Here is a 57,671-nt window from a genome sequence, read left to right on the forward strand (position 1 = left end):
TTCACAGCAGATTCCTTGAACTCTGCCGTATAGGTTTTGACTTTCTTTTCTGACATCTGGACACACCTTGAGGGGCTTTGATATTACCCGAGTCTGTGTGTCCGGAAAACTATAACCACTTCAGTCTGGTTCCATACTGGAGATTTGTTAGATAAATTGAGTATAAGATGATGGTCGAAAAATCAGAAAATTCCAGATTTATATGAAGGGTGCTGAATAGTTACGTTTTCTCTTTCAAAATCGCCAGCGTAAATATAGGAGCTGTCTTTCACCACACCAATTGATATTTTCCTGAAACCTGTCGTCAAAGGACTGATCAGATATTCAGGGATATTGTTTTGCCACCTTTTCAATACCAGTTCAAAAGCCTGAACCACCTTGGCTTAGTTGCTGCGATGTGCCGGGAACTAAAGATAGCCGAATATATTGATGCGCGCATAACCAATGACTCCGATGTACGTAATGTCACGATTGGACAGGCTGTGGTCGCAATGATCATCAATGGGCTGGGCTTTATAGGACAGACTCTGTATATGTTTCCTGATTTTTATGAGGACAGGCCGATCGATCGGCTCATTGGCGAAGGCATCCAGGCTGAACATTTGAACGACAAGGTACTGGGGCGAGCCCTCGACAGCCTTTACGACGCTGGCGTCAGTGACTTGTATCTGCACCTTGCTGTTAAGGTCGTTAATCATCTGAAGCTGCCCTGCAAGGCATTAAATCTGGACGGCACCAGCTTTCATGTGGATGGTGACTACAACAGTAATGACGACCCTGATGACTTGAAGTGCATCCATATCTGTCGCGGTTACAGCCGCGACCACCGGCCTGACCTGAACCAGGTGGTCTTGCAGTTAATGACCGGGAATGAGGCCGGTATTCCTGTGTTCATGGCGCCTGCCAGCGGTAATGTGAACGATAAAACCTGCTTTCAGGAGATTATCAAAAACCATCTGTCGTGTTTCAGGGCGGCTTTGAATAGCCGCTACCTGGTCGCTGATGCCGCCCTGTACGTTGCTGAAACCCTTCAGTTGCTTGATGATCAAAAACAGCGGTTTATCTCCCGGGTGCCTTTGAATATCAAGGATGCAAAGCAACTGGTCGGCAAAGCGTCTGCTGTATCGCTGAAGCCTGTTGAAGGCTACGAGGATTATTACTTTGCACAAGTGCCTTCCACCTATGGAGATGTTCAACAACGATGGTTCTTGTTTCTCAATAAAAAGCGTCGACTGAGCGAGCAGAAATCGCTGATAAGAAAGATGGAGAAACAGTCACTGAAAGAGGCTCGTGATCTGGAAAAGCTGCGTAAAAAGGCTTTTCTTTGCGAAGACGATGCATTGCAGGCTTTTGCCTTATGGCAGAAACAATCGAAGCTCTGCCAGAGTGGAGCGGAACCTGAAGTTATCCGCAAACGCTGCTATTCAGGCAAGGGGCGTCCACCGTCAGACAGTAAACCTGATCACTTCGAATATTTTGTCCATGGCGTATGTTTTGTTGCCTGCGAGAAAAAGGAGCATGCACAGGCCTCATTGGGCTACTTTATCCTGAGCACCAATGAGCTGGATCAGAACCGTCTGCATGCCGGTGAGCTGTTATCTACCTACAAGTCGCAACAACAAGTAGAAGGCGGCTTTCGTTTCCTGAAAAGCCCGGACTTTCTGGTCTCTTCACTCTATCTGAAAAAACCGGAGCGCATTGAAGCGCTGTTGATGGTGATGACACTCTGCCTGATGGTCTATGCTGCTATCCAGCACAGAATAAGGCACGAACTGAAAAAGCAGAGTCGTGTGTTTCCAAGCCAGAAAAAGAAGCCCTGCCAGAATCCAACAGCAAGATGGGTCTACTTCTGCTTTCAGGGTATTAATGTATTAACGGTCAATAATCAGGAACAGCATGTGGTCGGTTTGAAGGAAAAGCAGTGGACGATTATCCAAATTTTAGGCATTTCTTACGAATCGGTTTATTCCTGATAGGGGTGGTGAAAGACAGCTCTATGGTGATTTTTGCAAAATACAGCGCAGCTATAGTGCCTGTCCCAGCCAAGAAAGAACCAATACTCCCGGCTGTTATAATAAACGTTTGACTGTTTATCCCTGCTCCAAAGAGCATACCTGTTAGAAATATAATTCCACAAAGAAATAAAGCCGACCAAACACTGTCACAAAACTCATCAATCCACTTCATTATTATAAATTTCCTCATGAAAGCATTTGATACATATGCTTCAAAAAGAGCAGCATAATAAAAACAACTATCGGGTGAAACGTCAGGACGAAAATTATCGTTTATAGGAAAGCGAGTGTTTCGAATCCAGTCCCGAGCCCCTACCGCCGGAACAGCCGCGAACTCACAAAAACGCGACACTCTGAACAACAGCGAAAGCATAATATAATCAAACAGTTAAACGCTGTGGTTCGTCGAAGGGCTCGGACCACGGTTTTTCAGAGAGGAGAGAGAAAAGTCAGAAAAACGGGGAAAAATAGCTTTAAAAACGAAAGCCTACAAACCACAGCATCATCCGTTTAACCCTTTGTTTACAGGGTCTATAAACGACAAAACCCTTACGACAGCTATCGTAAGGGTTTCAATATATGGCGGACCGGACGGGACTCGAACCCGCGACCTCCGGCGTGACAGGCCGGCATTCTAACCGACTGAACTACCGGTCCGCTACCTAGTCTCTAGCTTCAAGATACTAGTTTCTAGCTGGTGGGTGATGACGGGATCGAACCGCCGACCCTCTGCTTGTAAGGCAGATGCTCTCCCAGCTGAGCTAATCACCCAAATTGTTTATCTGTTTACCTGCTTCTCAGCGCAGGAATAAAATGGCGGACCGGACGGGACTCGAACCCGCGACCTCCGGCGTGACAGGCCGGCATTCTAACCAACTGAACTACCGGTCCGCTATCTAGTTTCTAGTCTCTAGGTACTAGCTGGTGGGTGATGACGGGATCGAACCGCCGACCCTCTGCTTGTAAGGCAGATGCTCTCCCAGCTGAGCTAATCACCCAAATTGTTTACTCTGTTTACCTGCTTCTCAGCGCAGAAATAAAATGGCGGACCGGACGGGACTCGAACCCGCGACCTCCGGCGTGACAGGCCGGCATTCTAACCGACTGAACTACCGGTCCGCTATCTAGTCTCTAGATACTAGTTTCTAGCTGGTGGGTGATGACGGGATCGAACCGCCGACCCTCTGCTTGTAAGGCAGATGCTCTCCCAGCTGAGCTAATCACCCAAATTGTTTACTTTGTTTACCTGCTTCTCAACGCAGGAATAAAATGGCGGACCGGACGGGACTCGAACCCGCGACCTCCGGCGTGACAGGCCGGCATTCTAACCGACTGAACTACCGGTCCGCTGAAACTTTCTCAATCATCCCAGCACTGTCACCAGTACTAAGGGAGGGTGACTTTACCAGAACTCTCCCCGATATCAAGCCCCTCTCAGGACTTGTTAAAAACCAACAACGCAATAGAAATGGCGGACCGGACGGGACTCGAACCCGCGACCTCCGGCGTGACAGGCCGGCATTCTAACCGACTGAACTACCGGTCCGCTGTCTAGTCTCTAGTCTCTAGATACTAGTTTCTAGCTGGTGGGTGATGACGGGATCGAACCGCCGACCCTCTGCTTGTAAGGCAGATGCTCTCCCAGCTGAGCTAATCACCCTGAACTCTTATCAAAAAGATTGTTGAGAACTTTGCTTTGTTCTCTCAAGCTTCCCGAGAGCCCCTCTCAACAACGCGGCGAATTATAAGCAGCTAACCTGTTGATACGCAACAGTTATTAAAAACTTTTTTTTATACCCTCTGTTTCTTTATCAACATCAATAACTAATTTACGGTCAGGTTTTGTTAACATGTGCCTTTCCATCGCGGCCTTGAGCCCATACCCGGAAGTTCAGCCCGACTATATGGGACAACAGGGATGGGACAATATGGAAAGCGGCCAAACTTCCGACCAATCAGGATTCCGAAACGATCATGTGGTTTAAAAATCTTATCTTTTACCGGTTTACCCAGCCATTCAAAACGTCCGTTGACGATCTTGAAGAGCAACTCCGCCAGAAACGCTTTCGCAGCTGCGGCAGTCAGGATATGAGCACCTATGGCTGGGTTCCCCCGTTAGGCAAACAGGGTGAACTGCTGACCCATGCCGGCAATGGGTTCGTTATGATCACCGCCCGCAAGGAAGAGAAAATTCTTCCCGCCAGCGTGATCAATGAAGCACTGGAAGAAAAAGTTGAACAGATTGAAGAGGAACAGGACCGCCAGGTTTTCAGCAAAGAGAAGAAAGCATTAAAAGACGATGTACTGATGGAACTGCTGCCCAAAGCATTCAGCCGCAGCCAGAACACCTTTGCTTATATTGATCCGGTGAAAGGCTGGCTGGTGGTGGATGCTTCTTCATTCAAGAAAGCTGAAGAGCTGACTTCCTGCCTGCGTGAATGCCTTGGCAGTCTGCCGATTATTAACCCGCCACTGAAAAACATGCCATCCCATGCCATGACACGCTGGCTGGCTCAGGAGATCCCCATGCCTGACAAGCTGGTCCTCGGTGATGAGTGTGAACTGCGTGAGCCCGGCGATGAAGGGGGCCAGGTAAAAGTCAGTAAACAGGAATTGATTGGTGAAGAGGTTGAGGTTCATCTTCAGGCAGGAAAACAGGTCAGCAAAGTGGCGCTGATTTGGAATGATGCCCTGAGCTTTGTTCTTGGTGATGACCTGGTCATTCGCAAACTGAAGTTCACCGACTCCGTTCAGGAACAGCTTGATGAAGTCAACGCTGAAACAGCGGCCGAACAGTTTGACGCTGACTTCGCCATCATGACGCTGACACTGCAGCAGATGCTGGATGAGCTGGTAGAAAACCTTGGCGGAATGAGCGAAGAAGCACTGGAAAGACAGGAGGTAGCCAGCTTCTCGGTGGAAATCCCGGAAAAAGAGAACGCTTAAACGGTTGAACCAAAAAGCGCACGACTAAGAGAATTTTCTCTGTGCGCTTGATGATTTGCCTGTGAACTGCCTCCTGGTTTTGACGACAGCCAACGCTGCCCGGGTCATCCCTCAACCATTCCTTGCTCTTTTCTGGACGTTACCGAGAAGCTGTTTTAGTTGCGGCAAATCAAATTCTCTGCTGTCGGAAGGGAAGCCGCTGATAAAAATATTGTCATCGCTGAGTTCTGATCCGATGGAATCTTGGAAATCACGTTTTATCTGCGCCTTAACATCGGTGGCAAGATCCTGATAAAAAGAGGGACTCGACTTTCTTTCTTCGCTGCGAATACTCGCAATAGCATTATCCATTTTGGTGTAAACAAAATAGAGTGGGATACCCGCTTCTTTCACCTGACTTATCATGGTAGCAATAGCGTCAGAAGGTGCTTTGTTAAAACAATGAGGAACAATCACCGCATCGTAGGCGAGGAGGCCTGAACGATTGGCCATTGCCTCCGGGTTATAATCTGCCTTGATCTCTGGTAGTTCACACAAATAAACAGGTGTCTTATTTAGCCGGTAGCGCTGGGTATCCCGTTGTTTGGAACAAACAACGGTTTCACGGGCTGCGTCGGTCGCATTAACATCCACTTCACGCAGAAGATTAATCAAGGCCGATTTCCCTCCGTAGCTGGCTCCCAGAAACCCTATGTTGATGCACCGGGGGAAATTAACCGGTGACCCGGGATCAGGAGACTTCGGACAAACATCGTGACCGGCAGCAGGGCTTGAGCGGTCAGCATTCTCGGGCATTACCGATGGCTCGCCCGTCAAAGGAGACTGGCCAGCGCCCGGTATTGAAACCGACCGTTGGTTCAGGTCAGTGGCGGATGGCTGGCTTTCTCCGCCGGTGCCGAACAGTTTTTTTTTGACTGCTGATAATACCGCTACAGCTCGACCGCAAAAATAGCTGATCAGGCGCAAAGGTTGTTTCAGGACGTAAGCGACAGCACTGCCAATTGCAGCTGCTCCATCGTACAAACAATTCATCATTTACCTCCTGATTCAGCTGCTATTTCGACACCAATCCGAGTGAAAGAATGGCCCCTCTTACTTTTTTGACCAAGGGATCAATATAAAGTTCAGAAAAGATAGTACGAGCATTCCAGGAGACTGTCCGGGAATGCGAGAAGGGAGTGGAGGATCAAGATTTGGCGAGACAAAATCAGTGCAGCAAACCAAACAGCTTTCCGCGATAGCGCTTGGCGATCAGGCTACCCTGCCCCAGCTGATCAAACACCTGCAACATCAGCAGCCTGGCACCGTCTTCACGGAATTCACGGTCCCGACGAACAATCGTCAGCAAATTCTCCAGCGCCTCTTCATTCTGGTCAGCAATTACCAATCGGATCGCCAGCTGGTAGCGAGCCTCATGATCATTGTCATTGTCCGCCAGCCGGGCTTCCAATTCATTCCGGGCAGGGGCATCCGCAACCATTTCGTAGAAAGCCAGTTTGGCTTTCGGTTGGGCAATGCCTTCTGCATCGGCGGGGAGCACCGCCATCAACTGCCGGGCTTCGTCGATACGTCCCAGCTCCAGCAGCAGGTTCACCTGCAACACTTGCAGGGCATGGTTATCAGGCTCATCCTGCAAAATATTCTGCAGCAACTCCAAAGCCTGGCCAGCTTCGCCTTCAGCCATCAGCGCTTCAACCTGCTGACGAATCATGTCTGCCGGACTCATGGTCAACGGATCCAGCACTTCACGCAGCTGCTCTTCTGACTGGGGCCCACTGAACACCTTAACCGGTCTTCCCTGGTGCAAAACCACCTGTCCGGGTAACGCTCTTACCTGCAGTTGACTCACCAGCTGCTGCGCCAGCATCTGCTCGGTTTCTGCGGCCACTTTCGCCAGTATCAGCTTGCCCTGGTAAGCGGTAGCCAGCGCTTCCAGAACACCCAGTTGCGCTGAGCAGGCCGGATCACTCTGCATACCTATATAAAGAAGCACGGGCTGATCGGCGGATTGCTGGAGCACTTCCTGAATATTCGCTTCTGTTACATCCACCACGAAGCTTTGTTCATTCATCACATTTGTCACCTTGAAATGACCACTAAACGATGAGGGAATAATAATGGTACTTTCAACTGACGATAAGGCCTTTGTCGGCATATTTGACCCAGTGTTTTTTACGCTCAGGTTTCGCCTGAAGCAATGTGATTAAACACTTCGCCGCAAGCCACCGGAGAATAGACCCGGCAGCACAAACTTTTTCTTTAAGAATATCTTGGAATTAACAGTGCTTTGTATAACCAAGCCTCAACCCGGTACTGCCAACATTACTTTACCCACAGAATCTGTGGATAAGTTTGTGGATGATCACTCACAACCCGTCACAAAGACCGATGTTTACTACCCCTTTATTAAACTGGTTATTTTTTGATCTATTTTTTTTCTTTATTTTTCATATACTTAGGATAAGTGCTTACAAAATCAGTCACTTATGGCAGCGAAAAAAAATACTCGTCAATCGCTTGACATTTGTGCATAAAAAATTTTCCCAGCCCCCTCGAACAAGAGCCATGAGCCATCCGCCGAAAACTCCGGGACGATGTCTAAATAACAAACAGTTATTAATGAACCAGGTCCAAGCTCTGGGCAGATTCCCGATCTGCTGAGTTGTTTTGCTTCTTTTTCCTGTACAGCGAACATGGGTTATTTGCTATGATTTCGACCCGTACCTCCACGGTCACCACCATGCGCCGGGTAGAGCTGTATCACCATCATGGGTGATAAATCGACATTACCAAACAGAATACAGAACAGGTAGCCGCAATGAGTCTTGCTGATAAGGTCCTGGCCGTTAACAACGATCTCCCGATTCGCACCGACCTCCCTATTCACTCCGGCAAGGTACGCTCCGTTTACTGGCTTAGTGAAGCTGACAGCCGACGGCTGATCAACGAACAAGGCTATGATGTCGCTGCCGATGCACCACTGGCCATTATGGTTATTTCTGACCGAATCAGTGCCTTTGACTGTATCTGGCATGGTGAAGGGGGGCTGAACGGCGTCCCCGGCAAAGGTGCTGCGCTGAATGCGATCTCTAACCACTGGTTCAATCTCTTCAAACAACATGGCCTGGCGGACAGCCATATCCTGGATATTCCTCATCCACTGGTCTGGATTGTCCAGAAAGCGCAACCTGTAATGATTGAAGCCATCGGCCGTCAATATATTACCGGCTCAATGTGGCGGGCCTACAGCAAAGGTGAACGCGAGTTCTGCGGTATACGACTTCCGGAAGGGCTGGAGAAAGATCAACCACTGCCGGGGCTACTGATTACCCCATCAACCAAGGGCGTATTAACAGGCATTCCCGGAGTGCCTGAAGCGGATGACGTCAATATTACCCGTAAAGACCTGGAAGATAATTACAGGGCTTTCAATTTCCGACATCCTGACGATATTGACCGCTACGAAACCCTTCTTCAGGAAGGCTTCACGGTTATCAGCCGGTCCCTGACAGCCCTTGACCAGATATTTGTCGATACCAAATTTGAGTTTGGTTACGTCACCGATGCCCGTGGACAGGAAAAGCTGATTTATATGGATGAGGTTGGCACGCCGGACTCCTCCAGGATTTGGGACGGTGAAGCGTATCGTCAAGGTCAGGTGATTGAAAATTCAAAAGAGAGCTTCCGGCAGTTTCTGCTTAATCACTTCCCTGAGCCTGATATCCTGCTGAATAAAGAGCGAATGCCGGAGCGGGAAGCCCTTGCCAGAGATCATGCACTGCCGGAAAGCGCATTGATGGACCTTTCCAGAACCTACACAGCGATTGCTGAAAAGATTACCGGAAAGCCTCTCAAACTCTCTGACAACCCCAAGGCCGAGATTATTGAGATTCTGGATAAGGAGTATGGTTTGATCGATTCCAGATAACCATCAAAAGAAGTGACTTTCGTTCAAGAATGGGCGTTCAGGGATAGATACAATAAAGCAGGCTTACGCCTGCTTTATTTATTGAAGGTTGTCCTGAATCACCTTGAGCAGTCTCTGACTGACATCTGCAGGCGCTGAGGTATTCACATCCTTTTCTACAGAAAGCTGAACCGCCTCAGAGTAATTACTCACCCTGACCGTCAGGGTTTTCTGCTCATCAGACACTTCGGTGTCTTGATCATCACTGAACCAACCTGACCAGAAGCTCTTTTTCTGCTGCTCCTGATCCAGTTGTGGAACACTGTCAGCAAGATAGAAGAGCCCGGCGGAACGGTTACGATCAACAACCTTCAGTCCAGCGTTATCCATAGCATTGGCAACAGAGTCCCAGACACGGGCATAGGACAGCCCACGTATCGTCAGTACCGGGTTACCATTACCATCGCGGCCCGCTTCCGTGACTGAAGCAATATCCAGCCCCTGAGCCTGGAGAGAAACCGATGACTGAACATCATCCCGTGCCAGGTAAACCAGCATCTCGGCCAGCACATCATTCGCTTTCCGCCTGCTTGGCTCTCCCAGGTTATCCCAGCTCTCAGGAACCGGAGCCGGTTTCCCTTTTTTAGCCAATGGCCGTCCCTGATGATAGACATAAACCTCCGTGGTCCCGCCTTTCAGGCCATTGCGAACCTCAAAGCGAAAGCGTTCTTCCATCGGCTCAAGATCATCAGCACCCAATAATTTACCGAATGTCCGGTACATCACACCGTGATCTTTATCCTTGCCAAAGTCCTGCCACCGGGTTTCAACAACGCCTTTGGCAAACTCTGTGCTGGCAATGCCAACACCCTGCTCTTCCTCCAGCTTTTCAATGTAGCCCAGCACACCGGGCCACACTTCACCGGGTTCACGATCAACGGACAACCATTCCTGGCTACCATTGCGTTCAAGGCTGTAATGATCACCTTCTTTCAACATCAATCGCTGGGAAGGCCTTGGAACTTCAAACGCCCGTGGCAGTTTCTGGTCAGTCAGGCCAGCCTCTGGAATCACCAGAATATCCCCCAGCTCCCTGGCCCGGGTTCCCTCCGGCAAGGTGATGGGTTTAGCGGTCTGCGCCTCGGTGTAGTCTCCGGCACGATCCCGCAGATACCCCTGCTGGCCAAAAGGATTGGCACAACCTGTCAGCACCAATGCGCTGATCACTACAGACAGGCCCAACCGGGCATACCTTTGCAACTCACTGATCCTTTGACCCGGAACCATCAAATCAACCCCGCCTTTTGCAGTGCACTTCTAACATCGGAGTGATAACACTCCGAAAGGGGCGTCAATGGTAAACGAATACCGTCCTTGATCATCCCCATCTCCTTTAATGCCCATTTTACTGGAATCGGATTGGCTTCCAGAAAGAGCTGACTGCTCAATGCTTCAATCCGGGCATTAAGCGCTTCCGCTGTACTGCGATCACCCGCCGTGGCAGCAACACACAATTCATGCATAATCTTTGGTGCAACATTATTGACCACAGAGATAACGCCATTTGCCCCCTGGAGCATCAGCTCCATACCGGTAGCATCATCACCGGAGTAGATGGCAAAGTCTTCACCACACAACGCCCGGATCTGTTGGCCACGCTCAACAATGCCCGTGGCTTCCTTAACGCCGACAATATTGTCCAGCTGACTCAGGCGACCAATGGTTTCCGGCAGCATATCCACCGCCGTTCGGCCGGGAACATTATAGAGGATCTGGGGAATCGCCACCGATTCAGCCACCGTTTTGAAATGAAGGTAAAGCCCTTCCTGAGTCGGCTTGTTGTAATAAGGGGTCACCAGCAAACAGGCATCCACGCCCAATGCCTTGGCTTCCGCCGTCAGGTGGACGGCCTCTGCGGTTGAGTTTGCCCCGGTACCGGCAATCACGGGAATCCGGCCATTCACCTGGTCCACCATCCGTTTTATGGCTTCGCAATGTTCCTGCACCGTCAGAGTGGCTGACTCACCCGTGGTACCCACCACCACGATCCCATCCGTCCCCTGGTCAATATGATGCTCTACAAGGGCATGCATACTCTCCCAGTCCAGCTCACCATTGCCATACATGGGGGTAACAATAGCCACCAGGCTCCCGGTAATCATCAGTTCACTCCTAAAGGCAGAATCTTGCGTAATGTTACTAACGCCCTTTTACATTCACAAGGCCGAAATCCATCCCGGCCTGGCTGTTTGTTGAACTTTGTTGAAAAACTGAAGTCGAATAAGAGAAAAAGCTTAAAATATTTGAATACCTTTTAGGCCTGCCTTTTTTTCAGTGATGGTTTAAACTAACTCCCCTGAAATTAATAATGACTAATGAGAGCGACTAAGGATAAAACATGAGCGTAACTCTGGGCCAACCCGTTCCTGACTTTACCGCCCAAGCGACCAGTGACACGACGGTCAAACTCTCTGAACTCAAAGGCCGTAAAGTCGTCCTGTTTTTCTACCCAAAAGACAATACCCCTGGCTGTACCAGTGAAGGACAGGCCTTCAGAGATCATTACAGCCAATTTCAAGAGTCAGACACGCTGGTCTTTGGCGTATCCAAAGATGGCATCAAGGCTCATGAAAACTTCCGGGCCAAATACGAGTTCCCTTTTGAGCTGATCTCAGATAAAGATGAAACGCTCTGCAAACTGTTTGACGTCATCAAGTTAAAGCAGATGTATGGCAAGGAGTATATGGGGATCGAGCGAAGCACCTTCCTGATCGACAGTAATGGTGTACTGCAACACGAGTGGCGAAAGGTTCGCATTAAAGGGCATGTTGAAGATGTTCTGCAGGCCGCACAAATGGTAGACACTCAGGCGCAGACCGATAGCAGTGACAACAGCAACGAAGAGGAGTAATGAAAACGCCATCTTCCGAATTAAGTTAAAAAGTGGGCTTTGCCCACTTTTTAACTTCACACCTTTAACTTAACTCCACATCCGCCACTGTCGGCCAGGCATTCATGACTGCCTTTAACAAGGTTGCCAGGGGAATGGCAAAAAAGATTCCCCAGAACCCCCACAAACCGCCAAACACCAGAACGGCAATAATAATAGCAACAGGATGAAGGTTCACCGCTTCAGAGAAAAGCAACGGCACCAGAACATTACCATCCAGCGCCTGAATGATCCCATAGCCCACCATCAAAATAACAAACTGATCATCCAATCCCCATTGGAAAAAACCAATTAAGGCAACGGGAATCGTCACCACGGTCGCCCCGATATAGGGCACAACAACCGAGAAACCGACTATCACCGCCAAAAGCGCAGAATAGCTTAACCCTAACAGGGCAAACAGCACATAACTGACACCCCCGACAATGACAATTTCTATCGCCTTCCCCCGGATATAGTTGGCAATCTGGTCATTCATCTCATCAGCAACCTGGTCAATCAGCCTGCGACGGCGAGGGAGAATACCGGCCATCCAACCCAGCAAAACCTCTTTATCCTTGAGAAAAAAGAAAACCAGGATAGGCACCAGAATCAGGTAGACCAGAAGAGCAACGATACCGGGGAGCTTGGACAGCGAAAAAGACAATGCCCACTGACCAAAGTCGGCCAGGTGCTTATTAATGGTTGTGACCAACAGGCTAACCTGGTGCTCAGAAACAAAGCCCGGGTATAAATCAGGCAAACTCACCAGCAACGCCTGCCCCTGACGAACCATGCCTGGCATGGCATTTAACAGATGAGTCACCTGTTCCCACACCAGTGGCACCACCACAAAAATCACCAGCAACAACGCGGCAAGGAATCCGATAAAAACCAGGTTAACGGCCAGAAGATGAGGCATTCGCTGCCGCTCAAGCCAGTTCACCAGGCCTTGCATCAGAAACGCAAAAATCAAAGCAGCCAATGCCGGTGCCAGCATTTTCCCCATGGTCAGCACAACAACAAAGCCAACCAGCAACAGGATCAGAAGAACAATCGCTTCCTGATCCGAGAGATAGCTGTGCAGCCATCCCTTAATTACATTCAGCATCAAATGCTCCGTTAGTTATTCAACTGACTCAAGATTCATTATTCAACGCAAATCCCTTACTACTTATGCTGCAATGTATGGATATAAACGCCGTGCTCTTCTTCACTGGCCAGCAGGATATGCCCGCTGATATTAGCAAAGCTGGCAAAATCCCTGACCGAACCGGGATCCGTCGCATACACTCTGATAACCTGACCTGACTGCAATCGACTGAGTGCCTGTTTGGCCTTCAGCAGTGGCAGTGGACAGTTCATACCTTTAAGATCAAGCTCCTGATCAACATCCATAATAACGACTCATTCTTTACAGGCTGCAACAGTATAAATACCTAACATTAATATCAACGACAGTGTAAACGTCAAAACTGTTTAAGCACTTTAGCGGGCAACTGGTTAAAAGAGGAAATATCCCGTCTATGAACAACCACTATTATGACTACTTATATTGCTCAACCATAAACAGATTCGTGATAAAGTGTACTGTAGAAAACACGGGTATGGATATTCTATGAAACGAGCGGGCTTTTTGTCAGTACTTATATTAGCCACAGCACTGACCGCTGTACTGTCGACCTACTCCAGCGTCACCATGAGCAGCAACCTCAACCTGCCGAGCCTGGGGGATAGCACTTCGGGTATTATTTCCCAACAGGAAGAGCATGAGCTCGGACGGTCATGGTTAAAAGCCCTGCGCAATCAGACCCCCATGATTTCTGACCCGCAACTGAAAGACTACCTGGAAAACCTTATCTTCCGACTGGCCGCTGCCAGCCAACTGCAAGATCACCGGCTGGTCCCGCTGGTGATTGACAGCCCGGTCCTGAATGCTTTTGCCGCCCCGGGCGGCATCGTTGGCGTTAACACCGGCCTGTTTCTCAATGCCGAAACCGAAGCCCAGTTTGCCGCCGTTCTGGCACACGAACTGGCACACTTGAGCCAGCGTCACTACGCCCGCAATGTTGAAGAGGCACGGAACAAAAGCATCCCCAATGCCGCCGCCATTCTTGGATCCATACTGATCATGGCCACCGCAGGGGGAGATGCCGGTGCCGCAGCACTGACCTCAACCGTGGCTGGAATGCAAAGTGCACGGCTTCGTTTCAGCCGCCAGTTTGAACGGGAAGCGGATAACATCGGCATCACCACCCTTGCCAGGGCCGGCTTTGACCCACAGGCCATGCCTGAAATCTTTGAACAAATGAACAAAGCCAGCCGCTACGGCAGCCGTCCCCCGGAATTCCTGCTGACACACCCGGTGACAGAAAACCGTATTGCAGACTCCCGGGCCCGGGCTGACCAGATGTCAGACCAGCAGTTAAAAACTATGAAAGGCTCACAAAACTATCAGTTCATGCGAGTGCGTGCCGCCGTCCTGAACAGCAACAACCCTCATGAAATGGCCAGACAGCTGAACAAGGAATTAGAGTCCGGATTAACCGCCACATCAGCAGCCAGCCTGGCTCCCACTCGATATGGTTTGGTGCTGGCCAGCATGAAAACCCGAAACTTCACGGTCGCAGAGCAGCAAATGAATCTTCTGCTGCAACAATACCCTGATAACCCTTATCTGATTATGACCCAGTCTCTGGTACAAGCCGCCTCCGGAAAAGCCAGCCAGGGTCTTAAACGCATCGACCAGGCACTGAGTACCAACCCACAAAGCTACCCGCTGCTGGCCACCCGGGCAGAAATTCTGCTGCAACAGCAGGATTATGCCAGTGCCCGGGATGAGCTGCAGAAACTCAGCCGCCTCCGTCCGGACGATCCGGACATCTGGTTTGAGCTGGCGGAAGTTCAGGGGCTGGCAGAAGACATTGTCGGCCTGCATCAGTCAAGGGCTGAGTACTTCTTCCTGAATGGCAATCTGGATGATGCTATCAGACACCTGCAGTATGCATTAAAGATGTCAGGGGATAACTTCTCGCTCAAATCAAAACTGCAGCAAAAGCTGACGGATATGCAAAACTATCGCCAGAAAATGAGAAATTCATAATCAATATCCAGAAGACGCTCCTGCCTGGTCCTGAAAAATTGCTCCAGGGCAGACCGCTGCACGGTGACTTTTAGCACAGATAGCACTGGTATTTTTTTCATTATCAAGCAACGATTTTTCTTCTTTCAGAGGGAGAAAGAATCCAGCTGCGCGGCTATTGCCGTGACTGAGTTCACCCCGTCAGTATGCCCTTCAGCGTCGACACGCATAGCCCCTGCCTTGAGATCCCACACCTTTATGGTCTGGTCTTCAGAGCAGGAAGCCAGCAGCCCATTGGGCAATTGCGTGACTGAGTTCACCCAGCTTTCATGTCCATTCAGCGTCGCCACACATTGCTGCCCATCGGGCATGCTCAGATCCCACACCTTTATGCTCTTGTCACCAGAGCCGTCACCAAAATAGACATCATGATAGTCACCAGCGCAGGAAACCAGCCGACCATCGGCCAATACCGTGACAGATTTCACCCATTGGGTATGCCCATTCAGCGTCGCCACGCATTGTTGCCCTTCAGGCTTGCTCAGATCCCACACCTTTACGGCATGGTCACAAGCGCAGGAAGCCAGCCGCCCATCGTCAAATGCCGTGACAGATGTCACCCATTGGGTATGCCCATTCAGCGTCGCCACGCATTGTTGCCCGTCGGGCTTACTCAGATCCCACACCTTTACGGTATGATCACCAGCGCAGGAAGCCAGCCGCCCATCAGGCAATTGCGTGACTGAACTCACCCCATTAGTATGCCCACGCAGCGTCGCCACGCATTGTTGCCCGTCGGGCTTACTCAGATCCCACACCTTCACGGTTCCGTCAGTAGCGCAAGAAGCCAGCCGCCCATCGGCCAATGGCGTGACTGAGCACACGTGATTGGTATGCCCACGCAGCGTCGCCACGCATTGCTTTCCGTCGGGCTTATTCAGATCCCACACGTTTACGGTCTCATCAGCAGAGCAGGAAGCCAGCCGCCCATCAGACAATTCCGTGACTGAGTGTACAATGCCAGCATGTCCATTCAGCGTCATCACGCATTGCGGCCCACCGGGCTTGCTCAGATCCCACACCCTTACGGTTTCGTCAGCACCGCAAGAAGCCAGCCGCCCATTAGCCAGTGGCGTGACTGACATCACCTCGCCAGTATGCCCGGACAGCGTCTTCACACAGGTTTGCGAGGCATCACTTCCCAGAGAAGCCAGGTATTCATTGCTTAGGTATCTTCCATAGGCAATTCGTAAAAAAGGGTTCTTGATTTCATTGTTTGGAACAGCAGGTACCCCCCTGTTTTCAATTATTTTTCTATAGGCTTCAGAGGGAGATCCATAATATCGAGCGAACAGGATTTTCAGCCGTTCTTCGGTGTTAAAAAGTGTATTTAACCGCCTGCTGGTCAAATCCAGGCTTCGCCAATCAACGAAACTCAGATAGTCAGCAATTTTAACCAGGAGTTCATCTGGTAATGCCAATAAAGGCGACACCTGTTCCGGGGGAACAACCGAAACCCTCTCTGACGTTTTTTCTCCTGCCTGATTGTGACACGGGATTGTTCTATCGCAGTTGTGAAGGGAAAAGTTAGCATTATCACCAATCTCAATCTTATTGTTCATAGAACCTCTGACCGTTAACACCTCTGGAGTTTATTTCCGAGTATGAAGTAATGAATTCAAGTTATAAGACTCTGTCCGATGTTTGCCTCGATAAATAGTTAAGCAAAATTTGCCTCCGGAAGACGCACGAATTTAGCTGCACAAGCTTTTCCCGTTAATTAGACAATATTTTCTTCAGACTCTGGAATTTAGATGACAAAGAGTTTGGAACTATCCAATGAAAAAACAGTCTGCACAATAGCTACTAACGTTTATATAAAGTATGAGGTCAAGGTCGAATATGCTCGTTCGATGCGTCCCAAAATCTGATTCAGAAATCGACAGAATGATGAACCAGCATGGTGATTTTGATATTTGTCCGGCCAGTGCCAATCTGGAAAAAGACCCCAGACATAAATCAGTACCGCTAACGAAGCCAAATTCCCTTAGCACCGCCCCGGGACATTATCTGGAGGCTAAACTTGAGTCAGATGTCGCGGGCTTTTTTCTTCTTACCTGCAATGGTCCGGGTTACACCGTCATCCCACTGAACCCTGGCAAGCGTCTTTATCTTGTTGATGAGCACAAGGGCTTTGTGCAGGGTTTGGACCTGGTTATCAAGACGCTCCAGGAGCGAGATATCTGGGTCGTGCGAAGCTGGCTTGATGTAACCCGCAAAATAGATGCTATTACTGATCCGAAAGAGCGGTGCATTAAAGATGATTCCTGTTGGATGGACCCGACGATTTGGTATGAAAATCATTGCAACGCCGGACGCTGCTCGCTGCCCAACACTACTGCTGATCGATACCAGACTTTTACCGAGCACAAGGGTGAATCTGGACTATGTCGTATGTTATTAAACACCCCCGAGTTGCTCAGCCACTATGTTGATGAAGGCCTGTTTTTTTCCGGAAGCTATGCCTGTGATAAAGCAGCAGACCAATCCCTGCTGCAAACTCAGGCCGCAGCCCCGGGGGTCAAAGGGCTTGATGAGCGATTAACCTGCGCTTTTTGTCTGAAGAATTCACGCTTTGTCGCGGCCGGGATAACCGAGACTTTTCAAAAAGAACAGAAAAACCCTATTAAGGCAGAGAATATTACCAGAAGTTATCTGAAAACGGGGGTGCTGCAGAGGGATGGACTGCACGACTCTCGTTGTTTAAGAAACATCTATCGCGACAAGCCTCTGGTGCAGGTAATCGATGCTGAGGGCAATGTCAGAGCCACCCAAATTTACTTTATTGCGGACCCCGTACAGGAAAGCAGATCAAATGAGCCTGATAAAATGCATCGATCCTGCCCCTACCTCCGGGTGTTTGTGCTCCATCCCCATGACACACAAAAAGCAGGCTCCCTGTTTGCCTCCCACAGGGAGGTAGCTGAAATCATCCATCAGGAGAACAATAGAAAGCTGAAGGAAATGATTAACAGTTCAGCCCAGGAGGTTTCCTCCGTCATCATTGATTCAGGGAGAAACAGGCTGCTGGAATTGCCTGAGTATTCCAGAACCGTCGGGAAGTTTAAAAAGAAGCTGGACAAAGCCACTTTGGCTTTTCAAGTGCAATATGCTTCATCAGCCCTTTGCCTGGAGCTGGAATCTTATAAGAAATTATGGCAACAGCTGCCTGCCCCCCGATCCCCGACAGAACAGGTTGTTTCTGATTTTTTAGTAAACGCCAACAGGGCATTCTGCCAGCTGTACACATGGAGTCACCTGATGGGCGAACTGATATTACTGAGAAACAATTTCAGTAGTCATTTGCATTTCGTACTTAAACCCATCATTCAGAAAGTAGCATTACGACGTCTGCGAGCCCGGGATTATCTTCACCAAAGCATCATTAAGCATTCATCACCCCCTCATCCGGCCTGGCCGTTGAGTATGACCCGGCTGGCCACCCCGTTTTCCTGGGAGAAGCTGCAAAGTGGAGACCCCTGCTTTCGTCAGATCAGCGAGAGAGGCACCGAAATATTGGTGCAGTTGCAGAAATTGACATTTAAGAACATATCACAAGGCCGGTAGCAGGCTTTAGGTGAGAATTGTGTGATGCTGCTGCTTTCAAAATAAAGCCCTGTAGCTGGACTATGAAACGCCGTTTGACCTCAAAATAATTAATGTTAACCGGCCGCTGTAAAGTCCAACATGCGTTGTAAGGGCTTCAGTGCCTTATTCCGCAACTCATCACAGACCTCAATGACATTCAGTTCACCTGGAGTTTCCAGACATTCCAGCAGAGCATCAAGGGTATTCATTGCCATCCATGGGCAATGGGCACAACTGCGGCACGTGGCACCACTGCCTGCGGTGGGAGCCTCTATAAAACGTTTCTCAGGTGAAGCCTGCTGCATTTTATAGAAAATCCCACGGTCCGTAGCCACAATGAATGCGCTGTTGGGCATGTCCTGAGAAGCTTTCAATAACTGACTCGTCGAGCCCACCACATCAGCAATCTCAACCACTGAGTCAGGGGACTCCGGATGAACCAGCACGGCAGCATCAGGATAAACACGTTTCAGGTCTTCAATACCTTTCGCCTTGAACTCTTCATGGACAATACAGCTACTGTCCCAGAGCAGCATATCGGCACCGGTATTTTTTTGAATATAGCTGCCAAGGTATTTATCCGGCCCCCAGATAATGGCTTTACCCTGGGCATCAAGATCTTCGATGATATCAAGCGCACAGCTGGAGGTTACTACCCAGTCTGCCCGTGCTTTTACGGCAGCAGACGTATTGGCATAGACGACAACTTCCCGGTCAGGGTGTTGATCACAAAAAGCGGAAAATTCTTCTACAGGGCAGCCCAGGTCAAGGGAACACTCTGCTTCGAGGGTCGGCATCAGCACCTGCTTTTCCGGGCTGAGAATTTTGGCGGTTTCCCCCATAAAACGAACACCAGCCACGATCAGCGTTTTGGCATCGTGCCGGGCTCCAAAGCGAGCCATTTCCAATGAGTCGGCAATAAAGCCACCGGTCTCATCAGCCAGTTCCTGGACGACAGGATCTGTATAATAGTGAGCAACCAGAACCGCTCCCCTCTCTTTCAGGAGCTGTTTGATTCTGTTTTTTTTGGCTTCCTTCGCAACCGGATCCACCGGCATTGGAGCCTTCTGCAAATGGCCCTGAACGAGCTCTCTGTCTATCACTGCATTCATAAAGCTTGCATCCGGCAAAACACTTTACCCTTCCAGGATGAACTGTTTCATGGCAGGTAAGTGTCTGCAACTTCCTCTTTCAATCAGCCATAAGCCGAAAATATGACGTTGCCGCTATCCCCACAATGGCAGGAAGTCCAGCTCCGCACTATTTTCACACCGTCATTTTCTAAAAAAAATGTGGCAAGTATTCTAACACAGCATCAGCACTATTAATAATTATGGTGAAGAGGTAAACAAGAGGGTTTGGCAGGGAGTGGTGGGTCGTGTAGGATTCGAACCTACGACCAATTGGTTAAAAGCCAACTGCTCTACCAACTGAGCTAACGACCCAATCAGCGAAATTATACGCGCCAGAATTCGTTTTACAAGTGATTCGAGTTAAACCGCAATGCGATAAGTCGTCGGGTCATCGACCCCTGCTTCAAGAAACCCCTTTCGCCGGTAACAGCAACTATCACAAACACCGCAGGCTGCGCCGTATTCATCGGCCTGGTAGCAAGAGACGGTCATACCATAATCCACCCCCAGCCTGACACCTTCAGATATTATTTCAGACTTGGTTAAATTCAGCAGTGGTGCCCTGATCCGAAAAAGATCACCTTCAACACCAGCCCGTGTGGCAAGATTCGCCATATCTTCAAATGCTTTCAGGTACTCCGGGCGACAGTCAGGATAATTCGAGTAATCTACGATATTGGCACCAATAAAAATATCACGAGCCCCCAGTACTTCTGCCCAACCAAGGGCAAGAGAGAGAAAAACCGTATTCCTTGCAGGAACATAAGTGACCGGAACCTGGCTCTGGGCCTCCTTGAGGGGATCGTCGAAATCCGGGACTGCAATATCATCATCGGTCAGCGCTGAACCGCCTATATCAGTCAACCCCAGCTTTAACACCTTGTGTTCACTAACCCCCAGGGCCTCAGCCACGTTGCGGGAAGCCTCAAGCTCAACACGATGGCGTTGCCCATAATCGAAACTGACCGAGTAACATTCGAACCCCTGTTCTAAAGCCATTGCCAGAACGGTGGCCGAATCCAGCCCTCCGGATAATAGGACTACTGCTCTGTTCATCTGCAACACCTTTTTTATAAAATATCCGGGCTAGACACCCGGCTGATCACCCCAGATCATCCGGTGAAGCTGTAATTGAAATCTCACCGGCAGCCTGTCTTCAAGGATCCAACCCGCCAATACCCGGGCAGACATGGTGCCACTGACCGGAGAAAAAAGAACATCGGAAACCCTGTTCGCCAGGTCGTATTGGATCAATTTGGAGACAGACCATTCATAATCCCCACGATCAGCAATCACAAATTTCAACTGGTCTTGTCTGTTCAGAAAACCGATATTTTCATACAGGTTACGATGGGACTCGCCTGAGGCTGGAGGCTTCAAATCCATTACCTTGACCACCCTGGCGTCAACCTCAGAGAGGCTGATTGCCCCACTGGTTTCAAGAGAAACCTCATAACCCTGGTCAGCCAGAAGACTCAGCAACCCATGGCATGCTTTCTGGGCCAGTGGCTCACCTCCCGTCACGGTGACATATCCGGGGTTATATTCTGATACTCTCTGCAGGATTTCTTCAGCGGATAATAACTCTCCCCCCTTAAAGGCATACTCCGTATCACACCAGCGACAACGGAGGGGACAGCCGGTTAAGCGCACAAATACCGTAGGCAACCCGGTGGTTCTGGTCTCGCCCTGCAATGAGTAAAATATCTCGGTAATTCTCAGCATTGAGGATGACTGCCATCAGATCTCAGGAATCGCCCATGGTTCTCAAATAAGTATCGGAAAGCCTGGCTGCCGAGCTATCAGGATATTGCTGAACAACCAGTTCAAGGAGTCTCTTTGCCTCTTTCTGATTGCCGAGCAAGTCATGCACTCGCCCAAGCTTATAGCTGGCATCCGGAACTTTTGGACTTTTTGGAAACTCATTCAAAATGATCTGGAAGGAGACTTTGGCGGCATCGTAATGCCCTTGAGCCATATCAACTTCACCCAGCCAATAGTGGGCATTGTCTGCGTAACGGCCTTCAGGATAGGTTTTCAGCTGTTCCTGAAGTGCGTTTTTCGCTTTATCAAACTGTTTGGAGCGAATCAGGGCAAATGCCGACTGGTAAGCTGCTTCCTCGGCTTTCAAGGCCGATTGATTGTTTTTGTCTGCCGCCTCTGCCACTGGTGCGCTCACTATTGGTGGCTTTAAGTTGGCAACTGGGGCCGGGGGTACTGGTACTTTCCCGGACTGATCTTTCAATCGAGAGATTCGATCATCAAGGTCAAGATACCTGTCCCGACCTTCCTGCTGCAGTTGCTCAATGCGAAAGGCCTGCTCTTCCAGCTGCCCGCGCATTTCCATCATTTCCTGTCGAAGCTGATCAATTGTATTCAGCAGGTGTGCTGTACCATTGAAATCAGAATCGCTATTCGATGAGGATGAAATCACAACAGGATCATCTGAGATCTGACTGACAACCGTCTGAGATTCAGCTAAAAGCCCCAGAGGCCTGGGTTCTTCCACCGGGGCGGCGGCAATTGCCACGCCATTCAGAGCACCAGCAAGCAACACTGGAAAAGCCAGCATCGCCATCAGCTTTGGGTTAGTGTTTCCTCTACGCATTCATCCCCCGGACGAAATAATGATACCAGTCATATTCCAGGAGGCTTTCTCACCGGGCTGCTTTTCAGCAAGTCAGCAAGCCCTTTCCGGGAGAGCATCAGGAATATGACTGGTATTATTGCTTACTCAGTAACAATTACCGCACGACGGTTCAAAGACCACGCACTTTCACTGTGCTCAGGATCCAGAGGCTTCTCAAAGCCAAAGCTGATCACTTCAATACGGTTCGCTGCTACACCTTTAGCGGCCAGGTAATCCATCACCGCTTTGCCACGACGCTCACCCAGGGCCAGGTTGTAAGTGCGGGTACCACGCTCATCAGTATGACCCTGAATGACGATATTTTTCATGTAACCCATATCAGAAGTCAGGTAGGCAGCATGCACATCCAGAGCCTTGTATGCATCATTATCCAGCCTGGCGCTGTCAAATGGGAAGAAATAGGTGTTTTTCTCCAGAAGCTCCTGAATCTCTTCCGGAGACTCATCAATTCGACCACTGTCAATCACTGCCTGAACTGCAGGATCCAGAACAGGCTGAACTTCAACCAGCACCTCTTCTTCAACAGTAACAACCGGCGGCTGGATTTCTGCTGTGGTTGGCTCTTTCTTGGAAGCACACCCTGCCAGCCAGAGAGCGGCTACAGCCATAGAAGCCGCTTTAACAACATTGGCGATTTGCATTTTTAACTCCAATCATTCTCTACGGGATTACAAAGATTTGTGCAGTACACTATCAGAACTGAAGTCACCCGACTAGCCCGAATAGCAAGGGATGATGAGGTTTCCTCAGAGAAAGGGCTACCGGAAAAAAGCAGTTTAAACGAGCATAGCAGCAAGTCGGAAAATCGGCAGGGCAAAAGTGACTGTCTACGCTCTGCTTCACAGGACTGTAGAACGGTCACCCTGCCTTTACGTTACCTGAGCTCAATAGCCGGGCCCCATGCAGGCTCCCGGACATCACCCTTGGCAGAAGGCAATCGCTGTTTCACCCGCCCATCAGCAGAAACAATACCCAGCTCGCCATTCTTGCCACCCTGTACAGAATAGATCAGTCTGCGCCCACCCGGGGCAATACTGGGAGAATCTTCCAGTCTGGATGACGTCAGCAGCCGCAGTCTATCGGTATCCAGGTCGAGCACCGCGATATTAAAGTCGGCGGCTCCCTCCCCTTTATGCACCAGAGCCAGCGACTTACCATCGGGAAAGACCTTGGCCCGGGCATTGAACCGCCCTTCAAAGGTTAGACGACGGGGCTTACCTGTTGTGATAAATTCACCATCACTTTTACGGCTGAGCTCCTGCTGATAGACCTGAGGACTCCCACCCCGGTTTGAGGTAAACACGATACTGTTACCATCTGGCATCCAGTCTGGTTCAGTGTCTATGGCGTAGTGAGTCGAGACATTACTGATTTTATTCGTTGCCAGGTCAAGAATATAAATGTCCGGATTACCATCTTTGGAAAGCACCATGGCAATGGATTTACCGTTCGGTGCCCATACCGGAGAGTTATTCAGCCCTTTAAAACCGGTCAGTTTCTTGCGAATGCCCGTTGCCAGTTCCTGCATATAAATGGCAGGGCGACCCTGCTCGAAGGAGACATAGGTAGCCCTTGTTCCATCTGGCGACCAGCTGGGCGATAAAATAGGCTCGCTGGAGCTGAACACCTTCCTGTTACGTTTACCATCCGCATCGGCATAATTTAGTTGGTAATCGGTTCTTTCAGCGTCATGCCTCTGGGCGGTTACGTAGAGAATCCGGGTGGAAAAATCGCCCTTCAGGCCCGTGATCTTTTCATAGACAACATCGCTGATGCGATGGGCCATCTCCCGAAGCTGGGCACTGTTTCCGGTAAATCCCCCCTTGGCAATGCGCTTTCCCCTGACAACATCATAAAGCTGATAGTTCATGGTGTAAGCTTTGTCCCTGAGGGTCACCTGCCCTGTTACCAGGTAAGAAGCCCCAAGCAACCTCCAGTCACGATAATAAACTTCCGGCTCACTGGCCGGGAAGCTGAGCATACTGGTTCTTGGCAGCGCCTTGAACAGGCCGCTGAGTTTCAAATCGTTATCAATGATTGCCGCCGGGTCTTCCGGCAACACTTTCCCCCCTGTCCAGCTGAAGGGGGAAACTGCCATGGACACAGCCTGGTCATTTCCCTGGGTAACCTCAATAACAAGCTCTGCCTGAGCACTCATTCCCCAGAGCAGACAGTAAAATAATAAACAGGTTTTGAATAAGTGCCTCATTTAACCAGATCCTCGGGCCTGAATCGGAAGGTGATTCGTCGGAAGTGTTGTTCAAAAATTCGCCGCTCAAGATCCTTCAGCTCCGAAAAGGGCGACGCTCGGCGTATAGCCTGAATAACGGAGCGATCAAACTCATCATTACCACTGGACTTCAGCATAGTAATATCCAGCACATCCCCAAAGGGAGAAAGACTGATTCGAATTTCTGCCACCATATTATTTCGTGCACTGGGAGGCCTGCTCCAATAACGGGAGGTCAGGCTTTTAATCAGCTCGGCATATTGTGCTTGCAACAGCTGGTCATGCTCAAGCTGCTGAGCAGCTGCCAAAGCCTGCTGTTCCATTGCCATGGCTTGCTCAAGCGCTTGCTGCTCTTTGCGCTTTTGCTCCTTTTCCCGCTGACGCCTCTCCAGCTCCTGACGTTCCCGGGCAGCTTCTTCCTTTTTGCGAAGCTCATCTTTTTTTCTTTCCTCTTCCCGCTTCAAGGCCAGGGCTTTCTGCCGCTCCTGCTCCTTTCGCTGCTGTTCCGCTTTTTTGCGCTTTGCCTCTGCTATTCTCTTGGCTTCCGCCCGCCTTTTTGCCTCTTCTTTGCGCTTTTGTTCCATATGATTCTGCGCAGGCTTCCTAACGGTTTGCGGTTTTGCCGCCGGTTCAGGCAACGATACCAATGCTGCGCTGATGGGCACTGGTGGTGCTATTTTTGGATGGGCGTCGGCACTCCAGTTGACTAAAAGCACACCAAACATCATGAGATGAAGCATCAGAGAGAGGGCTACAGCAAACCCATAACCTTCGGTCACCCTCGCTATAAAGGCTGGAAAAGCAATATTAAACCATCTCTTCATCTACCGCTCTTCCATGCCAACCGCCACCGGATCAGTGACCAGCCCAACATGACTGATACCTGAGTTTTGCAGGCCAGCCATTAATTGAACTACTGATCCATAAGCAACGTTGGTGTCTCCTTGAATCAATACTTGAATACCGGGTCTGGCACTCACGACCTTGCTGACTTTCTCTGTCAGGGACGAAAGATTCACGGCTTTGTCATGGTCAGATCCGACGTCCATATAATAACTGCCATCCGCCTTGATAGAGATGACCAGGACTTCTTTATCTTCTGGCTGGGCAATATTATCGCTACTGGTTTTGGGCAGCTCAACTTTCACGCCCTGGGTCATCATGGGCGCAGTGATCATAAAAGCGACCAGTAGCACCATCATGATATCGATAAACGGCACCATGTTTATTTCAGACATGGGTTTACGACGATTTCTTATCTTTGCCCCACTTATCATCGGTGACATTTCGGTAAGATCCCTTTATGTCCGGCTGTAAACTTTACGGTGAAGGATACTGGAAAACTCATCCGCAAATATCTCGTAATTGGACACCAGGGCTTCAACCCTTGAAGCATAGCGGTTATAGGCGACAACCGCCGGGATAGCGGCAACCAGGCCGACAGCAGTGGTCAGCAAAGCCTCGGCAATGCCCGGTGCAACCGAAGCCAGGGTTGGCTGCTGAACCACCGCCAGCCCCCGGAAAGAGTTCATAATACCGACAACCGTGCCAAAAAGACCAAGATAAGGGCAAGTAGATCCAACACTGGCAAGAAAGGGAAGGTTCCCTTCCAGGCGCTCCTGCTCCCTGGAAATGGCCACCCTCATGGCCCGCTGAGCACCTTCCATAACCGCATCAGGATCAACAGTCCCCTGGTTTCGCAGGCGGGTAAACTCGGCAAAACCGGCTTTAAAAATGTGCTCCACCCCTGAGCCGGGTTGTTCATTTTGTTGCACTTCCTTGTACAGCAGAATCAGATCCATTCCCGACCAGAAACGATCCTCAAAGGCAATCATAGCCTGCTGCGCATTTCTCAGCAGGATTCCCCGCTGGAAAATTATCATCCATGAAACAACCGATGCAGCTACCAGTAACAATAATACCAGTAGCACAATCCAACTGGCGTTACCCACCAGAGCCCATAGAGACATGCTTTCTGCCACCGACAACCTCTCTACCCATCAATTATGAAGTCGAAAAAGGACTGATCATAACACCAAAAACCACAATGGGGATCAGAACCACCCGATAAAGGTCAATCAAAGCCGGGTAATCTTATCCCGAGAATAACTGTTTGATAACACGTCAGTGAGGGAGATCAAATCAGATTTACAGACACCCTACAGAAGGACAGAAACCCCAACTACGCTTTTGCACAGTTCACAATGAAGCTATGAGCCAGAATGTTCCACTAAAGCGTTACAGAGTGTCTCCAGCCCCATAACGTCCAGCAGCTTACACAGTTCAATAACTTTTTCAGGGACGTTGCCATAACCCGGCTGCACAGACCACCCTTCGGCTTTTTCTTCCAGTGTTTTCAGGTCACCGATCTCAAGAAGGCACTGCAAAGCAGTGACCATTTCCTTCTGACAAACGCCGGAGAGCGGCAAATCAGGAGACAAGCCGTTATCATTTTCCAAATGGTCATAAATACAATTAAACAGTTCATCAAAGCGCACGGGTTTGGCAATAAAACCACAAAAACCGGAATCTGCAATTTGTACTCTCGCCTGTTCTGACACACTGGCAGATACGGCCATAATCTTAATGGATGGGTGTCGGCCGATACGGTGAATCGCCCTGGCAGCATCAAAGCCATCCAGGCCGGGCATTCTAAGATCCATCAAAATAAGGTCGTAGCGAGTGGTTCTGCATTTTTCCACCGCTTCCAACCCTCCCTCTGCTGCCTCAACATGAAAAGACTTAGACTTAAGGGCCTTTACCAACATATCTCTATTATTAATGCTATCGTCAACCACCAGAATTTGATGTTGATTAAAGTGCTCTGGCTGTAAATCAGCTCCGCCGTTTCCCGGGGGCGAGTCGGCTAACACGTTTCTACTTTCCCCGTGGCTAACCTGATAGGGAATACTGAAATAAAAACGACTCCCTTTGCCTGGTTCACTCTCAGCCTGAAGCTCTCCCCCCATAGCTTCCACCAGACGATAACTGATAGACAGCCCCAAACCGGCACCGCCACATTCCTGCCCTTTCTTTAGCTGGGTGAATGGCTGAAACAGCTGCGCCAAATCCGATGGGACAATGCCCACGCCACTATCAAGGACTTCAAATTGAAGCTTTTCACCTTTGACAAACACCTTTAGATAGACACTGCCAGAGTCAGTAAACTTGACGGCATTGCCAACCAGATTGATCAACACCTGGCGCAGTTTGACATTATCAGCAACGATCTCCAGCTCCACATTGGGCAGAATATCCAGCAGCAAGTTCAGGCCTTTGACTTTCGCAGTTTCGCGAAAATTGGCAAACACCATATCCAGCGTCACCTGGATATTAAAAGGCACCATCCGGGTTCTCACAATGCCGCTTTCAATCTTGGTGATATCGAGAATGTCATTAATCATGGTCAAAAGATGCAAACCACAGGCCTCAAGGGATGACAGACTTTCCCGGTATTTATCGGGAACATCACTGTCAGCCAACAGCAGCTGGGCATAGCCAAGGACGCCATTAAGCGGGGTTCTCAGTTCATGGCTGATATGTGACAGGAATAAAGATTTTGCCTGACTGGCCTTTTCGGCTGTTTCTTTCGCCTTCAGCAACTCGCCTTCGATCCGTTTTCTCTGGGTAATGTCACGAAAAACGATGGAGATCAGCAAACCATCGGCTGTGGTCAGCACGTTGCTGGATATTTCCACTGGAAATCCATGGCCATACTTATCAACCCCACGGGAAAGCCATGCCTCCAGGCAATGGCTATCGATGTCATCGGAGTCGAGCTCATTCAGCAGCATCAGATCTGACCGGTACTCAGGATCAATTAACAGCGCTAATGGCAGGCCCAGTAAATCACACTCATGATAACGAAAGAGATCTTCGACCCTGGGGTTGACCAGGGTGATGACACCCGCCGTATCGGTGATAACAATGGCATCCGGCGAACCGGCTATCAATGCCTTGAATTTTTCCGTATCACGAACAAGATGGGTAATATCATTTCCCATACACTCAATGCTATCCAGCTGTTGACCGGTGTTTTTCTGGGTGAGAGAGCTTTTATTGGCGTGCCCCGCACAACCCACTTCAATACAGCGTATGGAACCGTCTTTATGGAAAAATTCCAGTTCAAATGTTTCCTGCCAAACCCCTTTTGGCAACTGCTTCAGGACGCTTCTGAAGGTATCGTTAATCACCGAATCCGTTAAGAAACCCTGAATTTTTCCAGAAAACTCGTCTTCGTCGAAACCCAGTACTGAAGTTATTGATGGACTGACATAGGTAATATCCCCCGAAGTGGCCAGATGAAAATAGAAATAACGTCCTCTTAGCTGCTGGACAAGGCTGGCCATATTTTGTGCCCGGGCTTTTTGCAAAGCTTCTTCCCGGTTTAACAGTCGTTCCTTTAACCGGATAAAGCTCCGGTTCAGGCTAACCGCCTCATCCTTTGAATCCTGGAAATTATCACTTGAGTCACTGGGCAGAAAACCAAAGGTATTCATTTCACGCTTTAATTCATTCAGGGGACGAGTAATCCTGCCAGACACACCCCATAAGCATATAATGGCTAACACCATGGCCAGACCAATCAGGCTTGCGCTTAAAAAGGCCTGTTTATACACCGGCTTCATGATGTCAGTTTCCATGATGCTATAGCTGAAAAACCAACCGGTGGATTTAACAGGCACAGCTGCCGACCACTTGTAGCTGCCCCTGGTTAGAATACGGACACTGACCAGCCTGCCCTCCTTAACAACATTGTGCAAAACATCCTTCATAAAACCGCACGGTTGATCAGGCCTGGAAGGTTTAATCGGGCTGTAAAGTAAATGCCTGAACGAACCGCCATTATCTGAGGGAAAATAGAGTTCACCACTGCCCTCACAAGGCCCAAGCCGTGAGAATTTTTCAATGGTTCTGTACTTCAGTAGCGATATGCCATTGGCGTACACAATGTGTCCGAAAGGGTCGGCAATAATCAGGCGAACCCGAAAATCCAGGTTTATCGGCATATTGACCAGTTTGGCGGCATCCAGATCGAGCCTTAGAAAGCGGGTCCGATGGTTATCATCCGACACCCTGACCAGAAAGCTGGTATAAAATACCGGCCCGGTTAATTCAGTATTAACATACCAGTCATACTCTAAATTATTGTTGATTGATAAATAGATTTGATCAGGAATGGAGTAATCTGAGCCTTGATCTCCAGAAACAAATTTCTTCACCATCCAATCAAAGTAAACAGACTCTTTACTTTTTATCAACACCCCGCCTTTCTTTTCAAAATCGACAATGGATACCGATTTCACATAGGGCATATCTCTGAATATTGAAATAACTTTTGCAGAAAGGTCATGATAAGAAATATCACTGGCAGACAGGGATAAGGCCTTGCCAGCCAGGATCACTTTACTCATTCTTGTATCTACGGATGCTGCATATCGCAACGTCTCATTGAGATGCCTTCTGCCGATTTCCTCAGAGGCAGTCCGAAAGGTAAAATATAGAAAAACAAACGTAATGATACTGTAGAACACTATCGCTGGTAGCAGATTAAACAGCGTAATCTTCTGACGGATAGATGTAGCCATAACACCATATTACATCCGGAAATATTTCATAGGTACTGCAGCCGTGTTTATCAGACAACCATCATCCAACATGCCCGCATTATCGATCACTATAGAATCTCCCATGGGGGGCATTCAGGCACTCCATAGAACTCCTGCTGACGGAGTCCCCGTTGATAAGGGAAGTATATGGTATACTGACAGATACTGACTTCAAGGATAGATCTTCCACAGAACCAATGCGGTCTATTGCTTTGAAAAAGCCCTCATCATAACCACTGCATACTCTGACGACTGGCGTATCATGCAGTAGAAAATGCCCCGACCTGTACCCATACCCACCCTCGATAAACATAAAGTCCGGTTTGGAGGATGAGGTTTCATTAATCCTTGCCTTAATCTTCTCCTGAAGCATATTCATGGTAAGCTCACTGGTAAAGTTCATGAATGATATGTCATTGCCATTTCTATCCTTCGTGAGACGTAGCATCCAACGAGCATACTCTCTGGTATCTTCTGAAGGTAGTGGCATCATCATGTACACTCTTGGAGAGTGTTCCCGACCAAATTCATCTTGTATCATATCGACATAACCACGAAGCCATGGCTTTAATCGAGTCATGATACTGGACGACAAGTTCATTTTGATAAAGACACGCTCAACATCCCGTTCTACCTTCCTGGTTTCCGCACAGCTGCCCGGGAGCCATACGACGAGCTTCTTAAGGAAATCTTCATCAGAAAGGTTCTCACTATTTTCATTTCCCAGACTTATTTCTTTTCTGATTTCGTATAATTCTTTCAAACCACGAAGCACTTTTTCAAAAAATAATTTTTCATAACCATCCTGGCATGGCATATAGGTAACTGGTAATGAGCAATTTAGCTTACTGCCCTGCTCTCCTTTGTCCTTGACGAAAATACTGGACCATGGGTTTTCACTGACATTGCCAATCAGATAGGAATGCTCCGGTTGACGATTAACAAGTACCATTGTGTCCATTGTCAAATTCTCCAGAGTATCATGAAATGCCTCAACCCCTGTGCATTCTTCCAGGCGAAGAGATTTATCCTGACACATAGACCGCCACTGATATAAAGCCGTTCGAAACTTCTTATCACGCCCATGAAAAGGCTCAACCAGGAGCACATCCACTTTTTTACCATAAATCCTTCTGACCAGTCGTTGAAAGCAAGGTATGGTGATCATTAGAGAATCACTGGCTTCGTCAAACTCGGCATCCAGCAATAACTGATGACTTAATCCCAAAACACTATCAACGCTTCCACCCTCTATGGGTTTATAGCTATGAACATCTTCCCATTTTTTTAGCCAGGCAAAAGCAGATTCATTAAACATATCCTCTTTAGGGCAAGTAGTTGGAAAGAAATGAATAACATCACCTTTTATAGCCTTATTCATCATTGTTTCGCATTCAATTTTGGATAAGATATCTTCTTTGTGGTCATCAATACCATTGCCATTCAACTTCTTCGATGATTTCTCCGCCAGACTCTTTTTTATTCGCTTCATGTATCCAAAGGCCACATCAGACAACTGTCGAAGCAACTCCATTCTTCTTGATAAGGGTAATGATTTTATCTTTTCCGATTCAGCCGGATCAGTCTTATCTACATATTGATCAAAATCAACCAGGGGTTTTTGTATATACCGTTCAAATAAACTCGATACAACTTGAGAAAACTGCCCCCCTGAAGACGCGTCTTCATTATAACTGAGGCTTTCCATAGTCATTTCAGAGCCTGAGAAAAAATGGCAGGCACACCAGGATAAAAATCGATCATCTTCCGCCAGCAAAGAGGACACTTTGCTGACCACGTCCCGCAGGGAAGATGTTTCCTCTTTATGTGAATCATGACTGACCGACTCTCTTACCAGTCTGGATTGTATTTTTTCAAGTTGACGAAGATCATTGGTCAGCATCACCAGCACAAACAATTTTGACATCTGTGGATCTTCAGACATTTTGGAAATAAAATCATGGCGCTCCTTAATCCATTCCATCATAAATTGATTCCCCGGCAAAATCTGTCCATCGATGGTAACCGTTGCCGGGGCAACATCAAGATAAATAAGCTGATGTTTCTTCCGGTCATAGGCAAAATTTGCAAAATTACCATCAATAACACATTTGATTACCCAGCCATTCCCTTTCTCCTCGATCATCTTGTTAAATCGGTCACACCTGTCTATCAAATCCAGAATGCCTTTAATGATTTCAAATTTAACCTCAGGTTTTTCATTAGGATCTTTCAATATATATTCAACCATCTCTTCCTGATCGTATTTCCTCTGTAATCCTAACACTGTCACCTGGTCCTGTTCATAAAACTCCGGTTTCATTGAATCGCCATTAACATCCATTGCTTCCATCCTGTAATGGTGGTCGGACAAGACCGGTTCATCGCAATCTTCTCTGGGCAGGACGGTCAGGTAATCAAGGTTATTGAAAGCATCGGACTCTGATGCACTGTTTCTTATCCTCCTGACCGTCACTGGATAATTAGAAGCAGCGACACCATAGGAAACATTCTTTTCTGGAAAATCAAATTCATAAACCTGATCAGCACCAATAGCACTATCCCGATACGGAACAGCTATGTATTCTATAGGACTCAGTGCAAACTTGATTTCTCCATTTTTTCCCAGCTGGGGGTCTGTCATTACACATGAGCATATTATCTGTGTACTACCCAGTGTCCTGATGGTTGTTCCAGAGGTAGAGCGGTTCATGCTGCGCATGATTTCTTTTGCTGCTAATTTGTTAAACTCTGCATGGATAAAAACACGTTGTGCAATTCCTGAACCAAGATATTCACCAACAAAGCCATTTTTCTCAGGTGTAGTCTGCCTGGTATTCCTGACAATGGGTATCGACTTCTGGCGCAGAAGATCCCTGTTGGTTTTATTGTTTATACTGCCATCCGCATTTCTTTTCAGCTTATCCCTGGTTGACTTGCACTCCTTTTCGACATCAAATATTTCATCAAGATCGGGTTCAGGACAGTTAATAAACGGGGCTTGCAATTCAATAAATAATTCCCCTTTTTTCAGAGTTGTTACAGGGACACTGCTGGAAAAATACAGTTGATTCCTGTCTTCACTTCCAGTGACCAGCCGATAGCTGGCAATTTCAGAACTAATTTGATCCTCAGGAATATTTTCCCGAAAGCGAATCAGGAAATTCATGCTGGATTTTTCCTCGAATGGATCCAGCAGTCTTACTCGATTAATCAATCCTGAAAACGCCCTGTCACCCTCAGCACCATCCAGTTCAATGTAGATACCATCAGGACTATACATTGGTTCAGGGTGTGTAACCCGATCAAAGTCATGGCGATCAAAGGGATCCTCATGATCGGGAATAATATCAGGGGTTAACAGCGTCACCGCATGTGAATGTTTCAGGTGTAAATACAGTTTATCTACATCATCCCTTGCATAAAAGCTCACCTCATAATAAGAATTCAACGCGAGATTGTTGCTGTCGAACAACGCAACAAATTTCTCCATGACCGGATGAAGATCTCTACATAATGGTGCGTTGCCATCCTGAACTGAATGACGGGTGAACCCTAAACTTTTCGCAAACCCCATCAACACGGCCAGGTCTTCAAGCTGACTGAGAGTGCTGTAATCTGATTTCGGTCTCTTGATCCCCCTGTGAGGCCAAATGACATCAGGTGCCGATAAACGACTTTGCGCAGCTTCAGTCGTTAACCACTGAATTAACTCAGGACGCTCAACCAGGCGACATCCCCTGTCTTTTACCCCTGCCAGTCTCCCCATTCCATTGTGATTAATCAATCCTTCTTTCAGGTTCTCCTTGAAGACCTGTTCGCCTACTGCAAAAGGGATAACACGTCTTTTGATACCGGCAGCAGTTTGTACCTCTCCTGATGGATACTCTGACTCTGGTCTATCAATATTCGAGCGTACCTGCCTCCCGTAGGAAGTTTCAGGCGTTCCAAATGGGAGCATATTATACATCCTGTCTGTTTAGATAGGGCCGGACTGTGGCCTGTTGAAGTTTAGTTGCATACTGAGGGTATCAGGGTACTCCTGTTACGATATTTCCAAATGCCGTAAGGATAAAAAAAGAGGACTGACAGGTCCTCCGAGCATGAACTGAAGTCTAGTTCATAATACGACCTGAACAGCCCCTAAGGGTAATCATAGCCAAAATGTAGATAAGCGCTCTTAGTTAATACCCTGCCTCTGGGTGTTCTCATTATATAACCCTGTTGAATCAGGTAGGGTTCAAGCACATCTTCAATGGTGTCCCGCTCTTCACTGATGGCTGCGGCAAGGTTGTCAACGCCCACTGGACCGCCATCAAACTTTTCAATCATGGCCAGCAACAGTCGACGGTCCATATGATCAAAACCACTGGCGTCCACATCCAGCATATTCAGGGCAGCGTCTGCCAGTTCACGGGTTACCGAACCATCGCCTTTTACTTCCGCGTAATCCCTGACTCTTCGCAGCAGCCGGTTGGCTATACGGGGTGTGCCTCTTGAACGGCGGGCAACTTCATTGGCCGCCTCGCTACTCATCTGCACTCCGAGAATACCAGCAGAACGGATCACAATGGCACTGAGATCCGCCACATTGTAGAACTCAAGCCGCTGAACAATGCCAAACCGATCTCTTAAAGGTGAAGTCAGCAGCCCAGCACGGGTGGTCGCGCCTACCAGGGTAAAGGGTGGCAGATCCAGTTTGATCGAACGCGCCGCAGGGCCTTCACCAATCATAATATCCAACTGATAATCTTCCATGGCCGGATAGAGCACTTCTTCAACGGCTGGGCTGAGACGATGGATTTCATCAATAAACAGGATGTCATTAGGCTCAAGGTTCGTGAGCAGGGCGGCAAGGTCTCCGGCCTTTTCAATCACAGGCCCGGAAGTCGAACGGATATTACTGCCCATTTCATTGGCAACAATATGGGAAAGCGTTGTCTTGCCCAGCCCGGGCGGACCAAATATCAACGTATGATCCAAAGCATCACCACGCTTTCGGGCCGCCTGGATAAATATCTCCATCTGCTCCCTGACTTTTGGCTGCCCGGTATACTCACGCAACCGGACGGGTCGAATGGCCCGATCCTGAGCCTCCTCGCTCGGGCGTTCACTGGCTGATATTAAGCGATCCGCTTCGATCATAATTTTTCCCGGGAATGATGTTAAATCATACTTCTTAAAGCCTGCCTGATCAGTTCTTCACTGGACAGACCTTCTACTTTAATCCGCCCAATCACCTTGCTGGCTTCCTGAGGCTTATAGCCCAGGGCAACCAGGGCACTGACGGCTTCCTGTTCAGTATCAGCGGCCTGTTTTTCCAGGCCCTGCCCCAGGGGCGTTCCAGTCAAACCATCAATTTGCGCAGATGCGCTATCCCATTTTGACAGTTTATCTTTTAACTCCACAATCAGGCGTTCCGCAGTTTTCTTACCAACCCCTGGTAATTTCACCAGGGTAGAACTGTCGCCATCATGGACACAACGTACAAATACAGACGCTTCTATTCCGGAGAGCAGTGTCAGGCCCAGTTTCGGACCCACCCCATTCACTTTAATCAGGGTACGGAACAGCTCTCTCTCCCGGGCGTCGCTGAAGCCATAGAGCAGCTGCGCATCTTCTCTAACGACAAAGTGCGTATAAAGTGTTGTCTCAACACCAACCTCTGGCAGACGGTAAAACACCGACATCGGCGCTTCAACTTCATAGCCCACACCCCCTGCCTCAATCAGCAGGTATGGGGCTTTTTTTTCCAGCAAAATACCGCGAAGTCTGCCTATCATATTCAGTATCTCTTCTAGCGACTTAACTACTTAATAACCGACGATTTCTTCTACCCGTTGCACCGGCCATTCGCACCAGACTTGCCCGTGTGTGGGAGTGACACAATGCCACTGCTAACGCATCGGCGGCATCGGCCTGAGGGGTTTTATCCAACTTCAGAATTGAAGTAATCATGTGCTGTACCTGGGACTTTTCCGCAGAGCCCTTACCCACCACCGCCTGTTTCACCTGTCGTGCCGAGTACTCTGAAACGTCAAGCCCATGATTTACCGCGGCAACAATCGCCGCGCCACGGGCCTGCCCAAGCTTCAGGGCAGAGTCGGCATTGCGGGCCATAAACACCTGCTCAATTCCGACAGATTGCGGGCTGTACATTTCAATCACCGTATTGATACCCTGAAAAATTTGGGCAAGTCTTTCTGGTAGTGGCCCATCCTGAATTCGGATACAGCCCGATGCCACGTATTTACATTGGGAGCCGATTTCCTCAATGATTCCATACCCGGTAATCCTGGACCCGGGATCAATCCCCAACAATATGGCCATTCCATTTCTGTTCCAAACCTGTCGTTAAAAAGAATACTGTATATACATACACGTTTCCAGCATTACAATTTTGAAACACGACATTACCCAAATAGGCTACGAAACTCAGCGATTGCGACTTACTCTTGAACGTGGGTTTTGGGGAGTCAGCTTGCCAGATGAATAATCAAATGAAAACATTACTGACCATTGCCAGTGTCACTGTGGTGCTGTTTCTAATCACACTGGCCTTTAATCTTTAATGGAAGCCTGAGGCTCCCTGATAATTGTTTTTGGCTAGCTGCCCCTGCACCTATTACATAGGCAAAAAAACCAGGGCAATCCGGGTTTTCAGTTAACACAACCCAGGAGGCTGACCGAGAATAGGCTGCCCTGCTGCGGCGACAGCAAATTGGTCTAAAAACCCATTATTGATCAAATAAAGACAAGGTTAGCCACCCCGCCAGAGGCACATTGCCTTGTGTCACTTCAGCGCGAGGGGTCAGCAGATAAGGCATACGTTACAGCCGATGAAGGAGGGCAATTCTCAGATGACTGTTACTTTACCGCGCAAGAATTTAGAAGAGCAAACAGGTAAACCAAAAAGCGAAAAAGGAAGAGAAAAAAGCCAGTAAAAACTCATTATGGGGATAATAACCGGAGAAAGTTTTAGGGCTTCGGCACTCAAAACCAAAGGAAGTACATACAACAAGAGAATTCCGAATTTAATCTATAAAATTCGTCGCAAGCACCAATTAAACAAGAGTTTATAGACATTTCAGCAAGATGAACTATATACAGGACAGTAGTCTACTTTTTATATTTTTTATGAATTAATGAAATATAATTATGGATAGAGGCGCTGCTGGTATAAGTTGGAAATACACGACATCAGGTAATAATTATAAACCACCGGATGGTCATACCAATGCTTCAAGGAGTGGGCGATATCAGCATAGCACAGTCAGACAGGTGAATACTCCACTCCCCTATATCCCAAGGTGTAATGAATTTTATCATACTTCTGACGCATGCTCTTCTCACTATCCACCAAGACATTCAGTAAAACCTGTTTATGATTTTAATGCTCTCATTACACACGAAAAAATGAATTGCCTGGTGAGGATATCTGCTCGTTATGGTGATCGCTATGATGGTAGAAAACACAGTCAATTTGCCAGTTCAATTAAACAATACACACTGGCGTCGAAACGACCTTTAAATCATAGTGAACAAAGCCAACTGATACCATTGTTGCACGATTTTAAAGCGACACCCGGGTGGACCTGGCGAAGCCTGACGACAACGCTTCATTCCTTTACTTCAGCGGGTGTTTTGACCCCTCATAAATACATGGATGAGTTGGGAAAGGAAACTCAAGCTGCTTTACTGTCAACTTTACTTGATGCAGTAACAATACAGTGCAACCAAAAACCTGAAGTAAGGACTATTGATACACAAGGTATCGCCAACCTGCTATGGGCTGTGGCGAAACTGGTGGACAACGGGCTGGAGAAGACAGCGAAGCTCAAAGAGGCCATAGCCGCACTATTGCCCCATGTGAAAACCAAAGCCGAATCAAAAGAAGAGAAAGACCACTTTACTCCTCAGCATATTACCAACCTGCTGTGGGCCCTGGCGAAACTGGTGAACAACGGGCTGGAGAAGACAGCGAAGCTCAAAGAGGTCGTAGCCGCGCTGTTGCCCCATGTGAAAACCAAAGCCGAATCAAAAGACGAGAAAGACCACTTCAACACCCAAGGTATCGCCAACCTGCTGTGGGCTGTGGCGAAACTGGTGGACAACGGGCTGGAGCTGGAGAAAACACCGAAGCTCAAAGAGGCCGTGGCCGCTCTGTTGCCCCATGTGAAAACCAAAGCCGAATCAAAAGACGAGAAAGACCACTTCAACACTCAAGGTATCACCAACCTGCTGTGGTCCGTGGCGAAACTGGTGGACAACGGGCTGGAGCTGGAGAAAACACCGATGCTCAAAGAGGCCGTAGCCGCGCTGTTGCACCATGTGAAAACCAAAGCCGAATCAAAAAAAGAGAAAGACCGCTTCATTCCTCAGCATATCGCCAACCTGCTTTGGTCTTTGGCGAAACTGGTGGACAACGGGCTGGAGCTGGAGAAGACACCGAAGCTCAAAGAGGCCGTAGCCGCGCTGTTGCCCCATGTGAAAACCAAAGCCGAATCAAAAAAAGAAAAAGACCGCTTCATTCCTCAGCATATCGCCAACCTGCTGTGGTCTTTGGCGAAACTGGTGGACAACGGGCTGGAGCTGGAGAAGACACCGAAGCTCAAAGAGGCCGTGGCCGCGCTGTTGCCCAATGTGGAAACCAAAGCAGAATCAAAAGAAGAGAAAGAACACTTCAAGCCACAGGAAGTCGCCAACCTGCTTTGGGCCGTGACGAAACTGGTGGGCAACGGACTGGAGCTGGAGAAGACACCGAAGCTCAAAGAGGCCGTGGCTGCGCTGTTGTCCCATGTGAAAACCAAAGCCGAAACAAAAGAAGAGAAAGACCAATTCAAGCCACAGGATGTCGCCAACCTGCTATGGGCCGTGGCGAAACTGGTAGACAACGCGCTGGAGCTGGAGAAGGTACCGAAGCTCATAGAGGCCGTGGCCGCACTTTTGCGCCATGTGAAAACCAAAGCCGAAACAAAAGAAGATAAAGACCTCTTCAAGCCACAGGATGTCGCCAACCTGCTATGGGCCGTGGCGAAACTGGTGGACAATGGCCTGGAGCTGAAGAAGACACCGAAGCTCAAAGAGGCCGTGGCCGCGCTGTTGCCCCATGTGGAAACCAAAGCCGAATCAAAAGAAGAGAAAGACCACTTCAAGCCACAGGAAGTCGCCAACCTGCTGTGGGCCGTGGCGAAACTGGTGGACAATGGGCTGGAGCTGGAGAAGACACCGAAGCTGAAAGAGGCCGTGGCCGCGCTGTTGCCCCATGTGGAAACCAAAGCCGAATCAAAAGAAGAGAAAGACCAATTCAAGCCACAGGGTGTCGCCAACTTGCTGTGGGCCTTGGCGAAACTGGCGGACAATGGGCTGGAGCTGGAGAAAACACCGAAGCTCAAAGAGGCCGTGGTCGCACTATTGCCACATGTGAAAATCAAAGCCGAATCAAAAGAAGAGAAAGACCACTTCAAGCCGCAGGAAGTCGCCAACCTGCTGTGGGCTGTGGCGAAACTGGTTGACAACGGACTGGAGCTGGAGAAGACACCGAAACTCAAAGAGGCCGTAGCCTCGCTGTTGCCCCATGTGGAAATCAAAGCCGAATCAAAAGAAGAGAAAGACCACTTCAACACTCAAGGTACCGCCAACCTGCTGTGGGCCCTGGCCAAACTGATGGACAATGGGCTGGAGCTGGAGAAAACACCGAAGCTCAAAGAGGTTGTCGCTACGCTGTTGCCCCATGTGCTAACCAAAGCCGAATCCAAGGAAGAGAAAGACCATTTCAAGCCACAGGAAGTCGCCAACCTGCTGTGGTCCCTGGCAAAACTGGGTGAGGCTATTGAGCTGAACGTGGTTAAATCAATGTTCGATTCTCTTGTCGAGAGAATCAGTGAAAACCCTCAGCTCTCTGAGCATGATATATCGATGTCTCTCTGGGGAGTAATGGTATTCTGTGCCAGATTTTATCTGGACACAGGTAGCAATGATAAAAACTCGCTTGAAAAGCACATAGGTGAACTATTTTCTCGCCTGGAAAATACATCCTCAGGCAATACAGATGATCAATCCATCATTGCCATGGCTGCAAGTTGGCTGGGGAGAACGTGTCCGGTCGTCCCCCATTACCGAACAATCATTTCACAATCTCAATCCACATTCCGCGATCACCTCCAATCAAGCTTTCCGTCGTTGAAGATTGAAGAAGAAAAGAGTCTGAACTCATTACCTCCGGTTGACCTGCGACTGCCAGATTACAATATGGTTATCGATGTTCAGGGACCTTCTCATTACGTGAGTGGTGATTTCAAAACCAGGAATGGTTCGACTTTGCTTAAAATCGCCCTGCTGCAAAAACTAGGATTTGATGTCATTGAAATCCCGGTGAACAAGCTTGATAACCAGAATTCAATGGAAATCGTTATTGATCAAATAAAGACAAAGTTAGCAGTCCTGCCAGAACCCCATGGCTCTGTGTCACTTAATAGCGGCGGGGGGGCAGACGATGAGGCATACGTTACTGCCGATGAAGGAGAGCAATTCTCAGATGACTGTTACTTTACCGCGGAAGAATATTTAGAAGAACAAACAGGTAAACCAAAAAAGAGAAAAAGGAAGAGAAAAAAAGCCAGTAAAAACTCATTATGGGGATAATGACCGGAGAAAGTTTCTGACGTATCTGCCAGTGAACCATAAACCCAGGGACTCTTTGTGCAATGCTTGCCAGCCATCGACCAGCTTTAGTCTTGCGTCCCTTCAATTTCTTATAGTAAGGCTTTCGCGAAAGCCTCGGACTGTGGGAACGAGTCCGTAAAACCCGGAGCAATCCGGGCTTTCAGTTAACACAACCCGGACTCAGCCCAGTTGCTCCATGACTTCTGCAGGAATGTCCGCATTGGTATAGACATTCTGAACATCATCCAGATCTTCCAGACGATCAATCAGCTTCATGATTTTCTCGGCACCTGCCAGATCAAGCTCTGTCTGGGTAGAAGCGATCATGGCGACTTCACCACCCGCAGGAGTGAGCCCCGCTGCTTCCAGAGCATCCTTGACGGCCATAAACTCAGTCCACTCGGTCAGCACTTCTACTGAGCCATCATCATTAGTGACGATATCTTCAGCACCGGCTTCCAGGGCTGCATCCATGAGCTGCTCTTCATCAACACCTTCTTCAAAGAAAATCTGACCTTTACGCTCGAACAGATAAGCAACGGAGCCATCGGTTCCGAGGTTACCACCATGCTTGGAAAAAGCATGACGAACTTCAGCCACTGTCCGGTTGCGGTTATCCGTCAGGCACTCAACCAGAACCGCGATACCTCCGGCCCCGTAGCCTTCATAGGTGACTTCTTCCATATTGGAATCATCTTCACCACCGGCACCACGAGCAATCGCGCGGTTAATGGTATCCCGGGTCATATTGGCAGCCAGGGCTTTATCAACGATCGCTCGCAGCTTCGGGTTATCCTCAACATTACCGCCGCCCTGCTTTGCGGCAACGGTCAGTTCTCGGATAATTTTGGTAAAGATCTTGCCCCGCTTGGCGTCCTGCGCAGCCTTACGGTGTTTGATGTTGGCCCATTTACTATGACCTGCCATAAAAACCTCTATTTAAACGCTTGGCTGGCAGCCGCTCCACTGAGAGGCTGCCACGATTATTCAGTGACTGGTTGCAGATGCCGGATCGCGACGAATGCGCAGATTCAGATCACGAACCTGCTGACTTTCCACTTCACCCGGAGCCTGCGTCAGCAAACAGGAAGCTGACTGGGTTTTCGGGAAGGCAATCACTTCACGGATGTTAGTCGTACCACACAGCAGCATCACCAGACGGTCCAGACCAAACGCCAGACCACCATGGGGAGGCGCTCCGTACTTCAGGGCATCCAGCAGAAAGCCAAACTTCTCACGCTGCTCTTCTTCCTGGATGTCCAGCACACGGAATACCGCCTGCTGCATTTCCTGACGATGAATACGGACGGAACCACCACCCACTTCATAGCCATTCAGAACCATATCATAAGCACGGGACAGTGCCTGAGAAGGATTAGCTTCCAGCTCTTGCGCAGAGCAGGTTGGTGCCGTGAATGGATGGTGCAGCGCAGTCAGGGAACCATTATCAGTTTCTTCAAACATCGGGAAGTCAACAACCCACAATGGTGCCCAGTCACAGGTATAAAGATTCAGATCTTCACCCACCTTGCAACGCAAAGCACCCAGTGCCTCATTCACAATCGTTTCTTTATCCGCACCAAAGAAGACAATGTCGCCATTGGCAGCACCAATACGGGACATGATGTTCATGGTGACATCATCACCCAGAAACTTGATGATTGGCGACTGAAGGCCTTCAACCCCTTTCTCCAGCTCATTCACCTTGATCCAGGCCAGACCTTTAGCACCGTAGATGCTGACAAACTTTGTGTAGTCGTCAATCTGCTTACGGCTCAACTCGGCACCGCCGGTCACTTTCAGCGCGGCAACACGGCCTTTAGGATCTTCTGCCGGGCCTTTAAATACCTTGAAGTCAACGCCAGCCATCAGGTCTGCTACATCCACCAGCTCCAGGGGAATACGCAGGTCTGGCTTGTCAGAACCATAACGGCTCATGGCTTCGGCATAGGTCATGCGTGGGAATTCAGCACCGAGATCCACGCTCTTCACTTCCATGAACAGTTTTTTGATCAGGGACTCAGTGATGCCCATGATCTGAGCTTCATCCAGGAAGGATGTCTCAATATCGATCTGGGTAAATTCAGGCTGACGGTCAGCACGCAGATCTTCATCACGGAAACACTTGACGATCTGGTAGTAACGATCAAAACCAGACACCATCAACATCTGTTTGAACAGCTGTGGAGACTGGGGAAGTGCGTAGAAGTGCCCCGGATGCACGCGGCTGGGCACCAGGTAGTCCCGGGCTCCCTCCGGAGTTGCACGGGTCAGCATCGGTGTTTCAATATCCAGAAAGCCTTGCTCTTCCATAAAGCGACGCACGACAGCGGTGGCTTTGCTGCGAATAATCAGCTTTTCCTGCATTTCAGGACGACGCAGATCAATGACCCGGTTACGCAGGCGGACATCTTCACCCACGTCGGTATAACCTTCAATCTGGAAAGGCGGAGTCTGGGCCTGGTTAAGGATTTCCACCTGCTTACCCAGCACCTCAATCTCACCGGTAGACATATTGCTGTTCACGGTGCCTTCAGGACGGGGACGAACCATACCGGTGATTTTCAGGACATATTCGCTACGCACCTTGTCAGCCAGTGCAAACGCTTCTTCAGTATCAGGGTCGACCACCACCTGAGCCAGGCCTTCACGGTCACGCAGGTCCAGGAAAATCACGCCACCGTGATCACGACGGCGATGTACCCAACCGCAGAGGGTGACTTCCTGCCCATCATGGGAAAGATTCAGTTCGCCGCAATAATGGCTGCGCATAATATACCTCAAATCAGGAATTCAACTGGATTTCATCCCTACAGCCGGGCTGAAAGGATTTGGATCAATCACTGGTTGCCGGGCAACTCTTTTATTGACTGGTTGCAGGGCAACCGGCACAACTACTCTTGCTGTCTTTGCCAGGACAGTGGTTATCACTGGAAGACAGGTTTTTCTTACTGCCTCCTTTGAAGTCGGTTTCATACCAACCGCCACCTTTCAGCCTGAAGGCCGGTGCGCTTAACAGCTTCTTCAGTGCGGCCTGACCACAGACAGGGCAATCACTCAACGGTGCATCACTGAATTTTTGAATCGCTTCAGTCACTTCGGAGCATTGCTCACACTGATACTCATAGATCGGCATTGACGCTAGCCTACCCTTTTACTTACAACAGTAAGCACCATCGCATTGAATTGGGCGCTTACGTTTACTGATTCGCAGAAAAACGGCCATTATACCCCAAAGACCGGCAGAGTCAGCCGTTGCCAGACAAAAAAAGCCGCACTGGTTACCAGTACGGCTTATCAAATAGAACGAACAACACCGAATCCTTTTTTGGTCTATCGTCGATATTGCCTCTTAAACCGGATGAGATTTGAGCATATCCGCCTCATAGCGTTCCTGATCCCTGATCGCCTCGATAACCATGGTCTCGACTTCTCGCTCTGCTTCAAGCAGCTGGGCAAGTTGATTGGTCCCAACAGAATCAACCATGTCCCCATCCGATCTCTTTTCCAGTGCCTCTTGCATATCCGCCATTCGCTCTTTTAACAGGAGCATTGTAAATGCCTGTGGATTATTAGCCCCTTCAAGACTGAGACTGTCGCCAAGATAGGGCTGATCGACGGGATTTTCTTCACTGGCTGTCACTGGTGGCTCTGCCGGGGGTATCGGAGACTGTGCATTTTTAGTGCTTTCAAGACTATTGTCAGGATTTGACTGATCAGTTCCCTTTTTATCATTGCCCGTTACTGGTGGCTCTGCACGCAGCATTGGAGCCTGTGAATTATCGGCATCCTCAATACTGGCACTATCGCCAGGATATGACCGATTGATGGTATTTTTTTCACGGGCTGTCACGGGAGGCTCTGCACGCAGCACCAGAGCCAGACCTTCAGCCGCATCAGCTAACTGTTGCTCAGATGGAGCGGCCTGATTGCGCACAGAGTCCAGCGCAGAGGTGTCACGAGCCGAAAAGAAACTGAACAGGCTATCAACTACCTCCGGGCTTACCAGCGATTTCAATGCCTCAGGAGAGCCTTTTCCTCCCCGGGGCTGACGACTTTCAATGTCACGATCCGATACCCGAAGGATCTCCCTGTCATAGTCAGCAGCAATAAGACTGGTCAGCCTGGAGCGAACCTCGTCACTGTCAAAACGCTTTTCTAATACTTTTAATTCATGTTTAAGTTCATCCAGCTGCTCTTCACCGGATTCCAGAGATTCCGGACTGATAGCCTTCACCAGGGGGACCGACAGGTCCCTGGCCGCATTATCATCAGAACTCGAAAGCAGCGCCTGTTTTGCATTCAGTCGCACCTCTGCGGCCATTTTCTTCCCTTTTAATACTTCTATTTCAGCATCCAGCGCTGGCTTCTGATGGTCAGGAGCCCTGTCCCGTTCTGCCCGTTTGCTGTTGATCGAATGCTGCGTTGACTCAACTGTTTTTCTAATTGCACTAATATCCGTTAAAAGAGAGACTTGTGCCTGCCGGTCTGCAGCCCGTATTTCAATGGTTGTCACACTATTAAGTACCTTAATGTCATTAAGCGCACCTCTTAATGACAACAGCAGGTTCTGGGTATCAGAAAGATCAAGCTCCCCAGGAGTCAGGGCATTATTCTGGGCAATCATGGCACGAAACGAATCAAGCCTTGACTGCAAGGATTTTGCCAGATAGTCAACACCGTTGCTGCCACTATTTAACGGAGCATTCAGATGGACACCCGCCTGACTTCCGTCCGGACCGGAACTGGCAGATTGTGAGACAGAATTTGCTGGACTGTAGCCACTACTTACCCCATTCCCGGGATTTGCTGAAACATTGCCCGGTGTGCCCGGAGCAGGCGTTATTCCTGTTTGTACACCACCCGGTTCTCCAACTGTGTTCGACATAATAACGCCCTCCCTGACCCTGACGCCTGAAAATCACCCTGCCCGGTACTCGTTACCGGACAACAAACAATCCCTGAAACACCTTCACTGCAATTTGCCACGAACAAAACTGGTCAATTTTTTCGCCTGCTGAAGCTCATCTTTCCAACGGGCAGACTGGCTTGCTCTTGTCACCGCCTCAGATAAGGCTTTCTGAGCCAGAGACCAGCGCTCAATCTCAATAAAGCATTTAGCCATCATCAGAGAAGCCCTTGGGTCCTTCTGATCAAGCTTTGCCCCATGAGCCAGGGTTGCCGCAGCCTGGGCAAAAAGGGAAAGCTCATACTGAGACAAACCCAGGCCAAGAAAATAGGAATAGCTGGTATGATCAAGCAGACAAAGATGTCGGAAAACCTTTAATGCATCGGTATAATGCCCGGAATTAAACTGGGCAAAAGCCACCCTGTAGATAGCATCAAGCTGACATTGGTCTAAATTGCGAAGTTCTTTCATGGTGCCACCTTTAGCCAAATAAGCGAGCCAAAGTGACGCTGAGGACGGCTGATCAGCCTTATTATTCATAACCCTCGAAAGCCTCATCCCTGATAAAATTGTGTAAGGTATTATTCCATTATAAACAGTTTATATTTATACCCATTCATCATTAGTGGCAGCAAAGCTTAAAACTGACTTAATCACTTTATAAATCAAATGTTTATATAAAATTCCGTGCTACCTTTTTTTTCACTCAGCACCTGAATTAAAAATCAATCGTACGGAATTTGTGGATACTTACAGATGGACTAAGGCCTCAGAACATACAATAACTCATTGATAAAGCCATCACCGAAATAAGCAATTCAGATAATGAAAGACTTGTATGCACTGGCCTACTCTGATTACAAGGCATCTGGAATATTGATTCACTAATTTTTAAGCAAAAAAAGAGGGCATTCGCCCTCTTTTTTTCAACTTAAGCAGTTAACTGCTTAGAATGCAGCAACAGAGTAAGTCAGGTACAGACGGTTGATATCCAGATCAGAAAGACCTCCAAGACTACCACTATCCCCAACAACATCACCCTGAGCTCGGTATTTGGTGAAAAGCCAAGCTACAGAGAGCCCCTCAAGAGACCCATCAAATGCATAAGATACATAACTTCCGTACTCACTTCGCTTAAAGTCATTAATCTCTTTAGCATCGGTACCTTTGCCGTACCATACATCCCAAGTCAAACCGCTCAAGCCTTGGTCAGCAAAGTTGTAGCCCGCTGAAACGACATATGCTTTCTCACCTTCTTCTGCATAATCTTCCCACAGTGACAAGCTGGAATTGAATTTACCATGCTCACCATCAATGTAGTCAGAGTTGTAATCACCATCTTTGGTTTTATTGTAACCAAGAGCGACATAAGCATTGCCATAGTTATAAGATGCATTCAGGTTATAGTACTTGGCTTTTGCATCATTATCTGACTCATCACTCTTAGCTCTACCGTAACGAACATCAAGTTCAACAGAACTCATATCATCAAGCTCAAAACCATAACCAGCTTTCAGGAAAGCCTGCTTAACCAAGTCTTTTGACTTCCCATATTCTACTGCGAGATCCAAGCCCTCATAACTGTAGTTGGCCCCCAGTATACGGAGAGAATCAACCTTACTACCCCCACCATAAAGGTCGCCATTCAATGTTGAAGCATCCCGCTCACTAACACCGGTGATTTCAGTAAAATATGCATTAGCCCCTTCGAAGCCAACCGAGAGGTCATAACCTGTAGAGCTGGCCGCCAGAACGCGAGAACCTGAATCAGAGTAAGTTTCAGTGCTACGCTTCTTAACACCAACAGTACCGTCAAAATCAACACCACTGAAAGAGTGCTGTGCTTTCAGGTAAGCCTGTTGAAATCCGGAAATGGCATCATCTTGTTTTTTATCAGATCCACCAGAAACGTTTGTAGCAAATCCTGAATCAACATCCAGCGGTCCAGCGTAACCCGCAGTGACAACCGCACCAACCAGACCATTGACGTAACCAGTATCAAAATCAGCAATTAATGCATGAGACCAGTCATGACCTCTCTTCTTACCGGCATCTTTATTGTTTGTATCGAAGTAGTAATTCTTGTAAGTAAACGTCAAACTCGGATCCATAGTCACAGCTTCAGAAGCCTGAACAGATGTAGCGGCGACAGCTGTAGCAATAGCTACACCCAGTGCGCTTTTAGCGAGGGTTTTCATAATCAGAATTGCTCCCTGAGTACTTTGTGTTGTGTTTATTATTGCGACTACCACCAACTGACATAAGCAGTTCCCCTTGGTGATATACGTCCTGTTCGCAATGTGAAATCATTTTTCTATAACCCTGATCAAATTGCAACCATAAAAAAAGGAGCCGTTAAGCTCCTTTGGTTGTGCAGCACTTATAAGCAGCCTAAGATGCTGCAAACTCCTTCAGCTTCTTCAATGGCCTTACCTTCACCTGAATAGAAGCAGGCTTGGCTGGCACATCCATTAATTCGCCGGGTTTGAAAGGGTTTGGCACACCTTTTTTGGCTTTTTGCGCCGGTTTTTTCTTGGTCACGATTTTTAACAGACCGGGCAAGGTAAATTCACCACACCCCCGTTTTTTAATATGGCGCTCAACCAGTTCACTCAGCTCATCCATTACCGCACTGACCTGCTTTCTGCTAAGCCCGGTGTTTTCTGCAATTTCTGCCAGCATCTGGGTTTTGCTGTATTTTTCCTTGATTGCGGGTGCTTTTTTCCCAGCCATAGTCGTACTCTCCTGATGAAAATTCCTTTTAAGCCTTTCCTTTAGGCTTTCCCTTTTAAAGAGGGCATTGAGCGTTTGCCAATGTTTTGCTGTTATCCGATTAAAGCAATCTGCTTTTGCCAGCTAACGGCAACCATCAGCTACTGCATTATCTGCCACAGCACCAGGCGGATTTGGTACCTCCCTTTCTCAATAAGACATTACCAGAGTTGCCTTATCACTCCATGAGTACAACGTTATCTATTAACAACCTCTAAACATTTCTACATCATTACGAACACTATGCTTAATAGAAGGCGGCAGCAGTAGATATTCAAGGTACTGAATACTACTATAATATCGGTATTTTTCCACGTCGAGCATTTTTTACCAAAAGATTCACACCCAAATAACAGAGTCAATCCAACCTTCCAACAATCCACCAGAAAGCTCACAGCGCTGTTTACAGACTCTTTCACGCCTGCCTGCACCGTCCGTGAAGTGTCCCGATTCATGTTAAATGTCAGGCAGGCCTGTCAATATTTGAGAAATAAACATCATAAAGGTACATTAACACTGATATGGGAAACCATGTGTTCCATCATAATAAGTTGCACAACGTGTTTGTCGGGCTCAATGTTGTCCAGTCATGATTAAAAAATGCACGACAGCTTTTCACCAGACTCTGTTTTCACGGATGGCTTGGGTTCTGAAAAGCTTACGCGTAGAAGGGCTCGATGTTTTCAACTGATACTGATAACAAATTAAGGGAACATGCCTTGAAACATTTAAAAACAGTTCATCTTTTAACCGGCCTGTTGGCATTTTTTTTCGTCATTGCCATCATGACCAACCTCTACCAACCGTCAACAGCCGCTGCCAACCCAACCAACCCGGTGGTTGCACTATTACTGATGGCCGCTTCATTAAATTTAATGACAGGAGCCTACCTGAGCAGACGCAACGGCTTCCAACGGTGGCTGCAGATAGCCGGGTCGATCCTGCTGTTTTCAGCGCTCTGCGCAGCGGTTGGTTTTGCCTATAACAACACCCTGATGATCTCTGGAGTGACTCTCGACCAGATTACGCTGTTTTCAGTCAGCACCGGCACCCTGTTTCATGTTATCGCCAACCTGCCCGGCAGTTCCGTCTCATCGGCTGAACCGCTTGATAACTCCGGACGGGAAACCGGCTCGGTCAAATGGTTCAATATCACTAAAGGGTTTGGCTTTATTACCCGTGATATGGGCGAAGATGTCTTTGTCCATTATCGTGCCATACGTGGTGAAGGACACCGAACCCTGAGCGAAGGACAGCGGGTTGAGTTTATTGTGGTTGAAAGGGACAAAGGCCTACAGGCGGAAGATGTGATTGCCGCACCGAAAGGAAGATAGGCATTCCGTTCTTCTGGCTGGCAAGCGTTATTCCGGCCAGAAGAATCCAGAGTCGTCTAATCATCAATCAATAGTGGGGAGGAGGTAACTCTTCCTGGCTTTCCAGCTGTTCAGCCACCATCTCTTCAAATTGCTTTTTCAGTTGCGCCATGGCTTCTGTCAACCGGTCAATATCTTTCTGCTGCCGGGTAACCACTTCATTCAATTGAGCAATCGTATCTTCCTGAAAACTCAACTGGGTTTGCAGCTCAAGCAGTTCATCTTGCATCGTTTGTTACTCCCACAGGCAGCCAGCCAAATCACTTCCAGTCATCATAAAAAGATCAGTTACAAGCAACTGGAAGTAGATTAATGTGCGCAGTCTACTCCTTGAGCTTCAGCCTTCCAAATTTACCTTACCTGTCAGTTTGAGCCCATTGGAAAGAAGACATATCGGTAATGCCCCTCTTCAGCTTTTGCATCACCTCTGAGAGCTGTTCATCCGTATAAGGTCGGGCTGGATGCCTGCCCCAGACCGGCGCTGGCCAGGCAGCATCAGCCGTGAAACGGACAACATGATGCACATGCAGCTGTCGAACCACGTTACCCAGCGCGGCCACATTCAACTTGTCTGCACAGAAAAGCACCTGCAGCATTTCCGCCAGATATGAGGATTCAAAAAGCAGCTGTTGCTGGGCCGCCTCATCCAACTGATAAATCTCTTCTACCCCCTGGATACGGGGAACCAGGATAAACCAGGGATACTGGCTATCGTTCATTAGCAAAAGGCGACAAACAGGAAAATCACCAATAACCACACAGTCTCTTGCCAGCTGGGGATCCAGTTCAAAGCTACTCACGGCACGGCCCATCCAGAGAATAAGAATAGAGAAGGAATTTTTCAGAACAACCAATCAACAACAGGGGATTTTGCAACAGCGGTTGGTATAATAACCGATTGGCCTTAAAATGGCGCATTAATTGACGTCAAATTTTGACAAGCCTTTTTTTGAACAGCCTGGTAAATGAGCACATGAGAACCAGTCAGTACCTGATTCCAACCCTAAAGGAGACGCCTGCCGATGCCGTGGTCATCAGCCACCAGCTGATGTTGCGTGCCGGTATGATCCGTAAACTGGCATCCGGCCTCTATACCTGGCTGCCCCTGGGTCTTAGAGTTCTGCAGAAAGTAGAAAACATTGTCCGTGAAGAGATGAACCGCTCCGGCGCATTGGAAACCCTGATGCCCGCCGTTCAACCAGCAGAACTGTGGCAGGAAACCGGTCGCTGGGATCAATTTGGAGCTGAACTGCTGCGTTTTCAGGATCGCCACGGTCGTGATTTTGTGATTGGCCCAACCCATGAAGAAGTCATTACCGATATTGCCCGTAACGAGTTGAACAGCTATAAGCAGCTGCCGATCAACCTGTACCAGATCCAGACCAAATTCCGTGACGAGCGTCGCCCACGTTTCGGCCTGATGCGTGGCCGCGAATTCCTGATGAAAGACGCCTATTCATTCCATGCAACTGAAGCGTGTCTGCAGGCAGAATATCAGAATATGCACGCGACCTACTGCCGTATCTTTGACCGCCTGGGTCTGGAATACCGTGCGGTGCAGGCCGACAGTGGTGCCATTGGTGGCAGTGGTTCCCAGGAGTTCCATGTACTGGCCGAGTCCGGTGAAGACGCCATCGTATTCAGTGACCAGAGCGACTACGCAGCCAACATTGAGAAAGCAGAAGCCATTGCCCCTGTTGGTGACCGCCCTGCCCCCTCTGAAGCGATGACACTGGTTGACACTCCGGATGCCCGGACCATCGATCAACTGGTAGAACAGTTCAACCTGCCTGTTGAAAAAACCATCAAGACCCTGATTGTTGCGGCTGCAGAAGACGCTGACAGTGAGTTCATCGCCCTGCTGATCCGTGGCGATCACGAGCTTAACGAAGTCAAGGCTGAAAACCTTGCGGATGTTGCTTCTCCACTGCGTTTTGCCACCGAAGAAGAAGTTAAAAACATCATGGGTGCCAGCCCTGGCTCACTTGGTCCGGTTAACTGCCCAATCCCGGTGATTGTTGATCGAACCGTAGCGAAAATGGCCGACTTTGGTGCCGGTGCCAATATCGAAGGCAAGCACTACTTCGGCATCAACTGGGAGCGTGACTGCACCTTCAGCCGCGTTGAAGACCTGCGCAATATTCAGGAAGGTGACCCAAGCCCCTGCGGTAAAGGACAGCTGTTTATCAAGCGTGGTATCGAAGTTGGCCATATTTTCCAGCTGGGAACCAAATACAGCGAATCCATGAACGCCACGGTTCTCAGCGAAAATGGCAAGAGCATTCCGCTGGCCATGGGCTGCTATGGCATCGGTGTATCCAGAACCGCCGCCGCAGCCATTGAGCAGAACTACGATGATCGCGGAATTATCTGGCCAGAAGCCATCGCGCCTTTCCAGATTTCCCTGGTGCCTCTGAAGATCGAAAAATCCGAAGTAGTCCGTGAAGCGGCCGAAAAACTTTACCAGGAACTGACCACTGCAGGCTTTGAAGTTCTGATGGACGACAGAAAAGCCAGCCCCGGAGTTAAGTTTGCCGATATGGAGCTTATCGGTATTCCACACCGTGTGGTACTGAGTGACCGGGGCCTGGCCGATGGCATGGTGGAATACAAGCACCGGACTGCAAACGATAAAGAAGATATTAAGCTCAGTGAAATTATCGAACTGCTTAAAGAACGCACAAAACGCTAACGGTACTTTATCTGCTGACAGCCTTTTACCCGCTATAAGTAGCTTGCTGAAAAATGCCAACCCCAAAGCCCTATTCCGGGCCTTGGGGGTTGTGGCCGTCCTTGTCATGGCTCTTGTCATGCCAGCAGCCAGTCAGGCGGAATGGCACGATCCGATTTTACAGGAAGTACTGTCACGTTCACTGGATCAACCCAGCAGCTTTGACGATCATTTTGACGCCGAGGTCTGGCTGGTTGATATGTCTGCCCGTCTGGCCCGGTTTATTAAAGACCCGGACCTTCGGCTCAAGGTGCTCAGGATGATTCACTTCGAAGCATCCAAAGTAGATTTACAACCGGAGCTGGTGCTGGCACTGATTCATACCGAGTCTGCCTTTGACCAGTATGCTGTGTCTTCGGCTGGTGCCCTGGGTTTAATGCAGATTATGCCGTTCTGGAAGAATGTTATTGGCCGGGATAAGGACAACCTCATCACCATCCAGACCAACCTGCGCTATGGCTGCACCATTCTCAGTTATTACCTTGAGAAGGAGAACGGCAATCTGACCAGGGCTCTGGCCCGGTATAATGGCAGCCTGGGCAAAACCTGGTATCCGGAGCGCGTATTGACCAACTGGGAACGTCACTGGGTTGTGAATTAACCGGTGGTAAACGAGTCAAACGCCTGCAGCGACTCTTCGGCAATGGAAATATTAACTACCCTGGCCAGAGGTGGTCCTCTATGAAGCCATTCCTCCAGCTTCGCAACGGCTTCTTCTGAGCCACACATCAACACTTCAACCCGGCCATCCGGCAGATTTCTTGCCCAGCCACCGATGCCCAGACGACGGGCTCGCTCCTGGGTTGAGCCCCGAAACCAGACACCCTGCACCCTGCCTTCAACAAAGGCTCTTTTGCATACATCAGCCATTGGACGAGGTTTCCTGTAATTGGTGTTTACTCAACTTATTAATCTGCTCTTCAAGGCTTTTCCTGGTCTGTGGTCCAAACAGTTTGGTCACCACTTTACCTTCCGGTGAAATAATATAAGTAGCGGGTAACACTTGGGGAGGAGGCTCGTTCAACGCTGTCATTGGTGACTCCTGAAGTACCGGAAAGCGGATATCCAGTGCTTTTGCCTTATTGATTAGCGAATCCCCCTGACTGCTGTCAAAATCAACGCCCAGCACTCTTACCTGACCATCATTGGCCAGCTCATTCAGCTCAGGAATCTCCTCCCGGCAAGGGTCACACCATTCTGCCCAGAAATTCAACGCGAGCCACTGATCATTATCACTGGCAAGGGAAACAGGATCCCCGTTTAAATCCATAAAAGTCACTGGTTTGCTACAGGCCACAAGAGCCCCCAACAGTACCACCAGAAAGCATTCCAATGTTCTTTTTATCCTCACGAATACCTCCAGAAAAACATTCATCGGGCAGTCTGCACTATGTCATGCAGCCCCTGTTTAATTCACACTTCATTTGTGCTTTACCTGCCAACGCCCTGGCCGTATCACGAGCCAGATCAGCGGACCCGGCAGTAGCCAGAACCACGCCAATCCGCCGGGCTCCATGGAGCCCTGGCTTACACGCACTTCAGTATTAGCCACAGACCGCACCTGATCAAGGTGACCAAAGGCAGCCCTGCCCGACTCAGGGAACCACAAGCCACGATGATCCATGAATGATTGTTCAGATCAGGCCCGGCAAGAGCAATACCCGCTATTTAGACAGTAATTGATCCAGCGAACAGTCCAGCGCTTCCAGACGGGCACTGTTTACTGTCTGCAACCGCTGAATCAGGTCAGATAACCAGTTCGGATCATCAGCGGTAAGAATATTCCGGAGCTGCTCATCCTGAGGCATCGGCCAGGGCAACTGCTCACAGAAAGTAAACAGGCTGATGTGCCTAAGATCCATGGCAAGAAGCCATTCGCCGTCATCGCTCTTGCTGATCAACCCCATTTCCATCAGCCGGGCGGTATGACTCTCCCAATCATCAAGAGAAACCGGAAGATCACGTTTGCGCAGATCGGTGTAATGCACCCCCTGCCCCTGCTCAAACCTTTCCTGCAACTGCTTAAGGATTAATAAAATCGAGATTAACGGGTGTGGCCGCTCACCACCGGCCTGTTTGCCATAAAGATCCAGGGATCGAACCAGCACGGCACCAAACAGCACCATCAGCCAGCTCAGATACACCCAGAGCAGAAACAGGGGCACAGCGGCAAAAGCACCGTAAATCAGCTGATAGGTAGGCGACAAAGTAATAAATAAGGTAAAGCCAGCCTTGGCCAACTCAACCAGAATGGCAACAAAAACCGCACCTACCAGCGCATGACGAACCGGCACTTTTCTGTTGGGCACAGCCGTATACAGCAGGGTAAGAACTAATGTACTGAGAACAACAGGCATAAGGCGCAGAAGCCACTGCTCTCCACCAAGAATGGCCGTGGTATGAGAAACCAGTTTGAGGGAAGCCAGATAAGAAGTGGTAAGAAAACCGGCACTCAACAGCACAGGCCCCAGGCTGAGAATGGCCCAGTACAGCAGGAAACCGGTCATGCCACGGCGCACATGCGCCACTTGCCAGATATTATTCAATGCCTTATCAATGGTTCTCAGCATCAGAAAAGAAGTGACCAGCAGGAAAGCGATACCAATACTGGTTAATTTTCTTGCCTGTTGGGAAAAATCGTTCAGATAAGACTGAACCATCTCCCCCGTAGAAGGCACAAAACTGGTAAAGATAAAGCTCTGAATGGTGTCCCCAACATCCTGAAGACTGGGCACCGCTGACAGGATACTGTAGGTGACCGTCATCAGTGGCACCACGGCGAACAGCGTCGTGTAGGTCAGTGCCGCTGCATTTTCAATGCAGCGGTTATCAAGAAAGCGTTTAATAACCGCCGTGAAAAAACTCTGGAAGGATGACCAGAATTGCAGTACCGGTGCCATGATGAACTCCCTGTCAAACAAGAGGTAAGTGTACCGAATTCAGAGGCTGAAAGAGACAGGTTTACTTTTTCGGCCTTGGAAACCCTTCCAGAATGTTTACCACTGCCTCGTTAATTCTTGCAGTTCGCTGTTCCGGTGAAAGCCCTTCCTGAATTCTGCCCACGGAGCGCCCACGCCATACCACCTGCCTGGTTTCCGGGTCAATAATATCAATGATCAGAGATCCTTCTTCATATTCCTGTACACGGCTGTCAGTACTGACACCGAGCCCCCAGGGGCTGAAACCATAACCGAAAGAAGTGGTCACCTGTCGTTCTTCCCTGCGGGTTTTCTGGCTGGCAATATAATTGACCAGAAAATCGACATCGGCCTTATCTGAGTCAACCCATTGAAACCCTCGAGCCGCCAGTACACCATCCACCGCATTGTGAACACGCTGATCCATCAGGGCTTCAAAATGATACCCCAGCTTTTGGGACTCCTGAGTGGGCTCAATCCAGCGATAAGCTTTCATTCCGGTCAGTGAACGCTCAGTATCATAGTCCCAATCTACGCTTTGGGATGCGCACCCTGCCAAAATCACGGTCAGAAGCACCATGATACTGCCAGATAGTTTTCTTATCACAGACATAATCTCTCCCTCAGGTCCAGCACCGCATGGGTAGTAGCATCATGCCACTTCATGACTATACATCCGACATCTATTACAAATGATTTGCAGAGCATCCATAGAGATTGGTAGGCTTTGCGGAAAATATCCATAGTTCTGTGACATACACCAGGCAAGGTCATCATGAGCATTACTATTTTTCACAATCCACGCTGTTCAAAATCCCGTCAAACCCTGAGCATTCTGGAAGAGCAGGGAATCAGTCCTGTGGTGGTACTGTACCTGGAAACCCCACCGGATGCAGATCAGCTGAGAGCCATTCTGGGCAAACTTGGCATCAATGCCCGGGATCTGCTTCGTAAAGGAGAACAGGAGTTCAAGGATAATAACCTCAAAGATCCATCCCTGACGGAAGAGCAACTGATCAACGTTATGTGCGAGTTTCCCAGGTTGATTGAGCGCCCCATTGTGGTCAATGGCGAAAAAGCCAGAATTGGCCGTCCCCCTGAGTCCGTGCTTGAGATTCTTGACAGATAGCCAAAAGAATAACAGTTATACTTGGCGATAGGACACAGGCATGTTCATAGCGGTTTATGAATTTGAGATTAAAGAAGGTACAGAGACTGAGTTTCGCAAAGCATGGCTGGAAGTGACAAAAGCCATCTACCAGAATTGCGGCAGCTTTGGCTCAAGACTACACACTTCAGATAACCCAAACATTCTGGTCGGTTATGCTCAATGGCCAGATCGCCAACAATGGGAAAAGGATCATGAGCTGACCGATGCTCTATATCTTCAGGCTCGCCAAAGAATGAAATATTGTCTTGTTCAATTAAAGACCGTATACCAGCTGGAAGTGAGTGATGACTACTTGCAGGCATCTCCAGCAACATAAGCTTGATCACTTTCCCATCGGCCCCTTAACCAGAGTTGTACACCAAGAACAATGCAGCAAAAAGCCAACCAAATCTATCAAGTCTGCCTGGCACTCTATGCTGGACTGATTCTCTCTCTGCTGGCAGAAACCTGGTGGTTGAATCCGCCACAGGGTTCGATCTTTGGTATCTCCGCCCTGCAGATACTGCCACTGCTGTTGCCACTTCCCGGCCTTTTGAAGCGTGGCCTGAGAGCAGCCTCCTGGCTCTGTTTTATCCTTTGCTTTTATTTTATCAGTGGCGTTCTTGATGCCTGGTTCAGGCCGGAACAGCCCCAGGGCTGGCTGATCACCAGCTTCAGCGTACTGTTATTTATTACTTCTATGATGTTTGTGCGCTGGCAGGCTCAGGCGAACAGGTTAGTGGAGAGTTAGTACCGACACAGGCTCGCCCCCTTTTCGGTCCGGGCCTGATGATAACTGCAACTCAATTTGTCCGGACGCCGTGCCAGTTTCACTTTTCAGGTAGTCGTATCTGGCCTTTTGCAAGCTCTCCAGTTGATCAGGCGTCTTTGGCCAGTTTTTCAGTAACCAGCTTTCGGCTTCCTGAACCCTCTGCCCGGGTGATTGCTCACCCACTTCAGGAATTTTCTGGTGACGTCGGGTAGCCAGATACATTTGCTCCACA

The 57,671-nt window shown here is 48.8% G+C and carries 52 protein-coding genes and 10 tRNA genes (1 of these 62 running past the window's edge); 15 read left to right on the plus strand and 47 right to left on the minus strand.

What is annotated here, in order from left to right:
- The first annotated feature begins 338 nt into the window (after positions 1-338).
- Positions 339-1,973: an IS1634 family transposase gene (locus tag J7439_RS14070; RefSeq protein ID WP_209202609.1), complete on the plus strand. Its 1,635-nt coding sequence runs from the start codon at positions 339-341 to the stop codon at positions 1,971-1,973.
- 622 nt (positions 1,974-2,595) lie between these two features.
- Here the strand turns inward: J7439_RS14070 and J7439_RS14075 are convergent.
- The 9 genes from J7439_RS14075 to J7439_RS14115 all read right to left on the minus strand — a co-directional run bounded on the left by J7439_RS14075 (position 2,596) and on the right by J7439_RS14115 (position 3,675).
- Positions 2,596-2,672: transfer RNA gene (locus tag J7439_RS14075), tRNA-Asp, on the minus strand.
- Between the two features lie 38 nt (positions 2,673-2,710).
- Positions 2,711-2,786 (minus strand) — tRNA-Val (locus J7439_RS14080).
- A gap of 43 nt (positions 2,787-2,829) precedes the next feature.
- Positions 2,830-2,906 (minus strand) — tRNA-Asp (locus J7439_RS14085).
- A 31-nt stretch (positions 2,907-2,937) separates the two neighbouring features.
- Positions 2,938-3,013, minus strand: a tRNA-Val gene (locus tag J7439_RS14090).
- A 44-nt stretch (positions 3,014-3,057) separates the two neighbouring features.
- Positions 3,058-3,134 (minus strand) — tRNA-Asp (locus tag J7439_RS14095).
- Between the two features lie 31 nt (positions 3,135-3,165).
- Positions 3,166-3,241: transfer RNA gene (locus J7439_RS14100), tRNA-Val, on the minus strand.
- A 44-nt stretch (positions 3,242-3,285) separates the two neighbouring features.
- Positions 3,286-3,362 (minus strand) — tRNA-Asp (locus tag J7439_RS14105).
- 122 nt (positions 3,363-3,484) lie between these two features.
- Positions 3,485-3,561, minus strand: a tRNA-Asp gene (locus tag J7439_RS14110).
- 38 nt (positions 3,562-3,599) lie between these two features.
- A tRNA-Val gene (locus J7439_RS14115) sits at positions 3,600-3,675 on the minus strand.
- 190 nt (positions 3,676-3,865) lie between these two features.
- On the opposite strand from J7439_RS14115, the gene J7439_RS26530 reads away from it, so the two are divergent.
- Together J7439_RS26530 and rdgC are read left to right on the plus strand one after the other, a co-directional pair.
- Positions 3,866-4,000: a hypothetical protein gene (locus J7439_RS26530; protein ID WP_286198352.1), complete on the plus strand. Its 135-nt coding sequence runs from the start codon at positions 3,866-3,868 to the stop codon at positions 3,998-4,000.
- Positions 3,990-4,961 carry a recombination-associated protein RdgC gene (gene rdgC / locus J7439_RS14120; protein ID WP_209202611.1) on the plus strand — a complete coding sequence of 324 codons (972 nt, stop codon included), beginning with the start codon at positions 3,990-3,992 and terminating at the stop codon, positions 4,959-4,961. Before J7439_RS26530 ends, rdgC begins: the two co-directional genes overlap by 11 nt.
- A 111-nt stretch (positions 4,962-5,072) precedes the next feature.
- On the opposite strand, the gene J7439_RS14125 is transcribed toward rdgC, so the two are convergent.
- The 3 genes from J7439_RS14125 to J7439_RS14135 form a co-directional block, all read right to left on the minus strand.
- Entirely contained in the window at positions 5,073-5,927 is an 855-nt protein-coding gene (locus J7439_RS14125) for a P-loop NTPase family protein (protein WP_209202613.1), read from the minus strand.
- A gap of 241 nt (positions 5,928-6,168) precedes the next feature.
- Positions 6,169-7,032: a tetratricopeptide repeat protein gene (locus J7439_RS14130; RefSeq protein ID WP_286198355.1), complete on the minus strand. Its 864-nt coding sequence runs from the start codon at positions 7,030-7,032 to the stop codon at positions 6,169-6,171.
- A 438-nt stretch (positions 7,033-7,470) separates the two neighbouring features.
- A complete protein-coding gene (locus J7439_RS14135; RefSeq protein ID WP_209202617.1) occupies positions 7,471-7,656 on the minus strand; it encodes a hypothetical protein in 186 nt (61 codons plus the stop codon).
- Between the two features lie 123 nt (positions 7,657-7,779).
- On the opposite strand from J7439_RS14135, the gene J7439_RS14140 reads away from it, so the two are divergent.
- Positions 7,780-8,889 carry a phosphoribosylaminoimidazolesuccinocarboxamide synthase gene (locus tag J7439_RS14140; protein WP_209202619.1) on the plus strand — a complete coding sequence of 370 codons (1,110 nt, stop codon included), beginning with the start codon at positions 7,780-7,782 and terminating at the stop codon, positions 8,887-8,889.
- Positions 8,890-8,967: 78 nt separating this feature from the next.
- On the opposite strand, the gene bamC is transcribed toward J7439_RS14140, so the two are convergent.
- Both bamC and dapA read right to left on the minus strand, forming a co-directional pair.
- Positions 8,968-10,155, minus strand: a complete 1,188-nt coding sequence (gene bamC, locus J7439_RS14145; protein ID WP_209202621.1) for an NlpB/DapX family lipoprotein — start codon at positions 10,153-10,155, stop codon at positions 8,968-8,970.
- Positions 10,155-11,030 carry a 4-hydroxy-tetrahydrodipicolinate synthase gene (dapA, locus tag J7439_RS14150; protein WP_209202623.1) on the minus strand — a complete coding sequence of 292 codons (876 nt, stop codon included), beginning with the start codon at positions 11,028-11,030 and terminating at the stop codon, positions 10,155-10,157. Before dapA ends, bamC begins: the two co-directional genes overlap by 1 nt.
- A gap of 236 nt (positions 11,031-11,266) precedes the next feature.
- On the opposite strand from dapA, the gene J7439_RS14155 reads away from it, so the two are divergent.
- Positions 11,267-11,779 carry a peroxiredoxin gene (locus J7439_RS14155; protein ID WP_209202625.1) on the plus strand — a complete coding sequence of 171 codons (513 nt, stop codon included), beginning with the start codon at positions 11,267-11,269 and terminating at the stop codon, positions 11,777-11,779.
- Between the two features lie 64 nt (positions 11,780-11,843).
- Here J7439_RS14155 and J7439_RS14160 read toward each other — a convergent pair whose 3' ends face one another.
- Together J7439_RS14160 and J7439_RS14165 are read right to left on the minus strand one after the other, a co-directional pair.
- The gene (locus J7439_RS14160; RefSeq protein WP_209202627.1) at positions 11,844-12,908 is read right to left on the minus strand and encodes an AI-2E family transporter; all 1,065 of its coding nucleotides are present in this window, start codon (positions 12,906-12,908) and stop codon (positions 11,844-11,846) included.
- 59 nt (positions 12,909-12,967) lie between these two features.
- Positions 12,968-13,195 carry a sulfurtransferase TusA family protein gene (locus J7439_RS14165; protein WP_209202629.1) on the minus strand — a complete coding sequence of 76 codons (228 nt, stop codon included), beginning with the start codon at positions 13,193-13,195 and terminating at the stop codon, positions 12,968-12,970.
- A gap of 238 nt (positions 13,196-13,433) precedes the next feature.
- On the opposite strand from J7439_RS14165, the gene J7439_RS14170 reads away from it, so the two are divergent.
- Positions 13,434-14,900, plus strand: a complete 1,467-nt coding sequence (locus J7439_RS14170) for a M48 family metalloprotease (protein ID WP_209202631.1) — start codon at positions 13,434-13,436, stop codon at positions 14,898-14,900.
- A gap of 125 nt (positions 14,901-15,025) precedes the next feature.
- Here J7439_RS14170 and J7439_RS14175 read toward each other — a convergent pair whose 3' ends face one another.
- The gene (locus J7439_RS14175; RefSeq protein WP_209202633.1) at positions 15,026-16,501 is read right to left on the minus strand and encodes an F-box/WD repeat-containing protein; all 1,476 of its coding nucleotides are present in this window, start codon (positions 16,499-16,501) and stop codon (positions 15,026-15,028) included.
- Positions 16,502-16,826: 325 nt separating this feature from the next.
- Between J7439_RS14175 and J7439_RS14180 the strand changes: the two genes are divergently transcribed.
- Positions 16,827-18,506, plus strand: a complete 1,680-nt coding sequence (locus J7439_RS14180; RefSeq protein ID WP_209202635.1) for a hypothetical protein — start codon at positions 16,827-16,829, stop codon at positions 18,504-18,506.
- A gap of 95 nt (positions 18,507-18,601) precedes the next feature.
- On the opposite strand, the gene nadA is transcribed toward J7439_RS14180, so the two are convergent.
- The 15 genes from nadA to ruvC form a co-directional block, all read right to left on the minus strand.
- Positions 18,602-19,639, minus strand: a complete 1,038-nt coding sequence (gene nadA / locus J7439_RS14185) for a quinolinate synthase NadA (RefSeq protein WP_209202637.1) — start codon at positions 19,637-19,639, stop codon at positions 18,602-18,604.
- 257 nt (positions 19,640-19,896) lie between these two features.
- Positions 19,897-19,972, minus strand: a tRNA-Lys gene (locus J7439_RS14190).
- A 48-nt stretch (positions 19,973-20,020) separates the two neighbouring features.
- Complete coding sequence (gene queC / locus J7439_RS14195; protein ID WP_209202639.1) at positions 20,021-20,716, minus strand: 7-cyano-7-deazaguanine synthase QueC; 696 nt, start codon at positions 20,714-20,716, stop codon at positions 20,021-20,023.
- A 30-nt stretch (positions 20,717-20,746) separates the two neighbouring features.
- On the minus strand, positions 20,747-21,385 hold the full coding sequence (gene queE / locus J7439_RS14200; RefSeq protein ID WP_209202641.1) for a 7-carboxy-7-deazaguanine synthase QueE: 639 nt from the start codon (positions 21,383-21,385) through the stop codon (positions 20,747-20,749).
- A 22-nt stretch (positions 21,386-21,407) separates the two neighbouring features.
- Positions 21,408-22,268, minus strand: coding sequence for a tol-pal system protein YbgF (gene ybgF / locus J7439_RS14205; RefSeq protein ID WP_209202643.1), 861 nt, complete (start codon positions 22,266-22,268; stop codon positions 21,408-21,410).
- Between the two features lie 122 nt (positions 22,269-22,390).
- Positions 22,391-22,951: an OmpA family protein gene (locus tag J7439_RS14210; protein ID WP_209202645.1), complete on the minus strand. Its 561-nt coding sequence runs from the start codon at positions 22,949-22,951 to the stop codon at positions 22,391-22,393.
- A 233-nt stretch (positions 22,952-23,184) separates the two neighbouring features.
- Positions 23,185-24,519: a Tol-Pal system beta propeller repeat protein TolB gene (gene tolB, locus J7439_RS14215; protein WP_209202647.1), complete on the minus strand. Its 1,335-nt coding sequence runs from the start codon at positions 24,517-24,519 to the stop codon at positions 23,185-23,187.
- Positions 24,516-25,364, minus strand: a complete 849-nt coding sequence (gene tolA, locus J7439_RS14220; RefSeq protein ID WP_209202649.1) for a cell envelope integrity protein TolA — start codon at positions 25,362-25,364, stop codon at positions 24,516-24,518. The genes tolB and tolA overlap by 4 nt, the downstream gene beginning before the upstream one ends.
- Complete coding sequence (gene tolR, locus J7439_RS14225; protein ID WP_286196655.1) at positions 25,365-25,826, minus strand: protein TolR; 462 nt, start codon at positions 25,824-25,826, stop codon at positions 25,365-25,367. It abuts the gene before it with no gap.
- Between the two features lie 15 nt (positions 25,827-25,841).
- Positions 25,842-26,510, minus strand: a complete 669-nt coding sequence (gene tolQ, locus J7439_RS14230; RefSeq protein WP_209202650.1) for a protein TolQ — start codon at positions 26,508-26,510, stop codon at positions 25,842-25,844.
- A 240-nt stretch (positions 26,511-26,750) separates the two neighbouring features.
- Positions 26,751-30,128, minus strand: a complete 3,378-nt coding sequence (locus tag J7439_RS14235) for an ATP-binding protein (protein WP_209202651.1) — start codon at positions 30,126-30,128, stop codon at positions 26,751-26,753.
- Positions 30,129-30,207: 79 nt separating this feature from the next.
- Positions 30,208-34,110, minus strand: a complete 3,903-nt coding sequence (locus tag J7439_RS14240; RefSeq protein WP_209202652.1) for a hypothetical protein — start codon at positions 34,108-34,110, stop codon at positions 30,208-30,210.
- Positions 34,111-34,292: 182 nt separating this feature from the next.
- Positions 34,293-35,294: a Holliday junction branch migration DNA helicase RuvB gene (gene ruvB, locus J7439_RS14245; RefSeq protein ID WP_209202653.1), complete on the minus strand. Its 1,002-nt coding sequence runs from the start codon at positions 35,292-35,294 to the stop codon at positions 34,293-34,295.
- A 20-nt stretch (positions 35,295-35,314) separates the two neighbouring features.
- On the minus strand, positions 35,315-35,932 hold the full coding sequence (gene ruvA / locus J7439_RS14250; protein ID WP_209202654.1) for a Holliday junction branch migration protein RuvA: 618 nt from the start codon (positions 35,930-35,932) through the stop codon (positions 35,315-35,317).
- Positions 35,933-35,954: 22 nt separating this feature from the next.
- Positions 35,955-36,479, minus strand: coding sequence for a crossover junction endodeoxyribonuclease RuvC (gene ruvC / locus J7439_RS14255; protein WP_209202655.1), 525 nt, complete (start codon positions 36,477-36,479; stop codon positions 35,955-35,957).
- An 828-nt stretch (positions 36,480-37,307) separates the two neighbouring features.
- Between ruvC and J7439_RS14260 the strand changes: the two genes are divergently transcribed.
- Complete coding sequence (locus J7439_RS14260; RefSeq protein ID WP_209202656.1) at positions 37,308-40,793, plus strand: RAP domain-containing protein; 3,486 nt, start codon at positions 37,308-37,310, stop codon at positions 40,791-40,793.
- Positions 40,794-40,994: 201 nt separating this feature from the next.
- On the opposite strand, the gene J7439_RS14265 is transcribed toward J7439_RS14260, so the two are convergent.
- The 7 genes from J7439_RS14265 to J7439_RS14295 form a co-directional block, all read right to left on the minus strand.
- Positions 40,995-41,741, minus strand: a complete 747-nt coding sequence (locus J7439_RS14265; protein ID WP_209202657.1) for a YebC/PmpR family DNA-binding transcriptional regulator — start codon at positions 41,739-41,741, stop codon at positions 40,995-40,997.
- Between the two features lie 60 nt (positions 41,742-41,801).
- On the minus strand, positions 41,802-43,586 hold the full coding sequence (gene aspS, locus J7439_RS14270; RefSeq protein WP_209202658.1) for an aspartate--tRNA ligase: 1,785 nt from the start codon (positions 43,584-43,586) through the stop codon (positions 41,802-41,804).
- Between the two features lie 91 nt (positions 43,587-43,677).
- Complete coding sequence (locus J7439_RS14275; protein ID WP_209202659.1) at positions 43,678-43,950, minus strand: FmdB family zinc ribbon protein; 273 nt, start codon at positions 43,948-43,950, stop codon at positions 43,678-43,680.
- Between the two features lie 216 nt (positions 43,951-44,166).
- Entirely contained in the window at positions 44,167-45,702 is a 1,536-nt protein-coding gene (locus J7439_RS14280; protein ID WP_209202660.1) for a hypothetical protein, read from the minus strand.
- Positions 45,703-45,786: 84 nt separating this feature from the next.
- The gene (locus J7439_RS14285) at positions 45,787-46,281 is read right to left on the minus strand and encodes a SycD/LcrH family type III secretion system chaperone (RefSeq protein ID WP_353623063.1); all 495 of its coding nucleotides are present in this window, start codon (positions 46,279-46,281) and stop codon (positions 45,787-45,789) included.
- A gap of 389 nt (positions 46,282-46,670) precedes the next feature.
- Positions 46,671-47,921 (minus strand): OprD family outer membrane porin, encoded by a 1,251-nt coding sequence (locus J7439_RS14290; RefSeq protein ID WP_209202662.1) that lies wholly within the window; start codon positions 47,919-47,921, stop codon positions 46,671-46,673.
- A 193-nt stretch (positions 47,922-48,114) separates the two neighbouring features.
- Positions 48,115-48,456 (minus strand): HU family DNA-binding protein, encoded by a 342-nt coding sequence (locus J7439_RS14295; RefSeq protein ID WP_101746367.1) that lies wholly within the window; start codon positions 48,454-48,456, stop codon positions 48,115-48,117.
- Positions 48,457-48,572: 116 nt separating this feature from the next.
- Here J7439_RS14295 and J7439_RS14300 point away from each other — a divergent pair, with 116 nt between their 5' ends.
- Positions 48,573-48,713 carry a hypothetical protein gene (locus tag J7439_RS14300; RefSeq protein ID WP_209202663.1) on the plus strand — a complete coding sequence of 47 codons (141 nt, stop codon included), beginning with the start codon at positions 48,573-48,575 and terminating at the stop codon, positions 48,711-48,713.
- A 501-nt stretch (positions 48,714-49,214) separates the two neighbouring features.
- A complete protein-coding gene (locus J7439_RS27160; RefSeq protein ID WP_353623064.1) occupies positions 49,215-49,829 on the plus strand; it encodes a cold-shock protein in 615 nt (204 codons plus the stop codon).
- Between the two features lie 67 nt (positions 49,830-49,896).
- On the opposite strand, the gene J7439_RS14310 is transcribed toward J7439_RS27160, so the two are convergent.
- Both J7439_RS14310 and J7439_RS14315 read right to left on the minus strand, forming a co-directional pair.
- Entirely contained in the window at positions 49,897-50,097 is a 201-nt protein-coding gene (locus tag J7439_RS14310; RefSeq protein ID WP_209202664.1) for a SlyX family protein, read from the minus strand.
- Between the two features lie 127 nt (positions 50,098-50,224).
- Positions 50,225-50,680 (minus strand): HIT domain-containing protein, encoded by a 456-nt coding sequence (locus tag J7439_RS14315; protein ID WP_209202694.1) that lies wholly within the window; start codon positions 50,678-50,680, stop codon positions 50,225-50,227.
- A gap of 161 nt (positions 50,681-50,841) precedes the next feature.
- Here J7439_RS14315 and J7439_RS14320 point away from each other — a divergent pair, with 161 nt between their 5' ends.
- Positions 50,842-52,560 carry a proline--tRNA ligase gene (locus J7439_RS14320; RefSeq protein ID WP_209202695.1) on the plus strand — a complete coding sequence of 573 codons (1,719 nt, stop codon included), beginning with the start codon at positions 50,842-50,844 and terminating at the stop codon, positions 52,558-52,560.
- 106 nt (positions 52,561-52,666) lie between these two features.
- Positions 52,667-53,200 carry a lytic transglycosylase domain-containing protein gene (locus J7439_RS27165; RefSeq protein ID WP_353623065.1) on the plus strand — a complete coding sequence of 178 codons (534 nt, stop codon included), beginning with the start codon at positions 52,667-52,669 and terminating at the stop codon, positions 53,198-53,200.
- Here J7439_RS27165 and J7439_RS14330 read toward each other — a convergent pair.
- The 5 genes from J7439_RS14330 to J7439_RS14350 all read right to left on the minus strand — a co-directional run bounded on the left by J7439_RS14330 (position 53,197) and on the right by J7439_RS14350 (position 56,130).
- Positions 53,197-53,469 carry an acylphosphatase gene (locus J7439_RS14330; RefSeq protein WP_209202666.1) on the minus strand — a complete coding sequence of 91 codons (273 nt, stop codon included), beginning with the start codon at positions 53,467-53,469 and terminating at the stop codon, positions 53,197-53,199. The genes J7439_RS27165 and J7439_RS14330 overlap by 4 nt on opposite strands.
- Complete coding sequence (locus J7439_RS14335) at positions 53,462-53,950, minus strand: TlpA family protein disulfide reductase (RefSeq protein WP_209202667.1); 489 nt, start codon at positions 53,948-53,950, stop codon at positions 53,462-53,464. Before J7439_RS14335 ends, J7439_RS14330 begins: the two co-directional genes overlap by 8 nt.
- Before the next feature lie 37 nt (positions 53,951-53,987).
- Complete coding sequence (locus tag J7439_RS27170; RefSeq protein WP_353620149.1) at positions 53,988-54,095, minus strand: hypothetical protein; 108 nt, start codon at positions 54,093-54,095, stop codon at positions 53,988-53,990.
- A gap of 168 nt (positions 54,096-54,263) precedes the next feature.
- Positions 54,264-55,499, minus strand: a complete 1,236-nt coding sequence (locus J7439_RS14345; RefSeq protein WP_209202669.1) for a YihY family inner membrane protein — start codon at positions 55,497-55,499, stop codon at positions 54,264-54,266.
- Positions 55,500-55,560: 61 nt separating this feature from the next.
- Positions 55,561-56,130: a DUF4136 domain-containing protein gene (locus J7439_RS14350; RefSeq protein WP_209202670.1), complete on the minus strand. Its 570-nt coding sequence runs from the start codon at positions 56,128-56,130 to the stop codon at positions 55,561-55,563.
- A 162-nt stretch (positions 56,131-56,292) separates the two neighbouring features.
- Between J7439_RS14350 and arsC the strand changes: the two genes are divergently transcribed.
- Genes arsC through J7439_RS14365 form a run of 3 tightly spaced genes read left to right on the plus strand, consistent with a single transcriptional unit; the run spans position 56,293 to position 57,418 of the window.
- Positions 56,293-56,646, plus strand: a complete 354-nt coding sequence (gene arsC, locus J7439_RS14355) for an arsenate reductase (glutaredoxin) (protein ID WP_209202671.1) — start codon at positions 56,293-56,295, stop codon at positions 56,644-56,646.
- Positions 56,647-56,686: 40 nt separating this feature from the next.
- On the plus strand, positions 56,687-57,004 hold the full coding sequence (locus J7439_RS14360) for an antibiotic biosynthesis monooxygenase family protein (protein ID WP_209202672.1): 318 nt from the start codon (positions 56,687-56,689) through the stop codon (positions 57,002-57,004).
- Positions 57,005-57,055: 51 nt separating this feature from the next.
- Complete coding sequence (locus J7439_RS14365) at positions 57,056-57,418, plus strand: DUF2069 domain-containing protein (protein ID WP_209202673.1); 363 nt, start codon at positions 57,056-57,058, stop codon at positions 57,416-57,418.
- Here the strand turns inward: J7439_RS14365 and J7439_RS14370 are convergent.
- Positions 57,404-57,671, minus strand: the final stretch of a protein-coding gene (locus J7439_RS14370; protein WP_209202674.1) for a DUF748 domain-containing protein. 1,649 nt of this gene lie beyond the right edge of the window; only the last 268 of its 1,917 coding nucleotides appear in the window; the start codon falls outside the window, past its right edge; the stop codon is at positions 57,404-57,406. The genes J7439_RS14365 and J7439_RS14370 overlap by 15 nt on opposite strands.

This window comes from Salinisphaera sp. G21_0 (genome assembly GCF_017744115.1).
Classification (GTDB): domain Bacteria; phylum Pseudomonadota; class Gammaproteobacteria; order Pseudomonadales; family Endozoicomonadaceae; genus Endozoicomonas.

Coding starts and splice junctions, on each gene's coding strand:
- rdgC (WP_209202611.1), top strand. CDS start 3,990: ATGTGGTTTAAAAATCTTATCTTTTACCGGTTTACCCAGCCATTCAAA.
- queE (WP_209202641.1), bottom strand. CDS start 21,385: ATGCTGAGAATTACCGAGATATTTTACTCATTGCAGGGCGAGACCAGA.
- J7439_RS14155 (WP_209202625.1), top strand. CDS start 11,267: ATGAGCGTAACTCTGGGCCAACCCGTTCCTGACTTTACCGCCCAAGCG.
- J7439_RS14350 (WP_209202670.1), bottom strand. CDS start 56,130: ATGTCTGTGATAAGAAAACTATCTGGCAGTATCATGGTGCTTCTGACC.
- J7439_RS14320 (WP_209202695.1), top strand. CDS start 50,842: ATGAGAACCAGTCAGTACCTGATTCCAACCCTAAAGGAGACGCCTGCC.
- J7439_RS14295 (WP_101746367.1), bottom strand. CDS start 48,456: ATGGCTGGGAAAAAAGCACCCGCAATCAAGGAAAAATACAGCAAAACC.
- ruvA (WP_209202654.1), bottom strand. CDS start 35,932: ATGATAGGCAGACTTCGCGGTATTTTGCTGGAAAAAAAAGCCCCATAC.
- J7439_RS14345 (WP_209202669.1), bottom strand. CDS start 55,499: ATGGCACCGGTACTGCAATTCTGGTCATCCTTCCAGAGTTTTTTCACG.
- J7439_RS14240 (WP_209202652.1), bottom strand. CDS start 34,110: ATGCTCCCATTTGGAACGCCTGAAACTTCCTACGGGAGGCAGGTACGC.
- J7439_RS14310 (WP_209202664.1), bottom strand. CDS start 50,097: ATGCAAGATGAACTGCTTGAGCTGCAAACCCAGTTGAGTTTTCAGGAA.
- J7439_RS14235 (WP_209202651.1), bottom strand. CDS start 30,128: ATGGCTACATCTATCCGTCAGAAGATTACGCTGTTTAATCTGCTACCA.
- J7439_RS14130 (WP_286198355.1), bottom strand. CDS start 7,032: ATGAATGAACAAAGCTTCGTGGTGGATGTAACAGAAGCGAATATTCAG.
- J7439_RS27165 (WP_353623065.1), top strand. CDS start 52,667: ATGGCTCTTGTCATGCCAGCAGCCAGTCAGGCGGAATGGCACGATCCG.
- aspS (WP_209202658.1), bottom strand. CDS start 43,586: ATGCGCAGCCATTATTGCGGCGAACTGAATCTTTCCCATGATGGGCAG.
- dapA (WP_209202623.1), bottom strand. CDS start 11,030: ATGATTACCGGGAGCCTGGTGGCTATTGTTACCCCCATGTATGGCAAT.
- J7439_RS14280 (WP_209202660.1), bottom strand. CDS start 45,702: ATGTCGAACACAGTTGGAGAACCGGGTGGTGTACAAACAGGAATAACG.
- queC (WP_209202639.1), bottom strand. CDS start 20,716: ATGAACAGAGCAGTAGTCCTATTATCCGGAGGGCTGGATTCGGCCACC.
- nadA (WP_209202637.1), bottom strand. CDS start 19,639: ATGAATGCAGTGATAGACAGAGAGCTCGTTCAGGGCCATTTGCAGAAG.
- J7439_RS14360 (WP_209202672.1), top strand. CDS start 56,687: ATGTTCATAGCGGTTTATGAATTTGAGATTAAAGAAGGTACAGAGACT.
- J7439_RS14260 (WP_209202656.1), top strand. CDS start 37,308: ATGGATAGAGGCGCTGCTGGTATAAGTTGGAAATACACGACATCAGGT.
- J7439_RS14135 (WP_209202617.1), bottom strand. CDS start 7,656: ATGTTCGCTGTACAGGAAAAAGAAGCAAAACAACTCAGCAGATCGGGA.
- J7439_RS14275 (WP_209202659.1), bottom strand. CDS start 43,950: ATGCCGATCTATGAGTATCAGTGTGAGCAATGCTCCGAAGTGACTGAA.
- tolA (WP_209202649.1), bottom strand. CDS start 25,364: ATGAAGAGATGGTTTAATATTGCTTTTCCAGCCTTTATAGCGAGGGTG.
- tolB (WP_209202647.1), bottom strand. CDS start 24,519: ATGAGGCACTTATTCAAAACCTGTTTATTATTTTACTGTCTGCTCTGG.
- J7439_RS26530 (WP_286198352.1), top strand. CDS start 3,866: ATGTGCCTTTCCATCGCGGCCTTGAGCCCATACCCGGAAGTTCAGCCC.
- J7439_RS14180 (WP_209202635.1), top strand. CDS start 16,827: ATGATGAACCAGCATGGTGATTTTGATATTTGTCCGGCCAGTGCCAAT.
- ybgF (WP_209202643.1), bottom strand. CDS start 22,268: ATGCGTAGAGGAAACACTAACCCAAAGCTGATGGCGATGCTGGCTTTT.
- J7439_RS14285 (WP_353623063.1), bottom strand. CDS start 46,281: ATGAGGCTTTCGAGGGTTATGAATAATAAGGCTGATCAGCCGTCCTCA.
- J7439_RS14315 (WP_209202694.1), bottom strand. CDS start 50,680: ATGGGCCGTGCCGTGAGTAGCTTTGAACTGGATCCCCAGCTGGCAAGA.
- tolQ (WP_209202650.1), bottom strand. CDS start 26,510: ATGTCTCTATGGGCTCTGGTGGGTAACGCCAGTTGGATTGTGCTACTG.
- ruvB (WP_209202653.1), bottom strand. CDS start 35,294: ATGATCGAAGCGGATCGCTTAATATCAGCCAGTGAACGCCCGAGCGAG.
- J7439_RS14140 (WP_209202619.1), top strand. CDS start 7,780: ATGAGTCTTGCTGATAAGGTCCTGGCCGTTAACAACGATCTCCCGATT.
- bamC (WP_209202621.1), bottom strand. CDS start 10,155: ATGGTTCCGGGTCAAAGGATCAGTGAGTTGCAAAGGTATGCCCGGTTG.
- arsC (WP_209202671.1), top strand. CDS start 56,293: ATGAGCATTACTATTTTTCACAATCCACGCTGTTCAAAATCCCGTCAA.
- J7439_RS14290 (WP_209202662.1), bottom strand. CDS start 47,921: ATGAAAACCCTCGCTAAAAGCGCACTGGGTGTAGCTATTGCTACAGCT.
- tolR (WP_286196655.1), bottom strand. CDS start 25,826: ATGTCACCGATGATAAGTGGGGCAAAGATAAGAAATCGTCGTAAACCC.
- J7439_RS14175 (WP_209202633.1), bottom strand. CDS start 16,501: ATGAACAATAAGATTGAGATTGGTGATAATGCTAACTTTTCCCTTCAC.
- J7439_RS14160 (WP_209202627.1), bottom strand. CDS start 12,908: ATGCTGAATGTAATTAAGGGATGGCTGCACAGCTATCTCTCGGATCAG.
- J7439_RS14365 (WP_209202673.1), top strand. CDS start 57,056: ATGCAGCAAAAAGCCAACCAAATCTATCAAGTCTGCCTGGCACTCTAT.
- J7439_RS14210 (WP_209202645.1), bottom strand. CDS start 22,951: ATGCAAATCGCCAATGTTGTTAAAGCGGCTTCTATGGCTGTAGCCGCT.
- ruvC (WP_209202655.1), bottom strand. CDS start 36,479: ATGGCCATATTGTTGGGGATTGATCCCGGGTCCAGGATTACCGGGTAT.
- J7439_RS14165 (WP_209202629.1), bottom strand. CDS start 13,195: ATGGATGTTGATCAGGAGCTTGATCTTAAAGGTATGAACTGTCCACTG.
- J7439_RS14265 (WP_209202657.1), bottom strand. CDS start 41,741: ATGGCAGGTCATAGTAAATGGGCCAACATCAAACACCGTAAGGCTGCG.
- J7439_RS14330 (WP_209202666.1), bottom strand. CDS start 53,469: ATGGCTGATGTATGCAAAAGAGCCTTTGTTGAAGGCAGGGTGCAGGGT.